The following is a 55,587-nucleotide window of genomic DNA, read 5'->3' as shown; positions in this document are numbered from 1 at the left end:
CGACACGGACGTACAGATCGACGGCGAGGAGATCACCCTGACGGGCTCCGATAAGGAAGCTGTCGGGCAGACCGCCGCCGATATCGAACAGCTGACGAAGGTCACCGACAAGGACAACCGCGTCTTCCAGGACGGGGTTTACATCGTCGAGAAGCCGGCGAAGGCAGGAGGTGCCTAAGATGGCTGACGACGCCCCCGAAACCCTCGAAGACATCAGCGGTGTCGGCCCCTCGAAGGCTGACGCGCTGCGCGAGGCCGGCTATGAGTCCGTCGCGGACATCCAGGCCGCCAGTCAGGGCGAACTCAGCGAGGTCGACGGCGTTGGCAACGCCTTAGCGGCGCGAATCAAAGCCGGCGTCGGCGACCTCGAAGTCAGCGAGGAAACCGAGGCCGAAGTCGAAGACGACACCGAGGAGGAGGCCGCCGAGGCTGACTCCGACGAGGCTGTCGAAACCGAACTGCAGGCTCGTGGCCACGCTGACAAGACGCCCGATCTTGACGAGGAGACCGAATCAGCACTCGCCCAGAAGCGACGTGAGGGCAAACCCGCCTTCAAGCGAGATGACTACCACATGAAAAAGCGCACGCCGGAATCCTGGCGCGCGCCGCGTGGGACGCTCTCGAAACAGCGACGCGGCATGAAGAGCCGCGGCCCGAAGGTCGCCCCTGGCTTCCGATCGCCGAAAGCCGCCCGTGGGCTCCACCCCAGTGGCTTCGAGGAAGTCCGTGTCCACAACACCGATGACCTCGACGACGTTGATGGCGACACCCAAGCAGTACGGATCGCCAGCAAGGTCGGCGAGCGGAAGCGTGAACGGATCGAGGAGATCTGTGAAGACGAGGAGATCCGCGTGCTGAACCCAACCTACATCGAAGTGGAGGTCGAATCCGATGACTGATCTTGGTTCCCAGAAGCGGCTGGCCGCTGACATCCTCGATGTTGGCGAAAACCGCGTCTGGCTCGATCCCGGCGAACAAGAAGAGATCGCCGAAGCGATCACCCGCGACGACATCCGCGAGCTCGTCGATGAGGGGATCATTCGGGCGAAAGACGCGAAGACGAACTCCCGTGGCCGCGCACGCGAACGTGCCGAAAAGCGTTCCTACGGCCACCAGACCGGCGCCGGCTCCCGCAAAGGGAAATCCGGGGCCCGTGAGGCACGGAAGGACGACTGGGTCGCCCGCATTCGCGCCCAGCGCGCCCGCCTCAAGGAGCTTCGCGAGGACGGAACGATCGACCGAACACAGTACCGCGAGCTGTACAACAAAGCCAGCGGTGGCGAGTTTGACAGTGTTGACCGGCTGGAAGCGTACGTGCGAACGAACTACGGCATTGAGGTGAACGCATAATGGCAACTGGACCACGATACAGCGTGCCGATGCGCCGCCGCCGTGAGGGTCGCACTGATTACCACCAGCGGTTGCGCCTGTTGAAATCCGGCAATCCCCGTCTGGTCGCTCGGACGAGCAACAGCCACGTCAGGGCGCAGCTGATCACCACCGGCCCCAACGGCGATATCACCCACGTTGCCGCCACAAGCGAGGAGCTCGACGACTACGGCTGGGAGGCCCCAACGGGCAACGTTCCCAGCGCGTATCTGACCGGGTACCTCTTGGGCAGCCGCGCGGTCGCGGAGGGCCACAGCGAGGCCGTCCTCGACATCGGGCTGCACACGGCAACGCCGGGTAACAAGGTGTTTTCGGTACAGGAAGGAGCGATCGACGCGGGCCTCGAAATCCCCCACAGCGACGACGTCTTGGCTGACTGGTCGCGCAATCGCGGCGAGCATATCGCCGACTACGCCGAGCAGCTCGACGAGCCGCTCTACAGCGGGGATTTCGACGCCACGGAACTACCTGAGCACTTCGACGATGTGCTCGAGACACTGCAGGAGGACGCATGAGCCAAAGTAACAACGACGGCTGGGAACCGCGCACGCGGCTCGGCCGCAAGGTACAGGACGGCGATATCACGACGATGGATCAGGCCATGGAGTCCGGCCTCCCGCTGAAGGAGCCGGAACTCGTCGACCAACTCCTGCCGGGACTGGAAGATGAGGTGCTTGACATCAACATGGTTCAGCGGATGACCGACTCGGGGCGCCGGGTCAAATTCCGTTGTGTCTGTGTCATCGGCAACCGTGATGGCTATCTCGGCTACGCCCAGGCCCGCGACGAGCAGGTCGGCGGTGCCATCGAGAAAGCCATCGACGTCGCCAAGATGAACATCATCAAGGTCGACCGTGGCTCGGGGTCTTGGGAGGACTCCGCCGGTGGCGTCAACTCCCTGACCCGGACGGCCGAAGGGAAGGCCGGCTCGGTGACCGTCCAGATCAAGCCCGCCCCACAGGGGCTGGGATTGGCCGCGGCCGAAACCGTCCGGCACATCCTTGAGCTCGCCGGTGTCCAGGACGCCTGGACACAGTCGCACGGCAACACCCGGACGACGCTCAATCTCGCCAAGGCAACCTACAACGCCCTGGAGAACGCCGGAGAGGCGCGGACACCACAGCGCGCACAAGCGGTGCAACAGGAGGCCAACGAATAATGCAAGCGATCGTTCAGCTCCGCGGTGAGGTCAACATGTCACAGGGCGTGCGTGACACCCTGGAGATGCTGAATCTCCACAGCAGCAACCACGTCACGTTTGTGCCCGAGACCGACGCCTACCGCGGCATGATCACGAAGGTCAACGACTACGTGGCCTTCGGCGAACCAAGCGTCGAGACGGTGGCCACGCTGCTGCGTCGCCGCGGTGAGCCCGAGACGGGCGACGGCGACGTTGACGACGCGTGGGTCGCCGACAACACCGATTACGCCGATGTCGACGCGCTTGCCGAAGCCCTCGTCGACGAAGAGACGACGCTTCGCGAGGAAGGCCTCGCCCCGGTCGTCCGACTGCACCCGCCACGCGGCGGTCACGACGGCATCAAACACCCGGTCATCGAGGGCGGCCAGCTGGGTCGCCATGAGACCGAGGATATCGACGCGCTGCTGGAGGCGATGCGATAATGGGATCGAAAAAACGCAGACAACGCGGCTCCCGCACCCACAGCGGCGGCTCCCACAAAAACCGGCGCGGTGCCGGCCACCGTGGCGGCCGCGGTCGCGCGGGTCGTGACAAACACGAGTTCCACAACTACGAGCCGATCGGCAAACACGGCTTCACCCGACCGGATTCGCTGCAGGATTCGGTTGCGGAGATCAGCGTCCAGAAACTCGATGAGGACGCGGCACTGCTGGCGGCCGACGGCGTCGCGGAGACCGACGGTGACGCCTACGTCATCGACGCCCGCGACGTTGCCGACGCCGGCCACGATGTCGATGTGGTGAAGGTACTCGGCGACGGCCAGGTTCGCAACGAACTGGTCGTCACCGCCGACGCCTTCAGTGCCGACGCGGTGGCACTCATTGAGGAGGCTGGCGGCGCGGCGGAACTCACCGAAGCAGGCCAGAAAGCGGAAGATGTAAACGACGACTCTGACGAGGCATAACACATGGGTTGGAAGGAGGCCGCCGAACCGGTTCTCACCCGCATGCCGACAGTGGCACGGCCGGAAGGCCACGTGCCGTTCAAACGGAAGCTCCTGTGGACAGCGAGTGTCCTCATGGTGTATTTCTTCCTGACGAACATCCAGCTGTTCGGCTTGGGTGGCCAAGGCAGCGACATCTTCGGACAGTTCCGCTCGATCATCGCCGGCGGGCAGGGCTCAGTCCTGCAGGTCGGGATCGGCCCGATCGTCACCGCCTCGATCGTCTTGCAGCTGCTCGGTGGTGCGAACCTCCTTGGCCTTGATACGGAGAATGATCCACGCGATCAGATCCTCTATCAGGGGCTCCAGAAGTTCCTCGTCGTCGTCATGACGGCACTGACCGCCGCGCCGATGGTGTTCAGCGGCGGCTTCCTCCCAGCGAATCAAGCCCTTGGCCAATCGCTTGGGGTTGGCACCTTCGGGGTGCAGCTGATCATCTTCGCGCAGGTGTTCGTTGGCGGTATCCTCATCCTGTTTTTGGATGAGATCGTCAGCAAATGGGGGTCGGCTCCGGTGTCGGTCTCTTCATTATCGCCGGCGTGAGCCAACAGCTCATCGGTGGGATCCTCAGCTGGCAGGGCCTCGGCACGACAACCGGGATCCTTGCGAGTTGGTACGGGATTCTCTTTGGTGACCTCTCGCTTGGGCCGACGTTTACCGGCCAGTGGTTCCAGAGCATCCTGTTTGATCCGGGGAGCATTCTGGCGTTGTTCACGACGCTGTTGATCTTCGTGATCGTCGTCTACGCCGAATCGGTGCGGGTTGAGATCCCGCTGAGCCACACCCGCGTTCGCGGGGCCCGTGGCCGATTCCCGGTGAAGCTGATCTACGCGAGCGTCCTGCCGATGATCCTCGTGCGGGCGTTGCAGGCGAACATCCAGTTCGTCGGCCAGATCCTCTACAGCCAGCTTGGCAACGGACTGCCGGCGATCCTCGGCCAGTACAGCGACGGCCAGCCGATCGGCGGGCTGTTTTACTACCTCGCGCCGATCCAGTCGCGGCAGGATTGGATGTGGTTCCTCGGGCTGACGCCCGGCGGGATCGACCCTTGGCAGATCGGGATTCGGGTCGGGATCGACCTGATCTTCATGATCGTCGGCGGCGCGATCTTTGCGATCTTCTGGGTCGAAACCACCGGGATGGGCCCGGAGGCGACCGCCGAGCAGATTCAAGACTCGGGGATGCAGATCCCTGGCTTCCGGCGAAACCCGCAGGTCGTCGAGAAGGTCATGGAGCGGTACATCCCGCAGGTGACCGTTATCGGCGGCGCGCTGGTCGGCCTGCTTGCGGTGATGGCGAACATGCTCGGCACCATCGGGAATGTCTCTGGCACTGGGCTGCTGCTGACGGTCTCCATTACGTACAAGCTCTACGAGGAGATCGCCGAAGAGCAGCTCATGGAGATGCATCCGATGATGCGCCAGATGTTCGGCAACGAGTAGCCGCCATACCGATTTTCGGCCTCGATTTTTCCCGCTGCTTCTGATACAACACCGGTCTGAGTGACCGCGCTGTTCGCCGACAATCCGCTGTCTCGTCGGTCATAATCCCGAGAAAAGCACGCGTTAAGTGCGTTCGTCCCCTACAAAAGGTATGTCGGAGGCAACCGATTTAGAGACGCTGCGGCGTGGGACGTCGTTGGTCAAACGCGGTTTTGCACAGATGCAGAAAGGCGGCGTCATCATGGATGTCGTCAACCGCGAACAGGCCCGAATCGCCGAGGATGCCGGCGCGGTCGCGGTGATGCATCTCGAATCCGTTCCCGCAGATATCCGCAAACGCGGTGGTGTCGCTCGCATGGCCGACCCTGGCGCGCTCGAAGAAGTCGCCGAGGAGGTGTCGATCCCGGTAATGGGGAAAGCCCGGATCGGCCACACCGCCGAGGCCCAGATTCTCGAAGCCGCGGGCGCGGACATGATCGACGAAAGCGAGGTACTTACCCAAGCCGACGATCGCTACCACATCGACAAAACCGAGTTCACCGCACCGTTCGTCTGCGGTGCGCGAAATCTCCCGGAAGCCCTGCGGCGGATCGACGAGGGTGCGGCGATGATCCGCACGAAAGGCGAGGCCGGCACCGGCGATGTGAACCAGGCGGTCACCCACCAGCGTAACATCCAGCGAGCGATCGGCAAACTCACCGGGATGGCCTACGAGGAACGCGACGAGTGGGCCCGCGAACACGGCGCGCCACGAGAGCTCGTCCATGAGACCGCTGAGATGGGCCGGCTGCCGGTCGTCAACTTTGCTGCCGGCGGGATCGCCACGCCCGCTGACGCCGCGCTGATGATGCAGCTCGGCTGTGACGGCATCTTCGTCGGCTCGGGTATCTTCGGCGCGGAGAACCCTGAAGCGATGGGCACCTCGGTTGTCGCCGCGGTCAACAACTACGACGACCCTGAGGCCCTGAAAGAGATCGCCAAAGATCCCGGCAAGGGCATGCGCGGCCAGGCGAACGTCGATCTCGACGACGACGAGAAGCTGCAGGGCCGTGGCGTCTAACTCGGCACAACAGCAACGCTGTTAACGCGGCATTTCCGGCTGCGCTGTTCGCGCCGTTTTCTTCTTGCTTTTGTTTACTCGTCTCTCAGTGACACCGAGGGCACACGCTACAGAATCGTCGCGCCGTCGCTTACCTGCGTCTGATAGACGCGGGCGTCGACCTCGTGGTCATCGAAGGCGGTCAACATTGCACTCCCGACCGCCCGTTGATCGCCCGCACGACAGACCGCCAGCACCGACGGGCCGGCTCCGCTGACGGTTACGCCGGTCGCGCCGGCGTCGACGGCGGCCTCACGCACCGCGTCGTAGCCGGTGATCAACTCCGCGCGGGCGGGCGTCACCAGCGGATCATCCATCCCGCGACCGACGAGATCAGGATCGCCGCGACACATCCCGACAGCCAGCGTCGCCGCGTTGCCGACGGTCTCGACGACCTCAGCCATCTGTGCGGTTTCGGGGACGACCCGGCGGGCATCCCGCGTCGAGACGGCGATCTCCGGCAGACAGGCGACAAGCGAGATATCGGTGCTGACGGATTCGACCCCGTCGGCGGTGGCGATCGTAAACCCGCCGAGGATCGATGGGGCGACGTTGTCGGCGTGGGCCGTCCCGGAGACGACGGCCTCGCCCTCAGCGGCAATGGGGACGAGCTCTGATCGGCTGAGCCCGCGATCGTAGAGTTCGTTGAGCGCGACGGCCGCGCCGGCTGCCGACGCCGCCGAGGAGCCCAGCCCCGAGGCTGGTCGGACGCCTTTGTCGATCTCGATGTGGGCCGGTGCGTCTAAGGCGTCGACGACCGCGCCGACCGTGTTGGCGTCGGGATCAGTCGGGATATACTGGCTGCCGACCCCGGTGATGTCGATGGTCGTCTGCTCGGCGCGTTCGACGCGGATGATGTCGGCCGGCCGGTCGAAGGCGACGCCGAAGACATCGAAGCCGCTGCCGAGGTTCGCGCTCGTCGCCGGGGCCCGAACCGTAATCATGCGTTGGGGTTATCGCAGTCGCCCGAAAAAGGTAGCGAAGCCGGCCGCCGCCGGCCGGTGGCTGCCGTCGTGCTCATCGGCCCGCGATCGTCATCCACGGGCGGTGACGTAGACCATCGGGCCGATGACCAACAGCGTCAACCCCAAAAAGAGGTAGACGTTCGGCAGCAGCGACGCTGGCGTCAACACGAAGATCACGCCGAACAGCATCGTGTTGATGCCGATCACCTGTTGTGATTTCAGTGGGAGTGCACCGAGGGTCGTGAGGACGAACCCGAGCAGCAGGAACTGCCCGATGTTGTAGTCGACCAGGATCGCGTCGATGAATAACGGCAGCATGCCTAGTAGGAGGTGTCGTTGAAACGCGCATTAAAGTTCCGTTCTCTGTCGCCGCAACTGCCGGTGTCTCGCCTTCCCATCTGTATTGGGACTGTCATTACTCCGGGCCGGTGATATCCAGCGGCCGAATCCAGCCATACCAGACGACGACAACCATCCCGCCGTAGCCGGCGATGTAGACCAGTTCGCCCAGCGTCGTGAACCCGAGTTGGCCGAGGCTCCACCGGGCGACCCCGGAGCCGGCGACGCCGACGAGCAACACCGTCGCCAACAGCAGGGCATCCGTGCTGAGAAACTCCCGCAACGTCGTCTCTGCCATACCCCCTGTTGGGTCGCCAGCCTACTCAACCTCTCGGTTGTCGTCGACACCGCCTGCTGTCGGCAGTCGACTACGGTACCGGCGTCACCGACAGATCGCGGTCTTCCATCGCCTCGATGATCCCCGCGTGATCCGCGGTCGCCTCATAGTAGAAGACGAGATGAAACCGCCCGTCTCGCAGTAGCTGCTGGCACTCCCAGACGAATTCATCGTCCTCTGGGTTCGCCCGTGGAACTGGTTGGAGGCGAACTCGGGGTCGTCGTTGCCGGCGTAGATGTAGCTTTCACCCTTGTCTGTGTGGGCGGCGATCACATCGTTGAGGTCGACGGTGAGCTCCTGCATTTCGAGGGCTTCCTCACCCGAGAGATCGGTGTGGACAATGACACCCGCCAACTCGATGTCGCCGGGTTCGAGTAATGCCTTGGTTCGCTCGTAAAGATCTTGATCGAGCACGTCAGCCATGATGCCGACAACTCGATCAGCAAGCAGTAAACGACTGCCGATTTCCGGCTCGCGGTGGTCGATTCGACCCGGTCGTTTCGACGCCGCGCCTCAGTCGGCGGTGACAGCCGACTGCGTGTCGACCATCGAGAGCACGTCGTCGAAGAAGCCAAGCGAGTCATGCGGGCCAGGGTTGGCCTCGGGGTGGTACTGGCGGGTGATGATCCCACGTTCGTCGTCGGCCAGCCCCTCGGCGGTGTCGTCGTTAACGTTGCGCTGGGTGACCGCAAGATCGCCCGGGTCGGAGACGGTGTAGCCGTGGTTTTGGGTCGTCATGACGACCTGATCGGTCTCAAGGTCGCGGACAGGCTGGTTGACGCCGCGGTGGCCGAAGGCCATCTTCTCGGTGTCGCCGCCGAAGGCGCGGGCGACGATCTGCTGGCCGAGACAGATGCCGGCGATCGGAATTTCCCCGGCGAACGCCTCGACGAGCGACTGGGCGTTCTGGAAGTTTGCGGGATCGCCCGGCCCGTTGGAAATAAACAGCACGTCGGGATCGAGTTCGCGGATCTCATCGGCAGTGGTCTGACACGACAGCACGTGGACGTCCGCGCCGCGCTCCGTGAGCGAATCAATGATCGATCCCTTCGCGCCACAGTCGATGAGGGCCACGTCGGCCTCGCCGCCGCCGCGGTGGACGGTCGGCTCGGGCGTGGTCACCTGCTGGCCGATCTCAGTGTGGTCGCTCATCTCCTTGCACTGGTCGAGTTCGGCTTTGGCGTCTTCCGGGGTGACGTCCTCGCCGGCGGCGATCCCGCATTTCATCGCGCCGTCTTCGCGGATGGAGGTGACGAGATCACGCGTTTCGATGTGGTCGATCGCGGGGACGCCCTCGGACTCGAACCAGGTTGCCATCTCTTCGGTGAACTCGCGGGCGACGGCGGCACGCGGGTGGATGCGACTCGATTCGAAGCGGTCGGCTCGCACCCCGTAGTTGCCGATTAGCGGATACGAGAAGGTGAGTATCTGCTCCTCGTAGGAGGGATCGGTGAGGCTTTCCTCATAGCCTGTATAGGCGGTTGTGAATACGAGTTCGCCGCGGGTGGTGCCCGGCGCACGGCAGCGCGCTTCCAGCACGCGACCGTCGGCTAACGCGATGTAGGCGTCTGACATTACGAGATACGTATCGGTGATCGCTAATAAGTGCGTCGTTCGAAGATTCGTTACGAAATTCGTAATCGGTAAGGGCCTGCCGGCACATCTCACGGCATGGACGATCTCGACCGGCAGATCCTCTCGATCCTACGGCGGGACGCCCGGACACCCTACACCGAGATCGCCGACGAGATCGGCACCTCGGAGGGCACCGTGCGCAACCGCGTCGATCGGCTTACCAGCGAGGGGATCATCGAGCGGTTCACCGTTACCACGCGCACCGGGAATGTGAAGGCGATGATCGAAGTCTCCGTCGACATGAACGTCACCACCAGCGCGGTCTCCGAGCGGATGGCCGACTGGGAGGAGGTCGATTTCGTTTGGCAGGTCTCCGGCGAGGACGACATCGTTCTCGTCGTCGACTGCGTCGATACCCAAGCCGTCAACGATCTGATCAGCCAAGCCCGCGAGTTAGACGAGGTCAAGGGAACGAAAACGCGGCTGATTCTCGATGAACGGCTCGGGTAGACCGTCACAAACACTTTGTCAGATTCCGAACTCGTTGTGATATGGCCGACGACGATGACACCGACAGCGACTCGCGGTCGTGGTACGAGTGGGCGGCTGATATCGTGCTTGAACTGTTGAGTCTCATCTGATTGCTACCACGGAACCCTGCTGCGACCCGTATCGAACCCTTATTGACCCCGCTGTGTACATACCAACCTATGAGTGCTGACGACGCGGGCGACGACCGCCACGCAAACGCTGGCCAGGACGTGATCGCCGTCGACGCCGACGACACCGAACAGGAGTTGGTCAACCGCCTCGATGCCCACACCGGCGATGGGATCCGCCATCGGGCGTTTACCTGTCTCGTTTTCGACGGCGAGGGACGACTCCTGCTCGCCCAGCGCAGCCCGGAAAAACGCCTCTGGGATACCCACTGGGACGGCACCGTCGCCTCCCATCCTGTCGAGGGCCAAAGCCAGGTCGATGCGACGATCCAGCGACTCGAAGAGGAGCTTGGCGTCACTCCCGACCAGTACGACGAGGTCGAGCTTACCGACCGATTTGAGTACAAACGCTACTATGAGAACGCCGGCGTCGAGTGGGAGGTCTGTGCTGTCCTGCAGGTGACGCTCGAAGACACGACGCTCGATCCCGACGAGGAGGAGATCGGCGGTCTGTTATGGGTCGACTACGACCACCTCCACGAACACCCAGAGTGGTACCGCCAACTGCGGCTCTGTCCGTGGTTCGAGATCGCCATGCGCCGGGACTTCGACGCCGAGTAACGTTCTTGAGGCCCGGCTACGTGTGATCGGTATGGATCGCCGCGGTCGATCGCTGCTTGTCGTCGCCTTTGTCCTTTTTGCCATCAGCACTGTCGTGCCAGCAGCGGCGGCGACAGCGGCACCCGCGACAGCAGCGTCGACAGCAACGCCCGCGACATCAGTCGGGGCGCCACCGTCGCCACCGATATCCCCGACCAGTCACTCACCGTCCGCAAACACAAGCCTCGGCTGTGTCGATGGGATCTGCCATGACGATCCGATCAACGTCACGCAGGTCGACGGGCTGGACGCCGCTGAACGCGATCGCCTGCTGGCTCGCTCGATGGCTCGCGTCGAGTACCTCCGCGGCGAACCGTTCACCGAATCGGTGCCGATCCGGGTTGTCGACAGCGAGACGTTCGGCCGCGATGAGTTGGCACCCAACGGCTCTGATCCACGATACACCCGCTGGAACGATCAGGTCTGGAAGGCGCTGTTTGTCGTCGGCGACAACACCAGCACACAGACAGCGATCACCGAGACGCTAACGGGCTCGGTCAACGGGCTCTACAGCCCGACACGCGACGAGATCGTCATCGTCGCCGACGACCCCGATGCCCCGCGGGTCAGCGAGGCAACGCTGATCCACGAGCTGACCCACGCCCTACAGGATCAACGCCACGACCTTACCAGCCCCCGGTTCAGGGGCGAAACACAGGACGCCGATCTGGCGGTGACCGGCCTCTATGAGGGCGAAGCCGGCTACATCGAAGCCCGCTACAGACACCGCTGTGACGACGACAGCTGGCGGTGTCAACGAGCGTCCCCGACCAGCGGCGAGGGCGGAGCGACCAACCGCGGCATCCTGACGGTCGTCCTCCAGCCGTACGCCGACGGCCCGGGGTATGTCCACGAGATCGTCACCACAGAGGGGTGGGCGGGTGTCGACGAGCGGATGGTCGATCCCCCGACGACGACCAGTGAGATCATCCACCGCGAACCGGTCACCGTCTCCCCCATCGAGCCGTCGACCACGGCGACCGCCGGCTGGCACCGCTACAGTGAGCCGGGCCGCAACGGCACTGAGGTCGCCGGCGAGGCGTCGATCTTCGTCATGTTCTGGTATCAGGCGACAACCGTCGGGGCCGACACCGTTGATCCGGGGACGCTGTATGAATCCGAGGGCGACTACGACAGCCGAACCTACAGTGCGCCCCCTCCGACGGCTGGGCTGGCGACGCGCTCGTCCCCTACCGCCGCGGCGACGATGACGGCTACGTCTGGACAACCGAATGGCAGACGACCGATGACGCCGCCGAGTTCCATCGCGCGTATACAGCTATTCTCACGGCGCGCAACGCTACCGAAATCGATCCCGGGATCTACGAACTTGACGATGATGCCTTCGCCGGAGCCTACGGGATCGAACGTGACGGCACCCGGGTGCGGATCGTCCACGCGCCGACGACCGACGGACTGCGAGAGCTCGCCCCCGGGCTCACACCGTCGGCGACGAGCGATCAGATTCCCGGGTTTGGTGTCGCTGGTGCGCTTCTCGCGTTGCTCGCTGCCGGATGGGCCCTCGCGTGGTCGGCCACCCGACCGCGAGACTGACGACAGCGACCCGCGGGCCACCGGGCTTTTTGTGACCGCCGCCGAAGCCGGGCTATGCGCGACCTCGATTTCGATATCATCTCACCTGCGGCCATCCACAGCGGCCGGGCGACCGACGCCTACTTCGAGCGCACCGACGCCGCGCTTGCCCATGCAGACCGCAACCCCACAGTTGTCGCTGAGGTGACCGCCGACCAGTTCCCTACCGGCGAGTTCGAACTGCTCGCCGGTGTGAAAGATGCGGCCGCACTGCTGGCCGACCACGCGGTCGATGTCGACGCGATCCCGCCGGGCCACTGTTTCGACGGCGGGCCGGTCATGCGAATCGAGGGGTCGTATCTCGACTTTGCCCGGCTGGAAACCGCGCTGCTCGGCTTTCTGTCGCACGCGTCGGGAATCGCTACCGCCGCCCGACGCGTTCGGGAGGCGGCTCCTGACTCGCCGGTGTTGTCGTTCGGGGCACGGCACGTCCACCCCTCGATCGCGGCGGTCGTCGAGCGATCCGCGCTGCTGGCTGGGCTTGATGGATTCTCGCATGTTGCTGCCGGCGACCAGATCGACCGCGAGGCCAGCGGGACGATGCCGCATGCCCTCCTGCTGTGTTTCGGTCGCGGCGAGCAGGAAGCCGCGTGGCAGGCCTTTGACGCCGCCGCCGGCGACGATGTCCAGCGGATCGCCCTCTGTGACACGTTCAGCGACGAGGTCGACGAGTCGCTCCGGGCGGCTGACGCCCTCGGCGATGCTCTTGACGGCGTCCGGCTCGACACCACCGGCTCGCGGCGCGGTGACTTCCGGCATATCATCCGCGAAGTCCGGTGGGAACTCGACGCCGCCGGCCACGAGGACGTTGATATTTTCCTCAGCGGCGGGCTCGGCGTCGACGACCTTCGGGCGTTGCGCGACGTTGCCGATGGCTTCGGGGTTGGGAGCACGATCTCAAACGCCGATCCCGTCGATTTTGCCCTCGATATCGTCGAGGTCGACGGCGAGGCGATCTCGAAACGCGGCAAGCTCTCCGGGGTAAAATCGGTCTACCGGACGGCCGACGGCGGCCACCACGTCGGCCACCGCGCGGGCGACGCACCGGCCGACGGCGAGCCGCTGTTGGAGCCGCTCATCCGCGATGGCGACGTTGTCGACGATTTCGACCTCTCGCTGTCGGGAGCCACCGAGCGGGCCGCCCGCGACGCGTCGCTGGTCGGATTTGGTCGGACAGACCGGGTGTAGCACGCTCGCCTCGCGCAGTTAGAGTGCTTCGACGCTGCCGCCGTCAGGTCGCTCGCGGAAGACTTGGCCTTCGAAAAGGGTGATCATTGTTTCGTCGTCCTGCCAGGCAACCGGGGAGACATTCGCCTTCTTACAGACCAAGGAGAGATACTTTTCCTTGCTCCAGTTTTGCTCGACGGGGAGTGTTGGATACAGCCAGGCGTGGTCGTTGCCGGTGTCGAGGGCGACACCGTGGGTGCCGAGTTCGATATCTTCGATGGGATCGTTTGTCAGCAGCGTGTTGCTGACGACACAGACCGAAATCGAGAGATCCGAGAGCTCCTTTGCGCCGATCTCCGAGCCTGCCGAATCAGACGAGGCGGCCTGAATCGCCGCGTCGACGATCGCGTGGCCGAGCTGATCGTCGGTGCGATAGGCCCCGGCACAGCCGCGGAGTTGCCCCCGTCCGCGTGTTGATTGGATGCGGACGAAGGCCCCGGTTCGGGCGTAGAAGGCATCTCGCATACTCCCTGGGTGTTCGCGTTGGCCATGAAGGACGTACGATTCGACTGCTTCCCGCGCAAGCTCGACCGCTCGTGCACCGTCATCATAACTCAGCTGAACGGTCTGTGCCTCGGACATAGACGTATCCATGGGGGCTGCCGACTTCAATTCTTCCCATTCGTTGTGCAGGAATCGCGGGCGACGACCAACTGCCCCACCGAACCGTTTATCTGACCGCTGAGCCCATATCAATCGGGTAGAGAGAGCCCGATCCCCGTGGGCGTGGTGCCAGCGGGCACCCCCATGAGGAAAGTCCCCCCACCGTTCGGACAGGTGACCGGGCGCAAGCCCGGAGTCGGAGACGGCTGGCGCTGAAACAGCAACGAGACCCCCTGCCCCGACCGATGAGGTGCGCGAACTGATCCGTAAGGAAAGGGAGTTAATCCACTGAGGAATGCGGGTTTCGCCGCGAGAAGGGCAGGAATGGATGGAACGGTGAATCCTCACCGGTGCAAGGTCGCGTCAGGCGGTCGGTCGGCCACGCGGTGTGGTCGCCGGCCGCCGAGGTAGTCCGAACACGACGCGACTGCTCAGCCGAATGTCGGGTCGAAACAGAAGGGGGCTTACTCCTCTCAACCCGGATCAATTTGTGAGCGACAGGTGAACTCTTTTCGCCGCCGCGTTGGAACAGCCAGTTGATGCGCGCGTTCCGCCTTGCCTACGACGGCCGGCCGTTCTACGGCTTCCAGCGGCAGCCATCGGTGCCAACCGTCGAGGGCGCGCTGTTCGACGCGCTCCGCGAGCTATCGATCCTGCCGCCGGAAGCCGACAAACCAACGGGCTACGCTGCGGCGGGCCGCACTGACGCTGGCGTGTCGGCGGTCGCTCAGACGGTCGCCTTCGAGTGCCCCGAGTGGCTCTCGCCGCGCGCGCTCAACAGTGAGTTACCGGCGACGATTCGGGCGTGGGCCAGTGCCGATGTTGACGCCGACTTCCATGCGACTCACGACACGGCGCGACGCGAGTACATCTATCAGCTCTACGCGCCGCCGAACGGAACCGCCCACCGACCGCTCGATGGCCGCCCCACCATCGACGACAACCGGGCTGCCGACGCGGTCGATGCGCTTAGCGGCCACCACGATTTTCACAATCTGACGCCCGACGACACCGGCACCGAACGTGATATCACCGCCAGCATCGACCGCGACGGCGACGTGCTGGTGCTCACCGTCGCCGCCGGTGGTTTTCCGCGCCATTTCGTCCGCCGGTTTGTCGCGGTCGTCCAGGCTGTCGGCACCGGTAACAAGCCCTTATCGTGGATCGAGTCGCTGCTCGGCGACGACGCGGTCGATCCCCGGCCCCAGACAGCGTCGCCCGAACCGCTGGTGTTGTCGGTGGTCGCGTATCCCGGCGTCGACTTCGAGTGCGACTCCCGAGCCGCGGCCAGCGGCGTCGACGCCTTCGGCGAGCGCGCACGCGATGCGTTCGTCGGCCATCGCGTTAGTACGACGTTGGCCGATCACCTCGACGATGCGGAGGACAACCTTTAGTCGCGCTGTCGGCCATCTTCCTGTATGAGTACGGTTCCCGAACGGGCCGAAATCGACGAGCAACACAAGTGGGCACTCGGATCGATATTCGAATCTGACGAGGCGTGGGCCGAGCACTTCGAGACGATCTCCGGGCGAATCGAGGAGTTCGCGGCCTACGAGGGCCGGGTCACCGAAAGTCCCGAGACGCTGCTGGAACTGCTCGAACTCCGCGAAGAGATCATGCGCGAGGTCGCTCAGCTGTCTGTCTACGCAAACCTTCGATCCAGCGAGGACACGCGGAATCAAGAGTATCAGGCCCTCTCGGGGAAAGCTGAAGCGCTCTCTTCGGAGGCTTCCAGTGCGACCTCCTACATCGAGCCCGAGCTACAGGAGTTGACCGAGGACGACATCGAGCAATTCATCGATGAGGAGCCGGCCCTCGCCGAGTACGAACACTTTTTCGACGACGTGCTCCGGGGCAAGCCACACACCCGCTCGACGGAAGTCGAGGAGCTGCTGGCGGAGCTGGGCGAGGTCACGTCGTCGCCGAGTGAGATCTACTCGATGTTGTCGAACGCCGACATGGAGTTCCCGACCGTCGAAGACCCTGACGGCGAGGACATCGAGATCAGCCAGGCCAACTTCACGACGCTGCAAAAACACGAGAACCGCGCGTTTCGCCAGCGCGTCCATGAGGCCTACTACGACGAGTGGGAGACCGTCCGCAACACCGTCGGCACGTCGCTGAAAAAGCAGGTACGGAAGGACGTGAAAGTCGCTCACGCCCGGAACTACGAGACAGCCCGCGAGGCTGCTCTCGATGGCCCAAATGTCCCCGTCGAAGTCTATGATACGCTCGTCGAGACCGTGCATGACAACCTCGATTCCCTCCATCGCCATGCCGAGATCAAACGCGATGCCCTCGGCGTCGACGACCTGCAGATGTGGGATCTCTACACATCGATCACCGGCGAAGAGGGGCCGGATGTCGAATACGAGCAGGCAAAGGAGTGGATCATCGAGGCGGTCGCACCGCTGGGCGAGGCCTACCGCGATCGACTCGCCGAGGGGCTGGACAGCCGCTGGGTCGACGTGTACGAAAACCGCGGGAAGCGATCCGGTGCGTTCTCCTCGGGCACCTACGACACTCAGCCGTTCATCCTGATGAACTACCAGGACGACATCTCCTCGATGTTCACGCTGCCCACGAGTTGGGCCACTCGATGCACTCGGAGTTGGCACAGGAGGCCCAGCCGTGGCACGACGCAAGCTATGAGATCTTCGTCGCTGAGGTCGCCTCGACGGTCAACGAGACACTGCTCACCCAGCACCTGCTTGAGACTGTCGACGATGACGAACTCCGGCTGCACGTCCTCGATGAATATCTCGAACGGTTCCGGTCGACGCTCTACCGGCAGACGATGTTTGCCGAGTTCGAACAGCAGATCCACGAACGCGCCGAGAACGACGAGCCGCTGACGCCGGATGTCTTCGACGAACTCTACGGTGGGCTCAAGAGCGACTACTACGAGCCAGCCGTCATCGACGACCGGATTCACCGCGAGTGGCAGCGGATCCCGCACTTCTACTACAACTTCTATGTCTACCAGTATGCGACCGGCATCTCCGCGGCGGTCGCCATCGTTGATGGGGTTCTCGGCGATTCAGCTACCGACGCAGTCGACGAGTCGGCTGCTGCCGACTACCGAGAGATGCTGGCCGCCGGCGGCAGCGTCTACCCGATCGAGGCCCTCGAACTCGCCGGCATCGACATGACCAGTGCCGACCCCATCGAATCGGCCCTCGGCGTCTACGATACGTATCTCGATCGGATCGACGAGCTGCGCTGAGCCGTTCGATCGGTGTCGTTGACAAGAACCGTGGTACCACGGCACATTCCCCGCGACCCAAAGGCACATTTACCGGCAGACCGAATCACATAACGAATGTCACGTAGCCCGTCGATTCCCGACCGCCCACGGCTGGATCTGGATCCTGAGATGTCGCCCGCCGAGCGGCTGTCGGCACTCAAGAAACACTTTAAGCGGCTTATGGCTGTCAACGAGGAGCTCGAAACCCGGCTCTCGGAAGCCACCGAACAGCGAACCGACCTCCACCAGGAGGTCAGCCGGCTCAAAGATCGCAATGAGGCGTTGAAGACGGCCGCCCTCTATATCGCCAGCGTCGAGGAGTTGACCGACGACGGCAACGTCGTCATCAAACAGCACGGCAACAACCAGGAGGTACTCACCGAGGTGACGCCGGAGCTGGAAGACGAACTCGAATCCGGCGACCGCGTCGCAATCAACGAATCCTTCGGCATCCAGCAGGTGCTTGACGACGAGACAGATGCCCGAGCACAGGCGATGGAAGTCACCGAATCCCCCAACGTAACCTACGACGACATCGGCGGGATCGACGACCAGGTGACTGAGGTGCGGGAGGCCGTCGAAGACGCCATCGAAAACCCAGAGCAGTTCGACGCCGTCGGCATCGACCCACCGTCGGGTGTGCTGATGCACGGCCCACCAGGCACCGGCAAGACGATGCTCGCCAAGGCTGTCGCCAACGAGAGCGACGCCACGTTCATCAAGATGACGGGCTCCGAACTCGTCCAAAAATTCATCGGCGAGGGCGCACGGCTTGTCCGCGATCTGTTCTCGCTGGCGGCCGAACGCGAGCCTGCCGTCGTCTTCATCGACGAGATCGACGCCGTTGCCTCCCGGCGAACCGACTCAAAAACCTCCGGCGACGCCGAGGTACAGCGAACGATGATGCAACTGCTCTCGGAGATGGACGGGTTCGACGAGCGCGGCGAGATTCAGCTGATGGCCGCCACGAACCGCTTCGATATGCTGGATGAGGCCATCTTGCGCCCGGGCCGCTTCGACCGCCTCATCGAGGTGCCGAAGCCGAACGCCGAGGGCCGCGAGCGCATCCTTGAGATCCACAGCCAGCAGATCAACGTTGACAGCGATGTCGACTTTGCCGACCTCGCAGCCGAGCTTGATGGCTACAGCGGCGCGGACATCGAGAGTCTCATCACCGAGGCCGGGATGTTCGCCATCCGCGACGACCGGACGACCGTCTCCCGGGAAGATATCGACGACGCCCGCGAAAAGCTCGACGACAACGAGACCGACAACGGCGTCGTGCGCTACCGTCACTAATTCCGCTATCGACGACTGACGGCGGTATCCACCAACAGCGGCTACGTGACCCCGTTTCATTTCTCGTGGTGATCCGTAACCGATTACCCGCCGGGCCGCCGCGGTATGGTAATGACGACGATCCACGTCGCCGGCGGGATCGGCCGCGCCCCCACGGCGATGGCTGCCTACGATGCCGCACTCGCCGACGCGAACCTCCACAACTACAATCTGGTGGCCGTTTCCTCGGTGATCCCGGCCGACGCGACGATCGAGGTTGTCGACCGCGCGCCGGATCTTGGGGCAGCCGGCAACCAGTTGACCGTCGTTGAGGGGCGGTCTGTCGTCGGCCCCGACGAGGCGGCCGAGACGGCGACGACCGCAATCGCGTGGGCGACTGGGCCGGGCCCCGGACTGTTCTATGAAGCCTCCGGCACCGATCCTGACGTTGTCGAGGCTGCCGCCCGCCGCGGACTCGATGCCGGCTGTGAGCTCCGCGAGTGGGAATTCACCGATCGCGACACGCTTGTGTCCACGGTCGACGCTGACGGTGGCGGCCACACCGCGGCGGTCGTGCTCGCAGCCTACGGCGACAGCGAGCCGATCTGCTGACGCCGCCGATCCAACGCCGCCCGGAGGATCGCCGTCGCCGACGCCTTTTTATCACGGCCGCACCTATCTTCCTTGACTCTCAAATGAACGGAAACTATCCGGGGGCAGGTGCCGGGATGGGCATCGACGACCAGCCAACCGCCGATGTCGAACTCTCCGGCGGCCAGAAGCGCGCGCTCCGACACGCTGTCGCAGCCATCGTTTCTGAGACGGAGTCGTATCTCCCGGAGGGCTACCATGTCGGCTCGGAACTCCAAGACGGCGGCCCGACCGCCACCGTCGCGGTCGACCCGCCGGCCGGCCACCCCGTGACCGCGGGCTACACGCCCGACGTTGATGAGCTGGAAGCCGGTCTCGACGACGAGACCCAACGCGAGGTCGCCCAAGGGCTGGCTGCCAGTGCTGTCCTCCAAGTAATGGACGCCGTCGGCGACGGCATCACGCCGACCGCCCGATAGCTACGCGGGTTTCTGACGGTCGCAGTCGTCGGTTTGCGGTACGTATTTGTCGTTGACGCCACCAGCGTCGCGTATGCTGCCGGAGCCCGGGAGCTACTGGCTCGTTCGCTTCGTCTTCCAGCGCGGCCTCGCGGTCATCTACCTGCTGGCGTTTCTCGTCGCCGCAACCCAGTTCCGCCCGCTGGCCGGTGAGGACGGGTTGCTCCCGATCGAAGAGTACGTCGAGGGCACCACCTTCTGGGAGCGACCCAGTCTGTTCTACGTCGTCCCGAGCGACCGCGCTATCGGGCTCGCGGCGTGGGCTGGTGTCGCCCTCTCGACTATCGCGCTGCTGGCTGGCCCCTATTGGCTCCCGGCACCCTACGCGGTTCCGGCGTCGATGCTGCTGTGGCTGGTGTTGTGGGGACTCTACCAGTCGTTCGTCAACGCGGGCCGCGTCTTCTACGGCTACGGCTGGGAGTCGATGCTGTTGGAAACCGGCTTTCTCGCTGTCTTCCTCGGGGCGGGACCGAGTCAGCCACCGGTCGTCGTGATCTGGCTGTTGAAGTGGCTGGTGTTCCGAAATATGTTCGGCGCGGGGCTGATCAAGATCCGCGGCGACGACTGCTGGCGCGACCTGACGTGTCTCGATTACCACTACGAAACCCAGCCCATCCCGAACCCGCTGAGTTGGTTTGCCCATCGGTTGCCGGATCGGTTCCATCGGCTCGAAACACTGGGCAACCACGTCGTCGAACTCGCGGTGCCCTTTCTTTATTTCGCCCCGCAGCCGTTCGCTGCGGCCGCCGGCGTGGCGACCATCGGCTTTCAGGGCTGGCTCATGCTCACGGGCAATTTCGCGTTCCTGAACGCGCTGACTATCGTCCAGTCGGTCGCGCTGTTCAGCGACGGCGTTCTGACGACTGTGTTGCCGATCACCGTCCCCGCAACGACGGCAACGCCAGCCTGGCTCTCAGCGGCGTCGATCCTTCTTGCAATCGTCGTCGTCGCGCTCAGCATCCAGCCGACCGCGAACATGCTTTCGCGGTCGCAGGTGATGAACACCGCCTTCGACCCGCTCAAACTCGTCAACACCTACGGTGCGTTCGGCTCGGTGACGACCGACCGCTTCCAACTGGTCGTCGAGGGGACGACGGCGCCCAATCCCACCGAGGACGACTGGCAGGCCTATGAGTTCAAGGGCCAGCCTGTCCGCACCGACGAGCGACCGCCGCAGTGGGCGCCCTACCACCTGCGACTGGACTGGCAACTTTGGTTCGCCGCGATGCGACCGCAACCCGGCCCGCGACAGCGGTGGTTCACAGCCTTCCTCGCGGCCCTCTTCGAGAACGACGCGGCGACGCTGTCGCTGCTCGAATCAAATCCGTTCCCCGACACGCCGCCGGAACAACTCCGTGTGCGTCGCTATCGCTACCGCTTTACGACCCGCGAGGAGCGCGCCGACACCGGCGACTGGTGGCGACGTGAACGGGTCGGCACGTACGTGATGCCGATCTCGGAAGCTGACTTGCGCGAGGGTGGAATCGGGTGTCGCCGCCGGGCGTTCTGAGCCGGTGCCACGTGACTGGGTAAAACGATAACATTCTCGTCGTCGCCGCGGCAACGACGACCCAAGCGATGGAACGGTTCGTCCAGTTCATCGTCGCCGGCGGTCTCGCCCTCCTCGCTGGCCTCTGGGGGAGTCAGATCGCCGATCCCTCCTCGCAGGCGTGGCTCGGGAGCGTTGCTGTCGCCGTCGGTGGCGTTCTCGCGCTCGCAGTCGGAATCAACAGCCAACTCGAATATTGAGCGTCGTCGCCGTCGCTCAGGCCAACTCTCGTAGCTCCGCGAGGGCCTCCTCGAGATCGCGGGTCGAGGTCGCCAGCGAGAAGCCGTCGATCTCGGCGAGGGCGGGAGCGTGTTCCCAGAGGTCGTCGGCCTCGATCCCATGGAGGACGACCGCGTTCGGGGTCGGCGTGACGACGCGCATGGCGACCAGCGGCCCCTCGCCGCGGCTCACGTTGGTGAAAACGAGGCCGCGGTCGGTGCTCTGGCCATAGAGCCGATAAAATTCCTCGTTGCTCAGGCGGGTGATCGTCTGGATGCTGTTGATGACGGTGTGGCCATTGACGTAATCCCACTTGCCCTCGCTGACCTCGGTGGCGTCGAGGGCGTCGTAGAAGTCATCAAGCGGGAGGGCGGCCGGATACTCCCGGAGGTCGTGGACGATGTCGCTCTCGAAGCCGGCCGACAGCACGCGGCCGTACTGCCGGATGTGGCTACCGCCGCGGGTCTCGTCGACATCGAGCAGGGCGGTGACCAGCCGGCGGACGATGCCGATGCCGGGGCTCTCCCGCCGACCGCTCTCGTAATCTGAGATCACTGACGACGACACGTCAAGTTGGGCGGCCAACTCCGTCTGGGAGATGTTGAAATCGGTACGCCATTTTTTCAGCGTGGCTCCGGGATCATCACTCAGTGTGACCTCACCGGCGATCCGGTGGGCGAGATCCTCACGAACGGTCGTCGTCATCGCCGACACACCGCCAGTTGTCCCATATCACCGCTACCGACGGTTTGGGAAAAATCTGTCGAACCACAGATTAGACAACTGTCGTACGTCTTTCGCTGGCTGCTGGTGTTGTCGTATCGCCCGGCCGGTCAGGGCTGTTCCTTGCGACCGGTGACCGACTCGGGGTCAAGTCGGTAGAGTTCAAACTCCATCGCTGTCGCTGGCGTCTCGTGAATCGTCACGTAGGGGATGTTCATCCGGCGGATGCTTTGGGCGGCCCCGCCCTCGATCGCGGGTTCGGAAATCTCGGTGAGCTGCCCACGGGCGATGACGCTCCGCCAGGTGCCGGTGTCGTCGGTGATGACCAACGACGCCGTGACGCCGTCGTCGACAAACCGGCGTTTCTCGCTGTCGGGGGCAAACCCACATCGGATGTAGAACGCCTCGGCGTCGTCATCGTAGCCGTAGGAGATCGGGATGGCGTATGGTTCGTCCTCGTCGGCGAAGGCGATCACGCCGGTGCCGCCGGTACCGAGCAGGGCACCGATCTCGTTGTCGTCCATCGCGTGTGATTGATGATCTGTCATACCACACACTTTCAGGACAGTCTGCATGAATCTACCGGCGGAACTATTGCTTTCGACTGCCGGGTCACCCGCGGTCGCAACCACTAAGCAAGCGACGAGCCACATCCGGATAATGGCTGATTGGACCGAACGCTACCGTCCGACGACCCTCTCGGAGGTTCGCGGCAACGACAAAGCCCGCGATGCGTTCCACGAGTGGGCCGAAACGTGGGACGACCACGGACAGGCGGTGATCCTCTATGGCTCGCCGGGGGTCGGCAAGACCTCCGCGGCCCACGCGCTGGCCAACGATATGGGCTGGGAGACGGTCGAACTCAACGCCTCCGACCAGCGGACGGCCGACGTGATCGAGCGGTTTGCCGGGCGGGCGGCGAACAACGCCACCTTGGCTGGCAGTGCGGGCGGTGGCGGCGCGCGCGGCGGCGACACCGAAAGCCGCCAACTCGTCATCCTTGATGAGGCCGACAACATCCACGGCACCTACGACCGCGGCGGCGCGTCGGCGATCACGAAGCTGGTCAAAGACGCCAGCCAACCGATCGTGTTGATCGCCAACGAGTTCTACGAGATGTCCCGCGGCCTCAGAAACGCCTGTGAGGACATCGAGTTCCGCGATGTGTCGAGTCGATCGATCGTTCCTGTCCTCCGGGATATCTGTCGCCGCGAGGACATCGAGTACGAACAGGACGCCCTTGACGTGATCGCCGACACCAACGACGGCGACCTCCGGGGGCGATCAAAGACCTCCAGGCCGCCGCGGAAGGCCGCGATGCGATCACGGCTGAGGATGTCGTCACCAGCGGCCGGGATCGGGCGATGGATCTCTTTCCGTTTCTCGATGCCGTTCTCAAGGAAGAATCTGCTGAGGAGGCCCTGCAGTCGGCCTACCGGGTCGATGAGACACCCGATGATCTGACGAAGTGGCTCGAAAACAACCTGCTGGCGGTCTATGAGCCCAAAGAGGCCGCTCGTGCCTACGACGTCTTAGCCAACGCCGACCGTTGGCTGGGTCGCGTGCGCGCCACCCAAAACTACAGCTACTGGCGGTACGCGACCGACAACGCGGCCGCTGGGGTCGCCGCCGCTCGCGACGGCACCAACGGCGGCTGGACGCGCTACAACCGCCCGCAGTTTTGGCCCGGCTCCAACGAGACCGCCGACGAAGTTTGCCAGCGGATCGCCGAGCGGAGCGGGCTCAGCATCGACACCGCCCGCCGAGCGGTGTTGCCCTTCCTGTCGGCGATGACACACCACTGCAACCCCCGAGAGTTGACCGTGGCGATGACGGCGGCCTACGACCTCGACGAAGCGGCGGTTTCCTTCATTACCGGCAGCGGCGAGTCAACGAACAAGGTTGAGTCGATCGTCGCCGACGCCGAGGAACTGCGCGCGGAGGCGATCGAAGCCCACTCCGGCGGCGCGTTTGCCGGGAGCGTCCGTGGCGGCGACAGCGACGACGATGGGATGGACAGCGATCCTGACTCCCCCGAACAGGGTGACGACAGCGAGGCGAGTCGCTCCGATAGCGACGCCGACACTGGTGGCGACGACGCAGCCGAGACTGCTGATGACGATGAGAATCAGGCCGGGCTCAACGACTTCATGTAGCTGTTGGCGAGCGGATTATACTCGCGTCACGAACCGGTTTCAGTGTCGACGATCCGTCCTACTCTGAGTGCTCGGTTCCGAACGGTGTCGACGGCGACTGTGCCCTCCCGAACAGCCGCCAGAGTCCGGCGGCGACGAGCCCCACCGCAGCCAGATACAGCCCGAAATTGAGCAGTTGGACAGTTGGCGTGTAGACGATGAGATCCCGGCCGATCAACATGGTGCCGATGAGGATCCCGAGGGCGAGGCCGGCCAACTGCCGGCCGAGACGGTCAACGTCGGTCAGCCAGTGAACCGTCGCCAACAGCCCGACGACCGCGACCAGCGATACGGCGTAATACCACGCCTGGGCCCCTGTCGAATACTGCAACAGCGGGACGCCACGGCTAAACAGCCCACTGACCAGCAGGGCAACGAGGGTGACACCGAGGGCGCGTCGACTCCGTGTGCGTGGCGGGCGACTGTGGTGCTCGCGGTAGGCGTAGATCGTCGTCAGCGACAACAGCGTGAAGATCGACAGCGCGGCCACGAGGTGCGCCGCATGCGTCGGAACCGCATACCCCCACGGCACGAGCCCGTTGATCGTCACGGTGATCGCGCCGATCGAGATCTGCAGCGGGAGCAGGACAACCGCCCCGACAGCGGCGCGTGTCGTCCGCCGATCACCGCGTCGCCACGCCCAGCCGGCCGTCCCGAGAATGAAGAAGCCGGTGATCATCGCAACGAACCGGTGGAACCACTCGATAAAATCCGGGTTGATCGTCAGCGTCGGGATCAACTGGTCGGAACACAGCGGCCACTGGGCCTGACAGGCCAGCCCGGAGCCGGTCGCTGAGGTGTAGACGCCGAGGGTAATCAGCGACACCGTCAGGGCTGTCGTGACCGCCGCAAACCGTCGAAACGTGAACCAGTTTGGGCGTTCAAGCATTGGCCGCAAGTCGGGTCGCTGGCTATTTAGACCTGTTCACACGCGCGTTCACTGCATTCGGATGGCGGTGCTCCGGCTTCAAGTAGCTGCAATCCAAGAGCGTGATATGCCACCCGCAACGCCGCCGTTAGCCGACCGCCGGGCACGACTTGCTACCTATCTCGATGCGACCGATCTCGCGGCCGTCTGGTTTGCCCGCCCCAACAGTTTCGCGTGGCTGACCGGCGGCAGCAACGTTGTCGACCGCGAGGGGACGGTCGGCGTCGCCGCCGCCGGCTACGACCGCGAGGCCGGCTTCCGCGTCGTCACCGACACCATCGAAGCCCCGCGGCTCCGCGACGAAGAGCTTCCGTCCGAGTTCACGGTCGACGCCGCCGACTGGTATGCCGACTCGCTGGCCGAGGCTGTCGCCGAGCGGTCGCCGACGCCGGCCGCCGCCGACTTCGACGTGCCGGGCTGTGAGATGGTCGACCCAACAACGCTCCGCCAACCGCTGGCCGACGCTGATACCGATCGCTATCGGGCGGTCGGCGCGGATGTGGCCGCGGCCATCGAGGCTGTCGGGCGGTCGATCGCCGCCACGGACACCGAACGCGAGGTCGCCACCGAACTCCGGGCGGCACTCGAAGCCCGCGGGCTCGTCGCGCCGGTGGTTCTCGTCGGTGGCGACGAGCGCGCCCAGGCATACCGCCACTACACGCCGACCGAGACGGCACTTGGTGACTACGCGTTGCTGTCGGTCACGGCCCACCGCGGCGGCCTCTATGCGAGTGCGACCCGAACGGTTGCCTTCGACGCGCCCGACTGGCTCGCCGACCGCCACCGCGCTGCTGCAGCCGTCGAGGTAAGCGCGCTGGCGGCGACCCAGCAGGCTGCAGCCGACGCTGGCACCGCCGGCGACGTGTTTGACGCCATCCAGCGGGCCTACGCCGCTGTCGACTGGCCTGATGAGTGGACACACCACCATCAGGGTGGGGCCGCTGGCTTCGCTGGCCGGGAGTGGATCGCCACGCCCGATCACGACGCCTCTGTCTTCACGCCGATGGCCTACGCGTGGAATCCGACCGTGCAGGGCGCGAAAAGCGAGGGCACCGTCTTGGTCACTGACAACACCATCGAACCGCTGACGCTGCCCGACGCGTGGCCGACGATCGATGTGGCCGCCGTTGACGCCGTCGACGGCGACGCCACACTCACCCGGCCAGCGGTGCTGCATCGGGATCCCTAACGCGATTTGAGCCTTCGAAACCCCTTTGAGGGCGTCAGGACTGGTCACACATATGTCATGGCACGCGATCGATAGTGTCGACGAAGCGATCGAGGAAACTCGGTCGTTTCTGTCCCCGTTTGCTGTCGGTCGATGGCTGAAACTCGCCCTCATCTCGATCTTCGTCGGGACGGGTGGCTCCGGCCTCGGCCTGTTGAACCTCCCTCCTCGTTCCCCGGCGATGGCCCTGCCGGTGGCAATGTAACCCCGGATGAGAACATCACCGCTTCGCCGACGGGTGGCGAGTTCGCCCCCGACGGTAACGTGACCGCCGGCGTGCCGCCGACCGGTGAGGTGCCGCCGCCGAGTGAACTGTTTGAGATGGCCGGTGCCGAACTCGGGATCCTCGTTGCGATCGGCCTCCTGGCATTCGCCATCGTGCTGGTGCTCGGCCTCCTCACGGAGACGTTGCGATTCGTCTTCTACGACGATCTCCAGACCGACACCGTACGGCTTATCGAGCCGGCCAAACGTCGATTCGGCCAGGCGACCCGGTTGTATGTGTTTAAATTTGGGCTCGGACTGCTGACTGTCGGGCCGCTCGCTGGACTCGTGGTGTTCTTCGCAGTTGCCGACATTCCGGTTGGCCCGCTGGTGTTTGTGGCGGCTGGCCTCCTTGTCATCGGCGTCATGCTCCTCTCGACGATCGTGAGCCGGATCACCGGCGAGTTCGTCGTCCCGACGATGGTCATCACCGACAGCGGCGTCCTCGACGGGTGGCGGCGATTCTGGCCCGTTTTCCGCGGGCAACTGTCGCAGTTCGGCGTCTACCTCGTCGTCCACTTCCTGCTGTTGTTGGCGGTCGGCATCGCCCGAGCGATCCTCTCGGTTCTCGTCTACGGGATCGTGCTTACCATCGGCGGCGTGATCGCCCTCGTCATCGTCTTCGGCGTCTTTGGAAGCGTCAGCGCGGTGACCGCCTCGCCTGCCGCACTTCTGGTGTTAGGCCTGCTGGCGCTGGTGACGCTGTTGATCGGCTGGGTGTTGCTGTTGCCGGTGCAGATCGCCGTGTTGACCTACGTCACGAACTACGAGGTGGCGATGCTGGCGGCCTGCGACGAGGAACTGCGGCTGCGACCTGCGACGACCACCGACGCTGACGGCGGCGAGTCGGCCGTCGTTGAGTAATCGGTGATGGTTATCTGAGCCGCTGTCTCCGGCACAGATTTTTCCGCATCTCCGCTGATCATTAGTGTAGTTCTGTCTCTGTCACTGATTCGCGACCCCGCAGCGGTATCCCTCCCATGTCACGCTCGGCCTCACTGGGCGTCCTCCTCGATCACGCTCAAGATAAGATCGCCCTCATCGATGCCGACGGCTCGTTTACCTACGTGAACGATGCGTCCGAGCGGATCCTCGGCTACGAGCCTGCCGAGCTTGTTGGCACCAACACCTTCGATTATATCCACCCAGACGATGTCGATGCTGTCCGCGAGCGGTTTACCGAGATGATCGAAAGCGGGGGTTACACCGCCGGCAGCATCGAGTACCGCTTTCGGGCGGCCGACGATTCGTGGGTGTGGCTCGAAAGCCGGGTGTCGAACGTCACCGACGACGCCCTCGACGGCTACGTCGTGAGTTCCAGAGCGATCACCGACCGTGTGACCGCCGAGCGTGAGCGACAGGCGGTGACGACCCGGCTCCGCAAGCTATCATCGGCGACAAGCGACGTGCTGTGGATGTTTGATGCCGACTGGTCGGAGCTGCTCTTTGTCAACCCAGCCTACGAGTCGGTGTTCGGCCAGTCGATCGACACCATCGACGACGATCCCGCGGCGTTCCTCGATGCGGTTCATCCCGACGACGTGCCGGCGGTCACAGAAGCGATGGACTGCCTTTCGTCGGGCACCGCCGTCGACATGGAGTACCGCGTCAATCAGGCGAACAACTACACGACCTGGGTCTGGGTGCAGGCTGAGCCCATCGTTCAGGACGGTGATGTCGCCCGTATCACCGGCTTTGTCCGCGATATCACCGACCGTCGCCGCCGCGAGCGACAGCTGTCGGTGATGGATAATCTCCTTCGGCACAACATTCGCAACGATATCGGTGTCATCGTTGGCAACGCCGAACTGATCGAGGAGACGGTGCCCGAGGCCGCCGACCGCGCAGCCGTCATCAGACGCACCGGCACGGAACTGCTCAACAGCGCGGAGAAACAGCGCGGCGTCATCGAGGCGCTTACCGGCTCGACCGCGGTACGCCCACTCGATCTCACCGCGGTCGCCGAGGCAGCTGTTGCGGCCGTTCGCGAGCGCTATCCCGACGCCCGCATCTCGCTGTCGGCTCCCGAATCTGCACCGACCTGTGGGCTCGATGAACTCGAAGCGGCGGTCGTCGAACTGATCGAAAACGCTGTCACTCACAATGAGGCCACCCAGCCGACGGTTGCGGTGACAGTCAGCGTCGACGACGCGGTCACGCTGACAGTCGACGACGACGGGATCGCCATCCCGAGCATGGAGTCGAGCGTCCTCACCGGCGACCACGAGATGGACGCGCTGTATCACAGCAGCGGGCTCGGCTTTTGGCTGGTCTACTGGGTCGTCGAACTCTCCGGGGGTCGATCACGGTCGAGGCCAAAGATGCCGGCGGCAACCGCATTCAGGTGACGCTGCCGTCGGCTGCCGATGCGCCCATCTCCGCTGACGAGGGGTAAGTCGGCACCATCGTTTTATTACTCCCCTGCAATCGTCGCCTATGGGATTAGATGACGATGCACGCGAGTACCACCGGGAACCCCCAGCGGGCAAGATAGCCATCGAGACGACGAAGCCGACCAACACCCAACGCGACCTCAGTCTCGCGTACTCGCCGGGCGTCGCCGCACCCTGTCGCGATATCGACGATGACCCGACGGCCGCCTTCGAGTACACCGCGAAGGGCAACCTCGTCGGCGTCGTCTCCAACGGCTCGGCCGTCCTCGGGCTCGGCGACATCGGCGCGCAGGCCTCCAAACCCGTCATGGAGGGAAAAGGCGTGCTGTTCAAACGGTTCGCCGACATCGATGTCTTCGATATCGAACTCGACATCAGCGACGCCGACGCCTTCGTCGAGTCGGTCGCCGCCATGGAGCCGACCTTCGGCGGCATCAACTTAGAGGACATCAAGGCCCCCGAGTGCTTCGAGATCGAAAATCGGCTCGGCGAGCGGATGGATATCCCCGTGTTTCACGACGACCAACACGGCACAGCCATTATTTCGGGTGCAGCACTGCTGAACGCGGCCGACATCACCGGCAAGCCCCTCGATGAGTTGGATATCGTCTTCTCTGGGGCTGGGGCCTCGGCGATCGCGACAGCCGAGTTCTACGTCTCACTCGGCGTCGACCACGACAATATCACGATGTGTGACTCCTCGGGGATCATCACAACCGACCGGGATGACCTCAACGAGTACAAACAGCGGTTTGCCCGCGATGTGCCCGACGGTGATCTCGCCGACGCGATGGCCGGTGCGGATGTCTTCGTCGGGCTTTCGGTCGGCGACATCGTCTCCCAGGAGATGGTGCGATCGATGGCCGACAACCCGATCATCTTTGCGATGGCCAACCCTGATCCCGAGATCGACTATGAGTCGGCGAAAGCCGCCCGCGAGGATGACGTGATCGTTGCCACCGGTCGCTCCGATTATCCAAACATGGTCAACAACGTCCTCGGCTTCCCGTTCATCTTCCGTGGCGCGCTCGACGTGCGGGCGACCGATATCAACGAGGCGATGAAACGCGCCGCCGCCGAGGCGCTGGCAGAGTTAGCCCGTAAGGACGTTCCTGACGAGGTTGTCAAAGCCTACGGCGATCAACCCTCCAATTCGGGCCCGACTACGTGATCCCGAAACCCCTTGATCCACGGGTGCTGTTCGAGGTCGCCCCCGCGGTCGCCGAGGCGGCGATGGACAGCGGCTGTGCCCGCACCGAGATCGACGACCTCGACACCTACGCCGAACAGCTGAAGCCCGGCTCGGCAAATCCCGCGAGATGATGCGGATCGTCCTCAACAAGGCCAAAAGCGATCCCAAACGCGTTGCCCTCGCCGAAGGCACCGATGAAAAGATGATCCGGGCGGCCTACCAGCTCGACGAGGAGGGGATCGCCGATCCCGTACTCCTGGGCGACGAAGCCGAGATCCGCCAGACGGCAGATCGTCTCGGCTTGGCCTTCGAGCCGGAGGTCGTCGATCCCAGCGGCCGCGAACTCGACGCCTACGCCGACCAGCTGTATGAGCTACGGCGTCGCAAGGGGATCACCCGCAGCGAGGCGGCCGAGCTCATCGAAGGCGACACCAACTATCTCGGCAGTGTGATGGTCGAATCCGGCGACGCCGACGCGATGTTGACCGGGCTCACCCACCACTACCCCTCAGCGTTGCGCGCGCCGCTGCAGGTCATCGGCACCGCAGACGACGCCAACTACGCCGCCGGGGTCTACCTGCTTGCGTTCAAAAATCGCGTTGTCTTCTGTGCCGATACAACGGTCAATCAGCACCCCGACGCCGACGTGCTGGCGGAGGTCACCAAACACACCGCCGAGTTGGCCCGCAGTTTCAACGTTGAGCCGCGAGCCGCGATGCTGTCGTACTCGAACTTCGGCAGCGTTCGCAACGAGGCCACAGCGACGATCCGGGAGGCTGTCTCACGGCTCCACGGGGACGGAGCGGTCGACTTCCCGGTTGACGGCGAGATGCAGGCCGACACCGCAGTCGTCGAGGATATCCTCAGCGACACCTACGATTTCGCGCAACTCGACGCGCCCGCAAACGTCCTCATCTTCCCGAATCTGGAGTCGGGCAATATCGGCTACAAACTCCTCCAACGGCTCGGCGGCGCGGCGGCGATCGGCCCGATGCTCGTCGGGATGGACAAGCCGGTACACGTCCTCCAGCGTGGCGATGAGGTCAAGGATATCGTCAACCTCGCCGGCGTCGCCGTCGTCGACGCCCAGGATTCCGACTAACAGCCGTTAGGACGCGTCGCTGTCGGCGGCTTCTGCGGTGGCGATCGCGCCGAGCATCTCCCAGCCGTCGCCGTCAGCGGGTTGGCGACCGACCAGGATATCCTCGTTGTCGTCACTGGAGACAAGTCGGTAGCTGGCGTCGTCGTCAACGCGGCTGCCCTCTGCCTGAAACTCCTGTTGGAAGAACTCCGTCCATTCGAATTCGAAGATGGCCTCGGTACCATCGTCCAGTGTCAGCCGCACCGGGTCGGGCGTCACGTTATGAATCCGCTTTGCGATCGGGTTGAGATCGGCCATACCCCGGGTTCGACCCCTGGCAGTAACGACCCTTCGATTGTGAGTCGCCCATCGATCTTCGACAGCGAGGCGCGCCGCGGTGCAACGCCGTTAGGTAGCTTCGCCCCAAATCCGGGGTATGACCGACTCCGACGCGACTGACGCCGAAGCAGAGTACGAACGCTGGGTCAGCGAGATCAAACAGATGCGGGCGGACAAAGACGAGTTCTTCACCGAACATTCACAGTCGCCGATCCAGCCCGAAGTGCGGGACGATTTCGAGGGCCTGTCGTACTTCGAACCTAAGCCAGAATTTCGTGTCCCGACACGCGTTCGCGTCTACGGGAACCCCGAACCGATCGAACTCGACGTGACCGCGGGCCAACCGATCCGCTACCTTCGCGCCTACATCTTCGAATTCGAACTCCGCGACGAACGCCAACAGCTCGCCGGCTATCAACAAGAGGGCGATGATACAGATACGATCTTCATCCCGTTCCGCGATAAGACGACCGGCCAGCAGACCTACCACCGCGGCCGGTATATGGAGACCGAACCCGACGAGGAACTCACAAACGGCGACACTGTCACGCTGGATTTCAATCTCGCCTACAATCCCTTCTGTGCCTACAGCGAGACCTTCGCCTGCCCGCTGCCGCCGGAGGAAAACTGGCTTGATGTCGTCGTGCCGGCCGGCGAGCGGAAGCCACCCGAAGAAATCGTCGAGTAACCAACTGTTGAACACAGCGGCACCCTTTTCCTGGTTGTCGCGTGACAATTTTTGTCACCGGCCAGTGTAAACGACCATCGACAACGATAGCCGATAGCTATCAGCCCGACTTGTTTTACCGATACCACCGCCGCAATCTGTGAACCTGTACTACACAATGGATTTAACCCACTGTACGTCCTCTACTGTGTAGAGATGCTTAGTGAGATACGCCGTGCAAACAGCGACACCCGTGTCCAGTATGTGTTGATGGTCATCTTCGGTGGGCTCTGTATTCTTGCCGCGTTTTCCCCGTTCGAATACACGCTCCGGATGACAACCGTTGGCACCCTATTTGGGTTTACTGCCGGCATCTGGGTGTCGCACCTCGTGCAGGTGCTTCGACGGGCCATTGACGCCAACAGCGCCGCCAGCCAACCACAGGCCGACTAACATGAGTCCACCAGAATCTTCCGCTGACAGTACGACCTCACCCACGGACGCAGGGTTCCTCTCGGGCATTGAGTTTCTGACCGGCGAGGATCCGAACCTTGGCTCGTTCCTGTTGACGATCGGTGGCGTCACCTGCGTGTTTATCGCGCTGTTTCAACTCGGCCCGGTTGAGCCGCCGGTCTCACATCTGCTGACCGCCGGTGTGCTGATCATCACTGTGGTCAGTGCCGGGTTTGCCGCACTCCTTGATTCGCTTGGGTATTTCGATGCGACGACGCCGGAGCAAGGTGACGAGACACCCCGTCCGACCGACGCAAAGCGACCGTGGGTTCCGGCGGAACCGGTGTCTGCTTCGTTGCCACCGATGCTCAACTTTGATCAACAACTGCAGGCGCTCAGCGAGCAGTATGACGGCGATCTCCCTGAGCAGTTCGACCCGTTTATCACGGAGTACAAGCGGCTCAAAACGAGCCCTAGCAACCGCTCGACTATCGCCAGTGATCTTCGAGCCGCACTCAACCCGATCGGGACGATCCTTGATCAGGAGAGTCCGGCCTACGACTACTACGAACAGATCAGCGAGGGGCTGTTCCGCTATCTTGGCGATGCTGCCGAGCACTTCACCGCTACCGATCCGGTCTTCTACAACAGCAAGGGGAACAAACACACTGTGGCCGATATCAACGATGAACTGGGGCGTGCCGAGGTCACGATCGACAACGACGGCGAAGCCATCGATATCGACCTCGTTGTCGAGTTCTATGACGGCGAGACACTGCTATCGAGTCGGAGTTGTCCGGTTGGCACTGTCGCGTCCGGACAGAAAAAGACGGTCGACACTGACGTGTTCATTCCCGCAGCTGCCGACAGTGCAACGACAGTCATCAAACCGGCTGACGGATAGCTGAACGCTCCGTTGCTGCCGTCATGCGTTCTTTCCACCCAGCCAGTCTATCTTGCCACCGCGCTTGAATCAGGGTGATCGCGTTCGAACGACGCCCGGTGGCTTCTCTCGTCCACTGCTCGCCATAGTGATACGGCTCAGGCCGACCAGTTGTCGGCGCTGTCGGCGACGCCAGGTGAGTGAGGTGCCATAATCATCGCCCAGCGATGCTCGCCTTCGAGTGCCTGTTTGCCCCGGAGATCAGTGTCTCTGCCACCGTTGTTGTCCCTGTCAGTGACCGGTACCACGTGAAGTCGAGAGAGCAGAACGCTCAAGACAGTTGCGTCCGGACTGTCGGGCAGTATGGATATACCGAATCAGGCCGGTATCGGGATCGCACTGTTCGTTGTCGGGGCGTTGCTCTTCATCCCCAGCTTGCTCTGGCAGGAGGGACTGCTAACGTACAGCATTCTTCTTATCGCCGCTGTGTTGTTGACTACCGGTACCTATCTCTTTGGCACCAGCGGCACCGAACGACCGGTCTAACGGCGCACGTTCCTTTTTCAACTGCTCAAAGCGGGTTTCCCTCGCTGTCACACGAGACTGACAGTAGAATGATGGCCGGGGTGGGCTCCGAACCCACGATCTCCGCATATCCCAGGTACGAGGCTCGGCAGGCCTCATGGGAGCGGACGCTTCCAAGGCGGTACCGCACCGAATCTCAGTAACCCTATGAGTGCGGCGCTATGTCCAGCTAAGCCACCCGGCCGCACCCCAATATACCCTGATCCGGTTCTTTAACCTTCTCATCTACGGCGGTCTCTCGGCAGGCGATTTGTCGGCTATCCGACCCGCCGGCTGCCCGTTGCTTTCGCTGTCAATGCCCCTTTTATACCTGATGAGACAGCCGGATTTATGACCCACCACCGGCATCATATAGCAATGAGTCTGCCCGACGCACTTACGTCCGCACTGGGCGAGGAACCTGCCGTCGCGGAGGTCTCGCTGGGCGGCGACGACATCCTTGCGGTCACGCCGACGCGGACGCTCGTCTACCGTGCTGAGGGGCTCCTTTCCGATGAGGCCGTCGAGGAGTACCCTCACGACGCCGAACGCCTCACGCTGTCGGAGGGCCGCCGGAAAGCCAAGCTGACCATGGAGTACGGCCTCGATGGCACCGAGACGCTATCGATGCCGTCATCCCGGATCGACGACGCGCTGTTCCCGATCCTCGCTGGCGTCATCAACGCTGCCGGCGTCACCGAGCCCGGCGAAAGCGTCCTGAAGACGTTCCGATTTAGTGAGATCACGCTGATAATCACCAGCCGGCAGGTCGTCAAACATATCGGAACACCGGTCTGGACTGAGGACTTCGAGACCTTCGAGTACGCGTCGATCACCGACGTAACCTTCGAGGAGGGTAGTGTTGCCACCACGGTCGTCCTCACCCACGACGGTCGGCAGGATCGGTTTAAGATCCCCAGCGACGACGCCCGCGCTGTCCGAGAAGCGGTTGTCGATGCGGTCTGTGCGTTCCACGAGGTCGACAGTATCGACGCGCTGCGTGCGCAGGTCGCTGCGGCGGCCGACGACGAGCCGGACACACCGGTCGATGCGGAGGCCTCGGCCGATCAACTCGACTTCGGCGAGGGGATCGATCCGCTGGGGGCGAATCCACCAGACGTTGACGCCGAGGGCAACCCAGACGCAGCCACGGAGTCGACAGAAAGCGAGTCTGTTGGCGATGAGGCGCTCGCGGCGTCGCTCGGCCAAGGCGGTAGCGACCAATCATCAACCCCTGCCGAGAGTGAGCCCGCGACGACCGCCGACAGCGGGACGACGCCCACCAGCGGGAACCCGTCGTCGACGACCGCCGACAGCGAGGCCGAAAGCCAGCCGACGACCACTACCACCGGAACCGCAGCCGATTCGACGACGACTACTGACGCCGCGACGCCTGAGACGACACAATCGAGTGGCTTTGAAAACTCCGGGTTTGAGTCCGCTGGCCCTGTCGATGAGGATGATCTGTCTGAGACGGTCGCCACCCTCGCCGAGCGGATCGACCGCCAAGAGGAGCAGCTGGCCCGCCAGAACGAACTGATCGAGACGTTGATCGAAGAGCTCCGACGCGGCCGATAACAGCCGTCGTTCTTGTTGATCTAATCGTCGCGCCCAACGACTTTCCGAATACACGCCGAGCCAAACGGCCCGAGTTCGCCGGTCTCAAACACGATGAAATGACCCGTTGAGAGCCCCGCACCACATCGCTGACAGGTAAACTCGCCGTCGCGGGCAACGACCTGCTGGTCGAAGCGGACGAAGCTCCCGCCGCGCCGCACCTGAATCCGGCCGTCCTCGCGCTCGATGAGCCCCCGTTTTTCGGCGGTATCGAGGATCTCCCGGGTGAGCGATGGGCTTGTGGTCACCGTCTCGATCCGATCGATCACCGCCGATAGCGGCAGCTCGTCGGTTTCGAGGTGTTCGATAAGCGTGAGTGCGAGTTCGCGTTTCGCCGCCCGACGCTGGGGAGCGTCGCCGTCGGGTGTCTCATCGGCCGCCGGATCGCCGTCGGTCACAGCCCGGCTTCGCTGCCGGCGCGCATAATCGTTCCGTCAACCGAGTCGGTATCGCGTCTCCAAACGACTGCTGTGGGCGTCGACTACGCGTCTTCGTCGTCTTTCATCTCAGAGAGTTGATCGATGAGATTGTCTGTATCGGCATCGGATTCGAACGACATCTCGCCGTCGTGGTCGTTTTCGTGGACTGCGACGCCGTCGCTGTCGTCCGTCTCGACGTCTTGATCCTGCTGTTCGGACTCATCGTAGCTTCCAAATCCCATACTGATCGAACCACCCGTCGCCCACAAAAACCGACCGATGTCGCCATGCCGTCGCCTCGTCGGCACCGACCCGGCTCTCAGCCGCGTTGCTTTAGAATCCGGTCGATGATCGCCCGCGAGGACAGCAGTTCCGCGTCGTGGCTCGGCTCGCGGGTGCTTGCCCGCTCGATCTCACAGTCGATGCCGCGGTCGGCCAGTGTCTCGCTGATCGCCGCGGCGTCGTGGTGTTGGTCGTGGCCGAGGACGATCACATCGGGATCGATCTGCTCGATCGGCACGAAGATATCCTCGGGGTGGCCGCGGTGGGCCGCATCGACGACGCCGAGGGCACCGACAGTTTCCTGTCGCTGGCGATCCGAGAGGATCGGCGGCTCCTTGTGGGTGACGTTGGCTCGCCGGGCGACGATGACGTGAAGTTCGTCGGCGTACGTCGCAGCCTCCTCAGGTAGTGGATATGGCCCGGATGCAATAGATCAAATGTGCCTTGGGCGACCGCACGTGTCGGCTCGGTCATCGGTCGGGCTCCTCGCTGCCGGGATCACGGCCCTCAGCCCGCAGTTCGGCGTCAATGTCTGCTTGTGTGAAGTCGAAAAACTGCTCCTCGGGGAGGTCGACATCGAGCACATCGAGTGATCGGGGGTCGCCATTGCTGTCGAAGGCCTTCCAGTCGCGCCAGCCGTACGGTGAGCCGATGATAATGTGGACGTTGCCCTTGTGGAATGTTTTCAGATCCGCGTCACTCGGTCGCAACACGCCGTTTGGGTGGGAGTGCACCGAGCCGACGGCCTTGCGATCGTTGGGGATCATATTTGATTTGACCGTCGCACTCTGGGGGTCGGATTTGGTGCCGGGGATCACCAACACGTCGGTGATGACCTGGCCGCGCCGTTCGAGATCGAACTTGCGGGCGTCCTCGCCTCGAAGGAGGCCCATATACTCGTTGGGGTGGGTCGCCTCGCTGGCTTCGAGTGCAAACTCCAAGGTCTCACGGGCGATGCCGAGGATCTCACTCGAACGGAACAGCCGCATTGCCATCTCTTCGGCCGGGCGGCCATCTAAGCGTTCCGAAAGCCCCGACGAGCGGAGATAACAAGCTTAACACGTTGGTCACTCCTATCGGACGTATATGACTGATGAGTCCGCCGGGGATTCCGGCGTTCGGGATGATTCGCGTCCCGTCGTGTACGATCTCGCCCCTGACTGTACGATCACCGATGTCTCACCGGACGAACACTACCACGCTGTCGTCAACGGCGTCGTCGACTACGGCGTTTTCGTCGATATCTCCGATACCGTCTCCGGGCTGATTCACGAATCAAATCTTGATCGCTCTTACGACGTGGGCGACCGCCTCGTCGTGACGCTTGATTCCGCAAAGGACAACGGCGATCTCGCCTTCGATCTTCCCGCGTTCGACGACTACCGGACGGAGCTTCGCGAACACGAACCGGATATCACGGCGATCGACGACCTCGAAACCGGCGAAACCGTCACCGTCGAGGGGCAACTCGTCCAGATCAAACAGACCGGCGGGCCGACCATCTTCGAGGTCACCGACGGCACCGGGATCGTCAGCGGTGCGGCCTTCGAGGAGGCTGGCGTCCGAGCGTACCCTGACGCCGCCGTCGACGATGTCGTCCGGGTCACCGGCGCGGTCGAACTCCACGACGACGTACGACAGCTGGAAATCGAGTCGCTGACCGTGCTTGCCGATGAGACGGCCGCCTCAGCACGCGAGACGATCGATGAGACGCTTTCCGAGCGGGCGACACCGGCCGACATCGAGCCGCTGGTCGAGTGGCCCGCCTTCGAGCCGATCTTTGACGACCTCGTTGCCCTCGCCGAACGCCTGCGGCAGACTGTCCTTGAGGGTCGCCCGATCCGCATCCGGCACCACGCTGACGGCGACGGGATGTGTGGGGCGACGCCGCTGCAACTCGCCCTGAAAACTTCATCACCGAGGTACACGCCGACCCTGACGCTCCCGAACACCTCTGTAAACGCCTGCCGAGCAAGGCTCCCTACTACGAGATGGAGGACGTGACGCGGGATCTCAACTTCGCCTTAGAGGGTCAGGATCGTCACGGTCAGAAGCTCCCACTGCTGGTCATGCTGGATAACGGCTCGACCGAGGAGGATGTGCCGGCCTACCGGAACCTCGCCCACTACGATATCCCGATCGTCGTTCTCGACCACCACCACCCCGATCCGGAGGCGGTCGACTCACTGCTGGACGCCCACATCAACCCCTACCTCTACGGCGAGGACTACCGGATCACGACCGGCATGATGTCGGTCGAACTCGCCCGGCTGATCGACCCCTCGATCAGCGATGATGTCGAACACGTGCCGGCGGTCGCCGGCCTCTCGGATCGCTCGAAAGCCGACGTGATGCCGCGGTTTGTCTTCCGCGCGAAGGAAGCCGGCTACGACCGCGACGACCTCGAAGCCATCGGCGAGGCCCTCGATTATGCCGCCCACTGGCTGCGCTACAGCGAGGGCAAGACCCTCGTCAACGACGTACTTGACGTGGGCTGTGATGATTCCGATCGCCACGAACGCCTCATCGAGTTCCTCGCTGAGCGCGCTGAACGCGACGTGGAACGCCAACTTGACGCCCTTGAGCCACATGTCGAACACGAACGACTCGACTCCGAGGCGCATCTCTACCGCATCGACCTCGATAACTTCGCCCACCGGTTTACCTACCCTGCGCCCGGCAAGACGACCGGCAACCTCCACGACCGGAAGGTCACCGAAACCGGCGAGCCCGTGATCACGATCGGCTACGGCCCGGATTTCGCGGTACTCCGCTCGGATGGCGTCCGCCTCGACATCCCGCGGATGGTCACCGAACTCAACGAGGAACTGCCGGGTGCCGGTGTCTCCGGCGGCGGCCACCTCGTCGTTGGCTCGATCAAGTTCGTCAAGGGTCGCCGCGAGTCAGTCATTGACCTGCTGGTCGAGAAGATGGCTGACGCCGACCTTGATGAGTCGCTGTCGAGTACGGCTCCGCTGGAATAATCGGCTCCGCCAAACGCTGTTGTCTCCTCAGTTTTCAGCAAAGACCAGCCACCGCTTTGCGAGCAGCGCGGTGGCACTGATCACAGCGACGGCGACAACCACGAGCCCGGCTGGAAGCTTCCCGCCCGGGAGGATACTGAATTCACCACCGTCGCCGCCAGCCTGCCAGTCGCCGGTGAAAACATCCCGGTAGTAGTCGGCGACGGCGACGTCGGTGACGGCGATCGCCACCTCGCGGTTGTTTTCGGCGGAGTTGTCGTTCCAGTTGAGACTCCCGATGACGGCGGTATCGTCGGCGACGATCCCCTTGGCGTGGATTTTCCCAAATCGGTCGTTCTCGTCGGCGACCCGAACGCTGAGCGGGACGGTGTCGTCGGCCACCCGATCGCGCAGCGTCTCCGCCAGTGCCGTGTTTTCCTCCTCGGCGTACCAGGTTCCGCTCAGCAGGATCCGCACCTCGACGCCGCGATCGGCCGCGCGGAGCGCCGCCCGAAGCAGCCGGTAGTCGCGGTCGCCGATCGACGGCTGAATAATGAGTAGTTCCTCCTCAGTGTTGTTGATGCGTTCGACCAGTGCCGATTCGGCGTTGTCGGGGGCAGCCAAGACGGTTAGTTTCTCAGCCGCCGTCGACATCGGCGGGTGGCGTTGTGGATACGAGCCGGTCGCCGCCTCAGCTTCGACGGTCTCGATTTCTCCTCGGACAGTCTCCCACTTCGGGGTATCCTTCCACGTTGTATCGTGTTCGAAAATCGCGGCCAGTTCGTTGGCGACCCCCGCCGAGTCGGCGATCAATCCCCAGCCGCGGCTGTCGGCTCCGCCGGTGCCTGACGGTTTCCAGTTTTCCGTGAGAACAACGGCGGTGTCGTCGGCGACGGCGTACTTGGCGTGATGATACCGAAATCGTGCCGCATCGCCGGTCATCACGCGCACGTCGACACCGGCGGCGGTGAGTTCATCGAGGACGGTCGCTTGCTGTTCCGTCATGCCACCGACCGGGCCACCTTCGACGAGGACAGCCACGTCGACCCCGCGGTCGCGGGCGGCGATCAACTCGTCGACGACCCGTTGATCGGTCAGCGTGTAGGCCGCGAGATAGAGTCGGTCGTCGGCGTCGTCGATCGCCTCGATCGGCGCGGCTGGATTATCGGGGAGGACGAACGCCTCGACTGACGCGTCGGTGACGGTGGTGGGTGCTCGCGGCTCGAAGCCCGCGGGCTGCCAGCGTGGCTCGCGGCCGGCCCGCCACTGCTGGCTTCCCGGGGCGTCCGCGTAGCTGACGGTGTCGACGACGCTGTCGCCGCGGCGAAGGGTCAGTGTCTCACCGCTGACAGCGAGTTGGAAGCTATCGCCGGCGTCGACCGGGATTGCGTTCGTGTGGGTGGCGGTTTTGTCGGGGTGTCTCGTCGCGGCGAACCGCCCAGTCCGGTCGTCCGGCAGGTCGACGACCCCCTCGCCGTCGGTGAGCGTCCAGTTGCCCGGTTCGGTGATCGTGACAGTTGCATACTCACCGCGGTTTTCATCGGTCGTCGGGTTGGGATAGAGTTCGACAATCTCCCCTGTCGTTGCGGTGTCTGTTGTTGCGCTTGCCATCCCCACAGATGGCGCGGCGATGAGGAGGCAGCCACAGACGAGGAGCCAGCCAAGCGCCCGGAGCCAGCGGTGCCAGGCCACGCGGGGTCTGCTGCGGCTTCGGATAAAAACATCCGGTCGGAGCCGGTTACACCACAGGTAAGAACCCTTATTTTCGCCCGCCGGAATCTCCCGCGTATGACAACGCTCCCCGGCCCGACGCTCGGCGTCGTCGGCGGCGGTCAACTCGGTCGTATGCTCGCCGAAGCCGCCGCGCCGCTCGGCGTCGAGGTGATCGTCCTCGATCCGACGCCCGAGTGTCCGGCCTCGCTTGTCGCCCGCGAGCAGATCGTCGGCGACTTCGACGACCCCGACGCAGTACGGGAACTCGCTGACGCCAGCGACGTGCTTACCTTCGAGATCGAACTCGCCGATCCCGATCTGCTCGACGAAGTCGCTGCCGAATACGACATCCCGATCAATCCTGATCCTGACACCCTCCGGACGATTCAGGACAAACTCGTCCAGAAGGAAGCCCTCGCCGACGCCGGGATTCCGGTGCCGGATTTCATCGGTATCGGCGGCGAGAAAGACCTCCGGCTCGCGGTCGAAGAACTCGACGGCGTGATGCTGAAAGCCCGCGAGGGCGGCTATGACGGCCGTGGCAACACACCCGTTCAGGAGCCTGACGAGGCGGCTGCTGCCCTTGATGAACTCGGTGTCGACACGATGGCCGAGGCGTTCGTCCCCTTCGAGCGCGAACTTTCGGTCATCGGCGTCAAGGGAGCCGACGGCGTCGCCACCTATCCTGTTACCGAGACGATCCACGAGGAGGAGATCCTCCGGGCCAGCGTTTCACCGGCCCGCACTGACGATCAGACACGTGATCGCGCACGTGACGTCGCTCGCGACGTCCTGGAGTTCCTCGACGGCTACGGCGTCTACGGGATCGAACTCTTCGAAACCGAGGACGGCGAAATTTTGGTCAACGAGATCGCCCCGCGACCTCACAACTCCGGCCATTGGACGATCGAAGGTGCGCGCACCTCCCAGTTCGAAACCCACGTTCGCGCCGTCCTCGGCTGGCCACTCGGATCGACCGATATCCGTGAGCCAACTGCCTCGGTGAACCTCCTCGGCGATGTTGCGGAACCCGAGGCAGCGACGCTCCACAACGTCGACAGCGTGCTTGAATCGCCGAATGCACACCTCCACTGGTACGGGAAAAAACAGGCTCGCCCGCTCCGAAAGATGGGCCATATCACGGTCACCGCCCCGGACGCTGGCGACGCGGACGACGACGCACTCCTTGATCGCGCGGAATCGCTCCGCGACGGCGTCACCTTTGTTGACGAGTAGCGCAACCACAACGCACTTGCCGCCGCTGGGAGCATCCAAACCAATGACAACCGCACCCGAAGTCCAAGAGCTGATGGATCGACTCGAAGCCGAAGCCGCCCAGCAGCGCGATCCGGAAACGACCCCGGATGTTGGCATCATCATGGGTTCGGACTCCGATCTCGACGTGATGGCCGGCGCCTACGAAGCCCTCGAAGAACTCGGGTTTGCCGAGCAGACTGATTTTGAGAACCCACCTGCGAGCCGCTTCACCTTCGAGAGCTACGTCGTCTCCGCGCACCGAACGCCGGAACTGATGACCGTCTATGGTGAAACCGCTGCCGACCGCGGGCTCGACGTCATCATCGCCGGTGCGGGCGGGAAATCCGCCGATCTGCCGAATATGACCGCCTCGATCGCCTACCCGATTCCGGTGATCGGCGTCCCCGTCCAGGAGAAGTCCGTCGACAGTGTCATCGGGATGCCGACCGGCGCGCCGCTGACGGCTGTCGATGCCGGCAAGTCGTTCAACGCTGGGCTCTCTGCGGGTCAGATCATCGCCCGTGAACACGATGCGATCGAGCAGGCGTTGATCGAGTACCACGACTCGCTGCAGGGCGGCGTCGGCGATGTCTCGAAAGCCCTCCACGACCTCGGCATCGACGGCTTCCGTGATCACGACGAGTAGTGTCCCGATCGCTGGTTGCTGCGTCGCCCCACGAATGCCCACCTGCCGGTAGAAAATCAATGCTTATGAGGGCCGGGCGCAAACGCTCGTGTGTTACGGAGTATATCGAATGTCATGGCTAGCTATCGGGGCACTGGCGTTGGTCGGCATTGCGATCCCGCTTGCGATGATCGTGGTGTCGGCGTTGTTGCGTCCAGCCGTCCCAGAAAGTGGTAAGAAAACGACCTACGAGAGCGGTGAGATCCCGACCGGCTCGGGGCGCGTCCAGCTCAACATCCAGTACTACATGGTCGCGCTGCTGTTCGTCGTCTTCGATATCGAGACGGTGATGGTCTTCCCGTGGGCGGTCATGTACCGCTCCGCGTTGGAGGCGGGTGTCCCCCTATCACAGGCGCTGCTCCCGCTTTTGGCCTTCATCGGGATTCTCGTCGTTGGTCTCGTCTGGGCGTGGCGCGTCGGTGCGGTACAGTGGACGCGGAGTATTCGCGCGGCCACGCAGAAAACGGAGCGACAGAACACATGAGCAGCGACAATCAACAACCGTTCGTTACCGACAGTTCGAAGGTAGGCACAGAGACCCGCGAGGCACGGCTCTCGGGACAAGACAACCGGTTTAATTCCCGACTGCGGGAGGCGTTTGGCTCCTCGCCATTTATCCTCACCAAGTTCGATAAGTTCATGAACTGGGTGCGGGGCTCCTCGATGTTCATGCTCCAGTTCGGGATTGCCTGCTGTAGCATCGAGATGATGCACACCTACGCGGTCAAACACGACCTCGACCGTTTTGGTGCTGGTGTCCCCCGCGCGTCGCCCCGGCAGGCCGACGTGATCATCATCCCCGGGACAATCGTCTCCAAATTCGCCCCGCGGATGAAACGCGTCTACGACCAGATGCCCGAGCCGAAGTTCGTTATCGGCATGGGCTCCTGTACGATCTCCGGCGGCCCCTTCCAGGAGGGGTACAACGTGGTCAAAGGGGCTGAAGAAGTCATCCCGGTTGACATCCACGTCCCGGGCTGTCCGCCGCGGCCGGAGGCGCTCATCTACGGCGTCGCCAAACTCCAAGAGCGGATCGCCAACGGCGAGTCCTCGCCGGTGACGGTCAAACCCTACGAGCTTGAGGAGTTCGGCGACCTCGAACGCGATGAGATCGTCGACCAGCTCGCACAAGAGATCGATGTCGAGGATCTAGTCATGCGGTACAACTGGGCTGATTCACCATGAGCGTGGAACTCCCTGCCGACGCCGACGCGGTACAGACCCCCGAGGAAATCGCTGATCTCCTCGGCGACCTCGTCATCGGCCGTGAGGAACACCTGAACGCGCCGGGCTTCGTGATCAAACCCGACACAGTCGTTGACGCTCTGCGTCGCCTCCGCGATCAGGCCGGCTTCGATCACCTCTCCTGTGTTACCGCCGAGGAATACGAGGATCGCTACGAGTCGATCTACCATCTGACGAGCTACGACGACCGCACCCAAGAGGTCAGCATCGTCGTCCCCGCCGACAAGGAAAACCCGGTCAGTCAATCGGCCAACGAGGTCTTCCGGACGGCTGACTGGCACGAGCGGGAGGCCTACGACCTCATCGGCATCGAGTACGACGACCACCCCGATCTCCGCCGGATTCTCCTCCCCGAAACGTGGCAGGGCCATCCGCTGGGGCAATCCTACGATCAAGATCAGCCGCAGGTCGTCCCGCTACGGGAACACCAGAACCCGCTGTTGGAGGATCAGAAAGCCGACAACGACAGCGAGACGATGTACCTCAACATCGGCCCGCATCACCCGGCGACCCACGGCGTCCTCCACATCAAGACCGTCCTCGACGGCGAGCAGGTCGTCGATCTCGAACCCGACATCGGCTATTTGCACCGCTGTGAGGAACAGATGTGTCAGAACAGCACCTACCGCTACCAGATCATGCCGTACCCCGACCGCTGGGACTACATCTCGGCGGGGCTGCTCAACGAGTGGGCCTACGCGCGGACGGCCGAGGAACTCGCCGACATCGAGGTGCCCGAATACGCCCAGATCATCCGAACGATGGGTGCGGAACTCTGCCGGATGGCAGCGCACTTCCTCGCGCTGGGCACGTTCGCGCTGGACATCTACGGCGACTTCACCGCGCTGTTCATGTACTCGATCCGGGATCGCGAGAAGGTACAGAACATCCTCGAGGAGCTGACCGGCCAGCGGCTCATGTTCAACTACTTCCGGCTCGGCGGCGTCGTCTGGGATCTGCCGGAGCCCCGCGAGGAGTTCTTCGAGATGACCCGGGACTTCCTCGACGATCTGCCGACCGCCCTGGAGGAGTACCACGACATGATGACCTCCAATGAGATCCTCCAGGTGCGGACGGTCGACACCGGCGTGTTGCCGCCGGAAGTCGCCAAAAGCTACGGTGCGACCGGTCCGGTCGCCCGCGGCTCGGGGATCGATTACGATGTGCGGCGTGACGACCCCTACGGCTACTACGAAAACCTCGATTGGGATGTCGTCACCGAGGACGGCTGTGACAACTTCAGCCGCCTGCTCGTCCGGATGCGCGAGGTCGAAGAATCGGCCAAGATCGTCGAGCAGTGTATCGACCTGCTTGAAGATTGGCCGGAAGACGAGCGCAACATCCAGTCGAACGTCCCGCGGACGATCAAACCCGACGACGACACGGAGATCTACAAATCCGTCGAGGGCGCGAAAGGCGAACTCGGGATCTACATCCGATCTGACGGCACCGAGAAGCCCGGTCGATTTAAGATCCGGAGTCCGTGTTTCTCGAATCTCCAGACGCTGCCGGAGATGTCCAACGGTGAGTACGTCCCGGATGCGATCGCATCGCTCGGCAGTCTTGACATCGTTCTTGGTGAGGTGGATCGCTGATGGCTGGCGTTCTCCAAGGCGAGGTCTTGCTGCCGGAACAGATCGCCGATCTGCTCGGCCTTGAGGGCGCCCTCGGCGCGGCTGTCGGCGCGCTCATCGGCGCGTTCGTCGTCGGCAACGTCATGTTGGCGTTCACCGGTGTCGCCGGCCCGTGGGCCAAACGGAAGATCACGGCCGCCTTCACCGACCGGATCGCCGTCAACCGGATCGGTCCTTCGGGCTGTTCATCATCATCGCCGACTCGGTGCGGCTGCTCTCGAAGGAGTTGATCATCCCGGATGGTGCCGATCGCCCCTCCTATGATCTCGCGCCGCTGATCCTGCCGGCGTCGGCGATGCTTGGGTTCGCCGTGATTCCGATGGGGAGTCTCGGCCCGTTTAACATCCAGCTTGCCGATCCTGAGGCGGGCCTCGCGCTCGTCTTCGCCTTTGCGTCGATCGCGTCGATCTCGCTGATAATGGGCGGCTACGCCTCGAACAACAAGTACTCGCTGATGGGCGGGCTGCGGGCGGTCGCCCAAAACATCGCCTACGAGATCCCGCTGATCGTGACGGCGATGTCGGTCGTCGTCTTCACCGGCTCGCTGCAGCTGAGCACGATCGTCGCCGAACAGAGCACGACGCTGGTCTCGATCGCCGGTGTGTCGATCCCGGCGTGGTTCGCTTTCGTCAACCCCTTCGCCTTCGTGTTGTTCCTCGTGGCGAACATGGCGGAGATCGGCCGCAACCCCTTCGACATCCCAGAGGCGCCAACCGAGATCGTTGCTGGCTACCAGACCGAGTATTCGTCGGTGTACTTCGTCCTGTTTTACCTCGGGGAATTCCTCCACGTCTTCCTCGGCGGGGCGATCATGGCGACGATCTTCCTCGGTGGCCCGGCCGGCCCGGTGCTGCCAGGGTTCGTCTGGTTTGTCATCAAGATCTGGGCGTTCTTCCTGTTCACCCAGTGGGCCCGCTCGGCGTTGCCCCGCGTTCGTATCGACCAGTTGATCGAGATCGGTTGGAAGGGGATGCTCGTGCTCTCCTTCGCTAACCTGGTGCTCACGGCCATTATCGTGGGAGTGATAGCATGATCGGACTCCTCAAAGGGATGGCGACGACGATGAAACACGCATTGGACGGGAAGACCTTCACGGTCGAATACCCCGAAACAGCACCTGAGGTCAGCCCGCGGTTCCGCGGCGTCCACAAGTTCAGCCAAGAACGCTGTATCTGGTGTCGACAGTGTGAAAACGTCTGTCCGAACGACACGATCCAGATCGTGATGGACGACCAGCGCAACGGCGAGCAGTACAACCTCCACATCGGGCAGTGTATCTACTGCCGGCTCTGTGAGGAGGTTTGTCCCGTCGACGCCATTCTGCTCACCCAGAACTTCGAGTTTACGGCGGATACGAAAGACGAGTTCGCCTACAACAAAGAACAGCTCAAAAACGTGCCGTGGTACAAGGGGATCGACCCGCTGAACTCACGGAACCCCGATCGGGACGCCTGGATCGGCGAGGGCGACGGCGAAGTCGACTACCAGTAGTCGCCCCACCCGTTCCACGCTGACCGCGCTGTCCACACTAACCGCGTTGTGTTGCCTCCGCAGAGCCGCGAGGCTGTCTGTACAAGCGGCTGTTTTACGGATCAGTCTCGAAATCTTCAAAGGGATTCCATCGGGACATACAGGTAATGGTTTATGAGACCATCGCGTTCGCGCTGTTCGCCCTCCTGACGGTGGGCTTCAGCTTGGGTGTCGTCCTCGTCGACGACGTGTTTCACGCGTCGCTGTTGCTGGGCGGCTCCTTGCTGAGCGTCGCGGTGCATTACGTCCTGCTGCAAGCGGAGTTCCTTGCGGCGATGCAGATCCTCGTCTACGTCGGCGGGGTTCTCATCCTGATCACGTTTGCCGTGATGCTGACGCGACGCGAGACCGACCTGGAGGTGACCAACGTATGACCGATACTGACGGCTCGGATCGCGCAGCCGCCGCGTTGGCCGTAACCGCGTTGTTTGCCGTCATCGCAACGATGGCGCTCGGGGCTGCCGGCAGCTTCCCTGAGCCAACCGGCTTCCCGGCCGACGCATCGATCGTCCACAACATCGGCTACGCGCTGTTTGATATCGGGATCGGTGAGATCCCTGCGGAAGGCTTTCTCGCCGCGTTCCTGATCATCGCGCTGGCACTCGATGTCGCCCTCGATGCCGCGATCTACCTCGCCAAACGCGAGGATGAGGGCTCGATCGTCTCGGCGCTGACCGACGGCGGCCGCGATATCGTCGCCGGCGACGTGGCCGAGCGTGAGCCTGCTGATGAGGGAGGTGACCGATAGATGGTGCCGCCCACATACTATCTGGTGTTGTCGGCGGCGATCTTCTGTATCGGCCTGTTCGGCATCCTCACCCGGCGGAACGCGCTGTACTTCCTGATGTCCGCCGAGCTCATGTTGAACGCGGCGGTCATCAACCTCGTCGCGTTTTCCTTCCAGTGGGGCAACCTCACCGGCCAGACGTTCGCGCTGTTCGTGATCGCGCTGGCCGCCGCCGAGGTCGCCGTTGGGATCGGGATCGTCCTCGTACTGTACCGCAACTTCGGTGAGATCGACGTGCTGAACGCCGACTCGATGAGGTGGTAACCAATGGTATCAGCATCCGCATACGTTCCGGCAATCGTCCTGTTGCCGTTCGTCTCGTTTATCGTCGCACTGTTCGGCCGTGACAACCTCCCGAAACGGGGGCCTACGGTGGCATCGCCGCGACCGCAGGGTCGCTGGCACTGTCGCTGTGGGTGCTTGTCTCCGTGCGCAACGGCGCGGCCTTCCAGGAAACCTACTACACATGGGCGACCGGTGTCGGCGCTCAAGACTGGACGCTGACCTTCGGCGCGCTGATCGATCCGCTGTCGGCGCTCATGCTTGTCATCGTCTCCTTGGTCGCCATGCTCGTCCACATCTTCAGTCTTGGCTATATGAACGACGAGGACGAGCGTGACCTGCCGCGGTACTACGCCGGCCTCGGCCTCTTCACCGCCAGCATGCTGGGGTTCGTCATCGCCGACAACCTGCTCATGGCGTTCATGTTCTTCGAGCTGGTGGGACTGTGTTCGTACCTCCTGATCGGCTTCCACTTCCGGGAGCCCGGCCCGCCGTCGGCGGCGAAGAAAGCGTTCCTCGTCACCCGGTTTGGTGACTACTTCTTCCTCGTCGGTGTCGTCGCCGTCTTCACGACATTTGGAACCGCCGCGTTCGCCGGGGCGGAATCGTTCCCTGCCCTCGCTGAGGCCGCGCTCAACGGCGAGGCGACGGTGTGGACACCCGGCGGCCTTGAGGTGTCGACGTGGTTCACGATCGTTGGCCTCCTGATTCTTGGCGGCGTCATCGGGAAATCCGCGCAGTTCCCGCTGCATACGTGGCTGCCGGACGCGATGGAAGGCCCGACGCCGGTTTCGGCACTTATTCACGCCGCAACGATGGTCGCTGCCGGTGTCTATCTCGTCGCGCGGATGTACGGCTTCTACGTGCTGTCGCCGACGACGATGGCGATTATCGCCTTCGTTGGTGGTTTCACCGCGCTGTTTGCGGCGACGATGGGCGTCGTCAAACGCGAGCTCAAACAGGTGTTGGCGTACTCGACGATCTCACAGTACGGCTACATGATGCTCGCACTCGGCTCGGGTGGCTACGTTGCGGCAGTCTTCCATCTGACGACCCACGCGTTCTTCAAGGCACTCCTGTTCCTCGGTGCTGGCTCGGTCATCATCGCCATGCACCACAACGAGGATATGTGGGATATGGGCGGCCTCAAGGACAAGATGCCCGTCACCTACTGGACGTTCCTTGCGGGCTCGCTTGCACTCGCGGGCATCTTCCCGTTTGCCGGCTTCTGGTCGAAAGACGAGATCCTGTATGAGGCGCTGATCCACGGCCTTGATGAGCCGCTGATCCTCGGGGCCTACGCGATGGGTCTGCTCGCGGTGCCCGTCACGGCGTTCTACACCTTCCGGATGGTGTTCCTCACCTTCCACGGCGAGCCACGGAGCAGCCTCGCCCGCGACCCACACCCGGTTCGGTGGAACGTCAAAGGGCCGCTGTCCGTCCTCGGCGTGCTGGCCGTCGTCACCGGCGGCATCAATATGGTGCCGGTACAGAAAGTCCTCGGCATCGAGGGCATCGACTACCTGCACCTTTGGCTCGACAACCACTGGGGCGGCATCGAGGGACTCTCCTCGCACCACTACGCCGAGCTCAACCCCTACAGTAGCCAGTACCTCTTCGGCGGCGAGGTGCCGACCGTGCTTGCCGGTGCGGCTGTCTCGCTTGGGCTCGCCCTCGGTGGCCTCGCGCTTGCGTGGGCGCTGTACAACGTGGCTGATCCCGCCGAGCACACCGACAAACTCGGCGGGCTCAAAGCCTTGTTGTACAACAACTACTACCAGGATGAGTTCCAGGTCTGGGTCGCCGACAACACCCGCGCGGTCGCCGGGAGTGCCGACACCTTCGATCAGGGTGTCATCGACGGCGTCGTCAACGGTGTCTCCTCGGTGAGCCTGCTGAGCAGCGAGCGGATCAGACGGATTCAAAGCGGCGTCGTCAGCAACTACGCCCTGCTGTTGACCTTGGGGCTGACGACACTGCTTGTTGTCTTCGGCCTCATCGGAGGGTGGTTCTAATGATACTCGAAGCACTACTGGCGGTCACGTTCGCAGCGGCCCTGCTCGTCTTTGCGGCCCCCGACGAGTACGCACCCAAACTCGCCTTCGGCCTCAGCCTGCTGCCGATCGCCGGCAGCCTCTATCTGTGGTCGGCCTTCGAGGCCGGCGGCAACGCCCTCACCGGCGGTGAGATCGCCTTCAACACCGTTGTCCCGTGGCTGGAGGTCGCCGGCTACCAACTGCAGTGGTACGTCGGCCTCGACGGCATCAGCCTGCCGCTGGTCATCCTCACGACGTTCCTCACAACGCTGGCGATCGTCAGCGCGTGGACACCGATCGACGAGCGACAGAGCCAGTTCTACGGGCTGATGCTGCTGATGGAGGCGAACCTGATCGGCGTTTTCACCGCCCTGGATTTCTTCCTTTGGTTCGTCTTCTGGGAGGCGGTTCTCGTCCCGATGTACTTCCTGATCGGGATTTGGGGCGGCCCACGTCGGAAGTACGCCGCGATCAAGTTCTTCGTCTACACCAACATCGCCTCGCTGGTGATGTTCATCGGCTTCATGATGTTGGTGATCGGGCTGCCGGTCAACAGCTTCGGGCTGCCGGAGATCACCCAGTCGCTGGCTGCGGGCGAACTTGGGAACTTCTTCTGGCTGCCCGCCGAGACCCTCGCCTTGGTCGCCTTCGCGGCCATGTTCATCGGCTTCGCGGTGAAGGTGCCGGTCGTCCCGGTGCATACGTGGCTGCCGGACGCCCACGTTGAGGCCCCGACACCGGTGTCAGTGATGTTGGCAGGCGTCCTGCTGAAGATGGGTACCTACGCCCTGCTGCGGTTCAACTACACGATGTTGCCCGCACAGGCGGAGTACTTCGCGGTGCCGATCGCCATCATCGCCGTCGTCTCCGTGATCTACGGCGCAATGTTAGCCCTCGCCCAGGAGGATCTCAAACGGATCGTTGCCTACTCCTCCGTGTCGTCGATGGGGTATGTGCTCCTCGGGCTCGTCGCGTTCACCGAGTTTGGCCTCGGCGGCGCGACGTTCCAGATGATCGCCCACGGCCTGATCTCGGGGCTGATGTTCATGGCTGTCGGCGTCATCTACAACGCGACCCACACCCGGCTGGTCGGCGACATGTCCGGGCTGGCTGATCGGATGCCGATCGCCGTCTGGATCCTCGTCGCCGGCGCGTTCGCCTACATGGGCCTGCCGCTGATGGCCGGCTTCGCCGGGGAGTTCTTCATCTTCGTTGGCTCCTTCGGCTCGACGGTGTTGCCGTACGCGCCGGTCTTTACCGCCGTGGCGATGTTCGGCATCGTCATCGTTGCGGGCTACCTCCTGCGTGCGATGCAGGGGACGCTGTTCGGCCCGTTCAACCTCGAAACCGACTATGACCTCGATCGCGCGCCGATCCACGATGTCGCCCCGCTGGTCGCACTGCTGGCGGCGATCATCGTGCTTGGCGTCGTCCCCTCGTTGTTCTTCGATATGATTCGTGATGCAACCGTTCCGCTGCTTGAGCTACTGGGAGGTGGGGCGCCATGAGCCTCCTTCTCCAAGGTACCGCGACCGACTGGGTGTTCAGCGTGCGCGCGCTGTTGCCGGTCGTCCTGTTGGCACTGACCGGCCTCGTCGTCTTCGGCATCAACAGTCTCCGGCCCGACGGCCGTGACAACACGCTGCTGGCGCTGACCTCGATCGCCGGCACGCTGTCGGCGCTGGCGGTCGCTGTCTGGTATCTGATCGCTGGCACCGGCCAGCCGACCCACGGCGGCGCGATCAGCCTCTTCAGCGGGGCGATCATCGTCGATGGCCTCGGGCTGTTCTTCACGGCCATCTTCACCAGCGTCGCCACGCTTGTCATCGCCGCCAGCTACGACTACTTTGAGACTGACGCCAACCCGGCGTCGTTCTACTCGCTGTTGCTGTTGGCGACGACGGCGATGGGGCTGATGGCGGTTTCGAACTCGCTGGCGACTGTCTTCGTCAGCCTTGAGATGGCGTCGCTGCCATCCTACGCGCTTGTCGCGTATCTCAAAGACAATCGCAGCAGCGTCGAGGCCGGCCTGAAATACTTCCTCATCGGCGCGGTCTCCTCGGCCGTCCTGCCTTCGGGATCAGTCTCGTGTACGCGGCGACAGGCTCGCTGCTGCTGCCCGATATCGCCGCCCAGATCGGCTCGGTCGGCGATCTCAACGGCGTGCTCGGGGTCGGGATCGTGATGGTCGCCGGCGGCGTCGCCTTCAAGACGGCGTCGGTGCCGTTCCACTTCTGGGCCCCGGAGGCCTACGAGGGCGCGCCTGCGCCGGTTTCGGCGTTCCTCTCGTCGGCCTCGAAGGCCGCCGGCTTCGCGGTCGGCTTCCGTGTCTTTGTGACCGGCTTCCAGCCCGCCCTCGATATCGGCATCGACTGGGGGCTGCTGTTCGGCCTGCTCGCGGTCGTGACGATGGTGCTCGGTAACTTCGCGGCGGCGACCCAAACCGAGGTCAAACGCATGCTGGCGTACTCCTCGATCGGACACGCGGGCTACGCGCTGATCGGCCTGGCGGCGATCACCGCCGGCGCGAGTGCCACCAACGCGACGGTCATGGGTGCGGCGATGGCCCACCTCTTCGTCTACGGCTTCATGAACACCGGCGCGTTCCTGTTCATTGCCATGGTCGAACGCTGGGGCGTTGGCCGCACCTTCGAGGATTACGCCGGCCTCGCCGAGCGCGCGCCGATGGCGAGTCTGGCGATGGCAGTGTTCATGTTCAGCCTGGCTGGCCTCCCGCTGTTCGGCGGTTTCCTCTCGAAGTACGTCCTGTTCCTCGGGGCGATCAACGCCGGCTTCTGGTGGCTGGCGGCCGTCGGTGCGGTCACCAGCGCGCTGTCGCTGTTCTACTACAGCCGGGTCGTCAAGGCCCTGTGGCTTGAGAGCCCGACGACCGATCTCGACGCCGTCGGCGACGTGCCGACCGGTCTCTACGCCGCGGTCATCGTCGCCGGCGTCGTTACTGTCCTACTGCTGCCAGGCTTCGGGCCGGTCATCGAGACCGCCGAGGCCGCCGCGGCCGCGCTGTTCGCCTGAGCACCCGCCTGTCGTCGACACGGCAGGGTTTTCCCGAACTCTCACCAACCTACGTCTATGATGCGTCGGCTCGTCCTCGGTGACCGCGCCGTCGGCAACGCCGTCGCGACCAGCGTCGCCGACGAGCCCGGGACGCTGTATGTCGTCACCGACGACCGCGGCTGGTCGACCACGCTCCGAGAGGCCGGGATTCGGGCGACCGAGGGTGATCCGACCGATCCGACACAGTACCCCGACGATGCCGACGTGGTCGTTGTCGCTGCTACCGACGACGCTCGCGGCTGTGCGATCGCCGAGCGCGCACGGGTGGCCTTTCCCGACGCGACGCTGATCGCGGTCTGTACCGATACGATCGACGAGACCCAACGCGCAGCCTTCCACCGCGTTGCCGACGACCTCGTCGAGCCAGCTCGACGTGGTAGCCACTGAACTCCAGTCGATCGCCGGCGACGACCGCGGCGACCGGATGGCACGGCTGTTGGCGGCGATCCGGCCGCTGTCGGAGCCGTTGGCGGTTGTCGCCCACGACAACCCTGATCCTGACGCCATCGCCAGCGCGATCGCCCTCACCGAGATCGCCGACCATGTCGGCGTCGACAGCGAGGCCTACTACTTCGGGGAGATCACCCACCAAGAGAACCGTGCGCTGGTGAACCTGCTGTCGCTGTCGTTGACGGCGACGACTCCGGAGTCATTCGCGGTCGATGACTTTGGGGCGATCGCGCTGGTCGACCATGCTCGTCCCGGCGTCAACGACGGGCTGCCGCCGGAGACGATCGTTCGCCTCGTTGTCGACCACCATCCCCAACGCGAACCGATCGACGAGCGCGGCGGCTATCTGGATATCCGCCCGGCACTGGGGTCGACGAGTACGATCATGGTCGAGTATTTCCAACAGCTTGGCCTGACGCCCGACGAATCGCTGGCGACCGCGCTGCTGTATGGGATTCAGACCGACACCGACGGCTTCACCCGCGGGGTCGCCCCGCTGATTTCGAGGCTGCCGCCTTCCTCTCGGCGTACGCCGATGAGCGCGCGCTCACAAAGATCGAGTCGCCGACGATGAGTCACAGCGTCGCCGACACGCTGGCGGCCGCCATCGACGGCCGGGAGGTCCGTGGCTCCGCGCTGGCAAGCTGTGTCGGCCGGCTTGCCGAGCGGGACGCACTCCCGCAGGCTGCCGACAAGCTGCTGGATATGGATGGCGTCGAGACGGTCATCGTCTTCGGCTACGACGAGGAGACTATCTACGTCTCCGGTCGCACCCGCGGCTCGGCGGTCGATCTTGGCGAAACGTTGCGTGAGGCCTTCGATCAGGTCGGCAGCGCGGGCGGCCACGCGACGATGGCCGGCGCGCAGGTACCGATGGGCGTCCTCGATGCTGTCGAAGACTGGGAGACGCTGTCGGTTGTCGTCCACGACACGATCGCCGGCCGATTCTTCGAAGCCCTCGATACCGCACCTGAACCAGGCAAGTACGGCCATCCGCTGGTGCGGTTCCCACCGGAGTAACGACCGTGGTTTTTTCAGGTGGCTTCCTGTAGAGCCGCCGATGGACAGCGAGCCACAGGTTGCAGCCTATATGACGCGGTCGGTCACAACGGTCGACCCAACCGATACCGTCGGGGCTGTTCGCGAGCAGATCGACGGCGAGGACGGCCACAACGGGTTTCCGGTCACCCGTGACGGCCATGTTGAGGGATTTGTCACCGGGCGGGATCTGCTTGCTGCCGACCCCGAGACAACGGTTGCGGCGGTGA

52 protein-coding genes, 1 tRNA gene, 1 other RNA gene and 12 pseudogenes (2 of these 66 running past the window's edge) are annotated in these 55,587 nt (G+C 63.6%); 49 read left to right on the top strand and 17 right to left on the bottom strand.

From position 1 onward, the window contains the following. From ACFQJB_RS09985 to pdxS, 9 genes and pseudogenes are all read left to right on the top strand, one after another. A protein-coding gene (locus ACFQJB_RS09985; RefSeq protein WP_379726786.1) for a 50S ribosomal protein L6 crosses the window boundary here: on the top strand, positions 1-178 show its 3' portion. It extends 362 nt beyond the left edge of the window; only the last 178 of its 540 coding nucleotides appear in the window; its start codon lies beyond the left edge, outside the window; it ends in the stop codon at positions 176-178. 1 nt (position 179) lies between these two features. Continuing rightward, complete coding sequence (locus tag ACFQJB_RS09980) at positions 180-899, top strand: 50S ribosomal protein L32e (RefSeq protein ID WP_379726783.1); 720 nt, start codon at positions 180-182, stop codon at positions 897-899. Continuing rightward, positions 892-1,350, top strand: a complete 459-nt coding sequence (locus ACFQJB_RS09975; protein ID WP_120103448.1) for a 50S ribosomal protein L19e — start codon at positions 892-894, stop codon at positions 1,348-1,350. The genes ACFQJB_RS09980 and ACFQJB_RS09975 overlap by 8 nt, the downstream gene beginning before the upstream one ends. After that, on the top strand, positions 1,350-1,904 hold the full coding sequence (locus ACFQJB_RS09970) for a 50S ribosomal protein L18 (RefSeq protein WP_379726780.1): 555 nt from the start codon (positions 1,350-1,352) through the stop codon (positions 1,902-1,904). The genes ACFQJB_RS09975 and ACFQJB_RS09970 overlap by 1 nt, the downstream gene beginning before the upstream one ends. Beyond that, positions 1,901-2,548, top strand: coding sequence for a 30S ribosomal protein S5 (locus ACFQJB_RS09965; RefSeq protein ID WP_120103446.1), 648 nt, complete (start codon positions 1,901-1,903; stop codon positions 2,546-2,548). Before ACFQJB_RS09970 ends, ACFQJB_RS09965 begins: the two co-directional genes overlap by 4 nt. After that, the gene (gene rpmD / locus ACFQJB_RS09960; protein ID WP_379726777.1) at positions 2,548-3,012 is read left to right on the top strand and encodes a 50S ribosomal protein L30; all 465 of its coding nucleotides are present in this window, start codon (positions 2,548-2,550) and stop codon (positions 3,010-3,012) included. The genes ACFQJB_RS09965 and rpmD overlap by 1 nt, the downstream gene beginning before the upstream one ends. Further along, complete coding sequence (locus tag ACFQJB_RS09955; protein WP_379726774.1) at positions 3,012-3,494, top strand: uL15m family ribosomal protein; 483 nt, start codon at positions 3,012-3,014, stop codon at positions 3,492-3,494. The genes rpmD and ACFQJB_RS09955 overlap by 1 nt, the downstream gene beginning before the upstream one ends. A 3-nt stretch (positions 3,495-3,497) precedes the next feature. Then, positions 3,498-4,975 (top strand): annotated as a pseudogene (gene secY, locus ACFQJB_RS09950) (preprotein translocase subunit SecY). A gap of 151 nt (positions 4,976-5,126) precedes the next feature. Further along, the gene (gene pdxS, locus ACFQJB_RS09945; protein WP_379726771.1) at positions 5,127-6,035 is read left to right on the top strand and encodes a pyridoxal 5'-phosphate synthase lyase subunit PdxS; all 909 of its coding nucleotides are present in this window, start codon (positions 5,127-5,129) and stop codon (positions 6,033-6,035) included. A 107-nt stretch (positions 6,036-6,142) separates the two neighbouring features. Here the strand turns inward: pdxS and ACFQJB_RS09940 are convergent, their stop codons facing one another. The 5 genes and pseudogenes from ACFQJB_RS09940 to carA all read right to left on the bottom strand — a co-directional run bounded on the left by ACFQJB_RS09940 (position 6,143) and on the right by carA (position 9,290). Beyond that, entirely contained in the window at positions 6,143-7,018 is an 876-nt protein-coding gene (locus ACFQJB_RS09940) for a homoserine kinase (protein ID WP_379726768.1), read from the bottom strand. Between the two features lie 90 nt (positions 7,019-7,108). Further along, entirely contained in the window at positions 7,109-7,357 is a 249-nt protein-coding gene (locus ACFQJB_RS09935; RefSeq protein WP_120084019.1) for a hypothetical protein, read from the bottom strand. A gap of 97 nt (positions 7,358-7,454) precedes the next feature. Then, a complete protein-coding gene (locus ACFQJB_RS09930; RefSeq protein WP_120103440.1) occupies positions 7,455-7,676 on the bottom strand; it encodes a hypothetical protein in 222 nt (73 codons plus the stop codon). A 70-nt stretch (positions 7,677-7,746) separates the two neighbouring features. Next, a pseudogene (locus ACFQJB_RS09925) lies at positions 7,747-8,138 on the bottom strand (DUF5778 family protein). A gap of 90 nt (positions 8,139-8,228) precedes the next feature. Further along, positions 8,229-9,290, bottom strand: coding sequence for a glutamine-hydrolyzing carbamoyl-phosphate synthase small subunit (gene carA / locus ACFQJB_RS09920; protein ID WP_379726764.1), 1,062 nt, complete (start codon positions 9,288-9,290; stop codon positions 8,229-8,231). Positions 9,291-9,386: 96 nt separating this feature from the next. On the opposite strand from carA, the gene ACFQJB_RS09915 reads away from it, so the two are divergent. The 5 genes and pseudogenes from ACFQJB_RS09915 (at position 9,387) to ACFQJB_RS09895 (ending at position 13,390) form a co-directional block, all read left to right on the top strand. Next, positions 9,387-9,800, top strand: coding sequence for an Lrp/AsnC family transcriptional regulator (locus tag ACFQJB_RS09915; RefSeq protein ID WP_120103437.1), 414 nt, complete (start codon positions 9,387-9,389; stop codon positions 9,798-9,800). A gap of 200 nt (positions 9,801-10,000) precedes the next feature. Then, positions 10,001-10,570, top strand: a complete 570-nt coding sequence (locus tag ACFQJB_RS09910; protein WP_379726760.1) for an NUDIX hydrolase — start codon at positions 10,001-10,003, stop codon at positions 10,568-10,570. A gap of 31 nt (positions 10,571-10,601) precedes the next feature. Further along, a pseudogene (locus ACFQJB_RS09905) lies at positions 10,602-11,768 on the top strand (Hvo_1808 family surface protein); the annotation flags it as partial. A gap of 224 nt (positions 11,769-11,992) precedes the next feature. Beyond that, positions 11,993-12,163, top strand: a complete 171-nt coding sequence (locus ACFQJB_RS09900; RefSeq protein ID WP_379728020.1) for a PGF-CTERM sorting domain-containing protein — start codon at positions 11,993-11,995, stop codon at positions 12,161-12,163. A 54-nt stretch (positions 12,164-12,217) separates the two neighbouring features. Beyond that, positions 12,218-13,390, top strand: coding sequence for a nicotinate phosphoribosyltransferase (locus ACFQJB_RS09895; RefSeq protein ID WP_379726757.1), 1,173 nt, complete (start codon positions 12,218-12,220; stop codon positions 13,388-13,390). An 18-nt stretch (positions 13,391-13,408) separates the two neighbouring features. Here ACFQJB_RS09895 and ACFQJB_RS09890 read toward each other — a convergent pair whose 3' ends face one another. Further along, entirely contained in the window at positions 13,409-14,011 is a 603-nt protein-coding gene (locus ACFQJB_RS09890; RefSeq protein ID WP_379726754.1) for a TIGR00296 family protein, read from the bottom strand. Positions 14,012-14,128: 117 nt separating this feature from the next. Between ACFQJB_RS09890 and rnpB the strand changes: the two genes are divergently transcribed. The 8 genes and pseudogenes from rnpB to ACFQJB_RS09850 all read left to right on the top strand — a co-directional run bounded on the left by rnpB (position 14,129) and on the right by ACFQJB_RS09850 (position 21,415). Continuing rightward, an RNA gene (gene rnpB, locus ACFQJB_RS09885) (RNase P RNA component) lies at positions 14,129-14,511 on the top strand. Positions 14,512-14,571: 60 nt separating this feature from the next. Continuing rightward, positions 14,572-15,426 carry a tRNA pseudouridine(38-40) synthase TruA gene (gene truA / locus ACFQJB_RS09880; protein ID WP_379726751.1) on the top strand — a complete coding sequence of 285 codons (855 nt, stop codon included), beginning with the start codon at positions 14,572-14,574 and terminating at the stop codon, positions 15,424-15,426. Between the two features lie 24 nt (positions 15,427-15,450). Beyond that, positions 15,451-17,258, top strand: a pseudogene (pepF, locus tag ACFQJB_RS09875) (oligoendopeptidase F). Between the two features lie 96 nt (positions 17,259-17,354). Then, positions 17,355-18,578, top strand: coding sequence for a proteasome-activating nucleotidase Pan2 (pan2, locus tag ACFQJB_RS09870; RefSeq protein ID WP_379726748.1), 1,224 nt, complete (start codon positions 17,355-17,357; stop codon positions 18,576-18,578). A gap of 111 nt (positions 18,579-18,689) precedes the next feature. Continuing rightward, positions 18,690-19,169: a pyruvoyl-dependent arginine decarboxylase gene (locus tag ACFQJB_RS09865; protein ID WP_379726745.1), complete on the top strand. Its 480-nt coding sequence runs from the start codon at positions 18,690-18,692 to the stop codon at positions 19,167-19,169. 83 nt (positions 19,170-19,252) lie between these two features. After that, on the top strand, positions 19,253-19,627 hold the full coding sequence (locus ACFQJB_RS09860) for a DUF5811 family protein (protein WP_120103428.1): 375 nt from the start codon (positions 19,253-19,255) through the stop codon (positions 19,625-19,627). 73 nt (positions 19,628-19,700) lie between these two features. Next, positions 19,701-21,176: a lipase maturation factor family protein gene (locus tag ACFQJB_RS09855; RefSeq protein ID WP_379726741.1), complete on the top strand. Its 1,476-nt coding sequence runs from the start codon at positions 19,701-19,703 to the stop codon at positions 21,174-21,176. Positions 21,177-21,244: 68 nt separating this feature from the next. Beyond that, a complete protein-coding gene (locus ACFQJB_RS09850; protein WP_379726738.1) occupies positions 21,245-21,415 on the top strand; it encodes a hypothetical protein in 171 nt (56 codons plus the stop codon). Positions 21,416-21,431: 16 nt separating this feature from the next. Here the strand turns inward: ACFQJB_RS09850 and ACFQJB_RS09845 are convergent, their stop codons facing one another. Further along, entirely contained in the window at positions 21,432-22,139 is a 708-nt protein-coding gene (locus tag ACFQJB_RS09845; protein ID WP_379726735.1) for a helix-turn-helix domain-containing protein, read from the bottom strand. 128 nt (positions 22,140-22,267) lie between these two features. Beyond that, positions 22,268-22,705 carry a pyridoxamine 5'-phosphate oxidase family protein gene (locus tag ACFQJB_RS09840; protein WP_120103425.1) on the bottom strand — a complete coding sequence of 146 codons (438 nt, stop codon included), beginning with the start codon at positions 22,703-22,705 and terminating at the stop codon, positions 22,268-22,270. A 112-nt stretch (positions 22,706-22,817) separates the two neighbouring features. On the opposite strand from ACFQJB_RS09840, the pseudogene ACFQJB_RS09835 reads away from it, so the two are divergent. After that, positions 22,818-24,313: pseudogene (locus ACFQJB_RS09835) on the top strand (replication factor C large subunit). 58 nt (positions 24,314-24,371) lie between these two features. Here the strand turns inward: ACFQJB_RS09835 and ACFQJB_RS09830 are convergent. Further along, a complete protein-coding gene (locus ACFQJB_RS09830; protein ID WP_379726732.1) occupies positions 24,372-25,241 on the bottom strand; it encodes a COX15/CtaA family protein in 870 nt (289 codons plus the stop codon). A 106-nt stretch (positions 25,242-25,347) separates the two neighbouring features. Here ACFQJB_RS09830 and ACFQJB_RS09825 point away from each other — a divergent pair, with 106 nt between their 5' ends. The 5 genes and pseudogenes from ACFQJB_RS09825 (at position 25,348) to ACFQJB_RS09805 (ending at position 31,459) form a co-directional block, all read left to right on the top strand. Continuing rightward, entirely contained in the window at positions 25,348-26,469 is a 1,122-nt protein-coding gene (locus ACFQJB_RS09825; protein ID WP_379726729.1) for a M24 family metallopeptidase, read from the top strand. Positions 26,470-26,521: 52 nt separating this feature from the next. Beyond that, positions 26,522-26,713 carry a DUF7544 domain-containing protein gene (locus ACFQJB_RS09820; RefSeq protein ID WP_379726726.1) on the top strand — a complete coding sequence of 64 codons (192 nt, stop codon included), beginning with the start codon at positions 26,522-26,524 and terminating at the stop codon, positions 26,711-26,713. A 59-nt stretch (positions 26,714-26,772) separates the two neighbouring features. After that, the gene (locus tag ACFQJB_RS09815) at positions 26,773-27,636 is read left to right on the top strand and encodes a DUF7544 domain-containing protein (protein WP_379726723.1); all 864 of its coding nucleotides are present in this window, start codon (positions 26,773-26,775) and stop codon (positions 27,634-27,636) included. A gap of 116 nt (positions 27,637-27,752) precedes the next feature. After that, positions 27,753-29,120, top strand: coding sequence for a PAS domain-containing protein (locus ACFQJB_RS09810; RefSeq protein ID WP_379726720.1), 1,368 nt, complete (start codon positions 27,753-27,755; stop codon positions 29,118-29,120). An 88-nt stretch (positions 29,121-29,208) separates the two neighbouring features. Beyond that, positions 29,209-31,459, top strand: a pseudogene (locus ACFQJB_RS09805) (NADP-dependent malic enzyme). Positions 31,460-31,465: 6 nt separating this feature from the next. On the opposite strand, the gene ACFQJB_RS09800 reads toward ACFQJB_RS09805, so the two are convergent. Further along, positions 31,466-31,756: a transcriptional regulator gene (locus ACFQJB_RS09800; RefSeq protein WP_379726717.1), complete on the bottom strand. Its 291-nt coding sequence runs from the start codon at positions 31,754-31,756 to the stop codon at positions 31,466-31,468. A 118-nt stretch (positions 31,757-31,874) separates the two neighbouring features. On the opposite strand from ACFQJB_RS09800, the gene ACFQJB_RS09795 reads away from it, so the two are divergent. The 3 genes from ACFQJB_RS09795 to ACFQJB_RS09785 all read left to right on the top strand — a co-directional run bounded on the left by ACFQJB_RS09795 (position 31,875) and on the right by ACFQJB_RS09785 (position 33,801). Continuing rightward, positions 31,875-32,465: a DUF1684 domain-containing protein gene (locus ACFQJB_RS09795; RefSeq protein ID WP_379726714.1), complete on the top strand. Its 591-nt coding sequence runs from the start codon at positions 31,875-31,877 to the stop codon at positions 32,463-32,465. Positions 32,466-32,660: 195 nt separating this feature from the next. Continuing rightward, a complete protein-coding gene (locus ACFQJB_RS09790; protein ID WP_120103416.1) occupies positions 32,661-32,897 on the top strand; it encodes a hypothetical protein in 237 nt (78 codons plus the stop codon). A 1-nt stretch (position 32,898) separates the two neighbouring features. Beyond that, positions 32,899-33,801, top strand: a complete 903-nt coding sequence (locus tag ACFQJB_RS09785; RefSeq protein ID WP_379726710.1) for a hypothetical protein — start codon at positions 32,899-32,901, stop codon at positions 33,799-33,801. Between the two features lie 137 nt (positions 33,802-33,938). Here the strand turns inward: ACFQJB_RS09785 and ACFQJB_RS09780 are convergent, their stop codons facing one another. Then, positions 33,939-34,088 carry a hypothetical protein gene (locus ACFQJB_RS09780; RefSeq protein WP_379726707.1) on the bottom strand — a complete coding sequence of 50 codons (150 nt, stop codon included), beginning with the start codon at positions 34,086-34,088 and terminating at the stop codon, positions 33,939-33,941. Positions 34,089-34,143: 55 nt separating this feature from the next. On the opposite strand from ACFQJB_RS09780, the gene ACFQJB_RS09775 reads away from it, so the two are divergent. Continuing rightward, positions 34,144-34,326 (top strand): hypothetical protein, encoded by a 183-nt coding sequence (locus ACFQJB_RS09775; protein ID WP_120103412.1) that lies wholly within the window; start codon positions 34,144-34,146, stop codon positions 34,324-34,326. A 72-nt stretch (positions 34,327-34,398) separates the two neighbouring features. On the opposite strand, the gene ACFQJB_RS09770 is transcribed toward ACFQJB_RS09775, so the two are convergent. Continuing rightward, positions 34,399-34,549: transfer RNA gene (locus tag ACFQJB_RS09770), tRNA-Met, on the bottom strand. A 173-nt stretch (positions 34,550-34,722) separates the two neighbouring features. On the opposite strand from ACFQJB_RS09770, the gene ACFQJB_RS09765 reads away from it, so the two are divergent. After that, positions 34,723-35,922, top strand: a complete 1,200-nt coding sequence (locus ACFQJB_RS09765; RefSeq protein WP_379726704.1) for a DUF7115 domain-containing protein — start codon at positions 34,723-34,725, stop codon at positions 35,920-35,922. 20 nt (positions 35,923-35,942) lie between these two features. On the opposite strand, the gene ACFQJB_RS09760 is transcribed toward ACFQJB_RS09765, so the two are convergent. The 4 genes and pseudogenes from ACFQJB_RS09760 to ACFQJB_RS09745 all read right to left on the bottom strand — a co-directional run bounded on the left by ACFQJB_RS09760 (position 35,943) and on the right by ACFQJB_RS09745 (position 37,651). Next, a complete protein-coding gene (locus tag ACFQJB_RS09760; RefSeq protein WP_267899981.1) occupies positions 35,943-36,359 on the bottom strand; it encodes a DUF5830 family protein in 417 nt (138 codons plus the stop codon). An 83-nt stretch (positions 36,360-36,442) separates the two neighbouring features. Beyond that, on the bottom strand, positions 36,443-36,622 hold the full coding sequence (locus ACFQJB_RS09755; protein ID WP_120103410.1) for a DUF5786 family protein: 180 nt from the start codon (positions 36,620-36,622) through the stop codon (positions 36,443-36,445). Positions 36,623-36,699: 77 nt separating this feature from the next. Next, positions 36,700-37,136 (bottom strand): annotated as a pseudogene (locus ACFQJB_RS09750) (adenylyltransferase/cytidyltransferase family protein). Continuing rightward, positions 37,133-37,651, bottom strand: a complete 519-nt coding sequence (locus ACFQJB_RS09745) for a Mov34/MPN/PAD-1 family protein (RefSeq protein ID WP_379726700.1) — start codon at positions 37,649-37,651, stop codon at positions 37,133-37,135. Before ACFQJB_RS09745 ends, ACFQJB_RS09750 begins: the two are co-directional and overlap by 4 nt. A 97-nt stretch (positions 37,652-37,748) precedes the next feature. Between ACFQJB_RS09745 and ACFQJB_RS09740 the strand changes: the two are divergent. Then, a pseudogene (locus ACFQJB_RS09740) lies at positions 37,749-39,646 on the top strand (DHH family phosphoesterase). Positions 39,647-39,673: 27 nt separating this feature from the next. Here ACFQJB_RS09740 and ACFQJB_RS09735 read toward each other — a convergent pair. Then, positions 39,674-41,317, bottom strand: a complete 1,644-nt coding sequence (locus tag ACFQJB_RS09735; RefSeq protein WP_379726697.1) for a phospholipase D-like domain-containing protein — start codon at positions 41,315-41,317, stop codon at positions 39,674-39,676. Here ACFQJB_RS09735 and purK point away from each other — a divergent pair. From purK to ACFQJB_RS09660, 15 genes and pseudogenes are all read left to right on the top strand, one after another. After that, complete coding sequence (gene purK, locus ACFQJB_RS09730) at positions 41,306-42,574, top strand: 5-(carboxyamino)imidazole ribonucleotide synthase (protein ID WP_379726694.1); 1,269 nt, start codon at positions 41,306-41,308, stop codon at positions 42,572-42,574. The two genes, ACFQJB_RS09735 and purK, sit on opposite strands and share 12 nt — an antisense overlap. Positions 42,575-42,617: 43 nt before the next feature. Beyond that, positions 42,618-43,241: a 5-(carboxyamino)imidazole ribonucleotide mutase gene (gene purE / locus ACFQJB_RS09725; protein ID WP_379726691.1), complete on the top strand. Its 624-nt coding sequence runs from the start codon at positions 42,618-42,620 to the stop codon at positions 43,239-43,241. 109 nt (positions 43,242-43,350) lie between these two features. Further along, the gene (locus tag ACFQJB_RS09720; RefSeq protein WP_120103404.1) at positions 43,351-43,764 is read left to right on the top strand and encodes an NADH-quinone oxidoreductase subunit A; all 414 of its coding nucleotides are present in this window, start codon (positions 43,351-43,353) and stop codon (positions 43,762-43,764) included. Continuing rightward, positions 43,761-44,465, top strand: coding sequence for an NADH-quinone oxidoreductase subunit B (locus tag ACFQJB_RS09715; protein ID WP_120103403.1), 705 nt, complete (start codon positions 43,761-43,763; stop codon positions 44,463-44,465). The genes ACFQJB_RS09720 and ACFQJB_RS09715 overlap by 4 nt, the downstream gene beginning before the upstream one ends. Continuing rightward, on the top strand, positions 44,462-46,120 hold the full coding sequence (locus ACFQJB_RS09710; protein WP_379726688.1) for an NADH-quinone oxidoreductase subunit D: 1,659 nt from the start codon (positions 44,462-44,464) through the stop codon (positions 46,118-46,120). The genes ACFQJB_RS09715 and ACFQJB_RS09710 overlap by 4 nt, the downstream gene beginning before the upstream one ends. After that, positions 46,120-47,192 (top strand): annotated as a pseudogene (locus ACFQJB_RS09705) (complex I subunit 1/NuoH family protein). The gene ACFQJB_RS09710 and the pseudogene ACFQJB_RS09705 overlap by 1 nt, the downstream one beginning before the upstream one ends. After that, positions 47,189-47,650: a NuoI/complex I 23 kDa subunit family protein gene (locus tag ACFQJB_RS09700; protein WP_120103400.1), complete on the top strand. Its 462-nt coding sequence runs from the start codon at positions 47,189-47,191 to the stop codon at positions 47,648-47,650. Before ACFQJB_RS09705 ends, ACFQJB_RS09700 begins: the two are co-directional and overlap by 4 nt. 146 nt (positions 47,651-47,796) lie before the next feature. Continuing rightward, a complete protein-coding gene (locus tag ACFQJB_RS09695; protein ID WP_021041461.1) occupies positions 47,797-48,063 on the top strand; it encodes an NADH-quinone oxidoreductase subunit J in 267 nt (88 codons plus the stop codon). Next, positions 48,060-48,437: a hypothetical protein gene (locus ACFQJB_RS09690; protein WP_379726685.1), complete on the top strand. Its 378-nt coding sequence runs from the start codon at positions 48,060-48,062 to the stop codon at positions 48,435-48,437. The genes ACFQJB_RS09695 and ACFQJB_RS09690 overlap by 4 nt, the downstream gene beginning before the upstream one ends. After that, entirely contained in the window at positions 48,438-48,740 is a 303-nt protein-coding gene (gene nuoK / locus ACFQJB_RS09685; RefSeq protein WP_379726682.1) for an NADH-quinone oxidoreductase subunit NuoK, read from the top strand. Positions 48,741-48,743: 3 nt separating this feature from the next. Further along, positions 48,744-50,773 (top strand): annotated as a pseudogene (gene nuoL, locus ACFQJB_RS09680) (NADH-quinone oxidoreductase subunit L). Continuing rightward, entirely contained in the window at positions 50,773-52,302 is a 1,530-nt protein-coding gene (locus ACFQJB_RS09675; protein ID WP_379726679.1) for a complex I subunit 4 family protein, read from the top strand. Before nuoL ends, ACFQJB_RS09675 begins: the two are co-directional and overlap by 1 nt. Continuing rightward, positions 52,299-53,827, top strand: a pseudogene (locus ACFQJB_RS09670) (NADH-quinone oxidoreductase subunit N). The gene ACFQJB_RS09675 and the pseudogene ACFQJB_RS09670 overlap by 4 nt, the downstream one beginning before the upstream one ends. 57 nt (positions 53,828-53,884) lie before the next feature. After that, positions 53,885-55,339, top strand: a pseudogene (locus ACFQJB_RS09665) (DHH family phosphoesterase). Between the two features lie 40 nt (positions 55,340-55,379). Next, positions 55,380-55,587 carry the start of a CBS domain-containing protein gene (locus tag ACFQJB_RS09660; RefSeq protein ID WP_379726676.1) on the top strand. Its footprint extends 581 nt past the window's final position, so the window shows 208 of its 789 coding nt (coding positions 1-208); the start codon lies at positions 55,380-55,382; its stop codon lies beyond the right edge, outside the window.

The sequence above is a fragment of the Halonotius sp. GCM10025705 genome (genome assembly GCF_042662885.1).
Lineage (GTDB): Archaea > Halobacteriota > Halobacteria > Halobacteriales > Haloferacaceae > Halonotius > Halonotius aquaticus.
Note: the sequence above shows the minus strand (reverse complement) of the source record. Positions and strands in the feature narration are given on the sequence as shown.

What these genes read in the sequence shown, in the direction of transcription:
- ACFQJB_RS09980 (WP_379726783.1), top strand. Translation starts at nt 180, where the DNA reads ATGGCTGACGACGCCCCCGAAACCCTCGAAGACATCAGCGGTGTCGGC.
- ACFQJB_RS09975 (WP_120103448.1), top strand. Translation starts at nt 892, where the DNA reads ATGACTGATCTTGGTTCCCAGAAGCGGCTGGCCGCTGACATCCTCGAT.
- ACFQJB_RS09970 (WP_379726780.1), top strand. Translation starts at nt 1,350, where the DNA reads ATGGCAACTGGACCACGATACAGCGTGCCGATGCGCCGCCGCCGTGAG.
- ACFQJB_RS09965 (WP_120103446.1), top strand. Translation starts at nt 1,901, where the DNA reads ATGAGCCAAAGTAACAACGACGGCTGGGAACCGCGCACGCGGCTCGGC.
- rpmD (WP_379726777.1), top strand. Translation starts at nt 2,548, where the DNA reads ATGCAAGCGATCGTTCAGCTCCGCGGTGAGGTCAACATGTCACAGGGC.
- ACFQJB_RS09955 (WP_379726774.1), top strand. Translation starts at nt 3,012, where the DNA reads ATGGGATCGAAAAAACGCAGACAACGCGGCTCCCGCACCCACAGCGGC.
- pdxS (WP_379726771.1), top strand. Translation starts at nt 5,127, where the DNA reads ATGTCGGAGGCAACCGATTTAGAGACGCTGCGGCGTGGGACGTCGTTG.
- ACFQJB_RS09940 (WP_379726768.1), bottom strand. Translation starts at nt 7,018, where the DNA reads ATGATTACGGTTCGGGCCCCGGCGACGAGCGCGAACCTCGGCAGCGGC.
- ACFQJB_RS09935 (WP_120084019.1), bottom strand. Translation starts at nt 7,357, where the DNA reads ATGCTGCCGTTATTCATCGACGCGATCCTGGTCGACTACAACATCGGG.
- ACFQJB_RS09930 (WP_120103440.1), bottom strand. Translation starts at nt 7,676, where the DNA reads ATGGCAGAGACGACGTTGCGGGAGTTTCTCAGCACGGATGCCCTGCTG.
- carA (WP_379726764.1), bottom strand. Translation starts at nt 9,290, where the DNA reads ATGTCAGACGCCTACATCGCGTTAGCCGACGGTCGCGTGCTGGAAGCG.
- ACFQJB_RS09915 (WP_120103437.1), top strand. Translation starts at nt 9,387, where the DNA reads ATGGACGATCTCGACCGGCAGATCCTCTCGATCCTACGGCGGGACGCC.
- ACFQJB_RS09910 (WP_379726760.1), top strand. Translation starts at nt 10,001, where the DNA reads ATGAGTGCTGACGACGCGGGCGACGACCGCCACGCAAACGCTGGCCAG.
- ACFQJB_RS09895 (WP_379726757.1), top strand. Translation starts at nt 12,218, where the DNA reads ATGCGCGACCTCGATTTCGATATCATCTCACCTGCGGCCATCCACAGC.
- ACFQJB_RS09890 (WP_379726754.1), bottom strand. Translation starts at nt 14,011, where the DNA reads ATGTCCGAGGCACAGACCGTTCAGCTGAGTTATGATGACGGTGCACGA.
- truA (WP_379726751.1), top strand. Translation starts at nt 14,572, where the DNA reads ATGCGCGCGTTCCGCCTTGCCTACGACGGCCGGCCGTTCTACGGCTTC.
- pan2 (WP_379726748.1), top strand. Translation starts at nt 17,355, where the DNA reads ATGTCACGTAGCCCGTCGATTCCCGACCGCCCACGGCTGGATCTGGAT.
- ACFQJB_RS09865 (WP_379726745.1), top strand. Translation starts at nt 18,690, where the DNA reads ATGACGACGATCCACGTCGCCGGCGGGATCGGCCGCGCCCCCACGGCG.
- ACFQJB_RS09860 (WP_120103428.1), top strand. Translation starts at nt 19,253, where the DNA reads ATGAACGGAAACTATCCGGGGGCAGGTGCCGGGATGGGCATCGACGAC.
- ACFQJB_RS09855 (WP_379726741.1), top strand. Translation starts at nt 19,701, where the DNA reads ATGCTGCCGGAGCCCGGGAGCTACTGGCTCGTTCGCTTCGTCTTCCAG.
- ACFQJB_RS09850 (WP_379726738.1), top strand. Translation starts at nt 21,245, where the DNA reads ATGGAACGGTTCGTCCAGTTCATCGTCGCCGGCGGTCTCGCCCTCCTC.
- ACFQJB_RS09845 (WP_379726735.1), bottom strand. Translation starts at nt 22,139, where the DNA reads ATGACGACGACCGTTCGTGAGGATCTCGCCCACCGGATCGCCGGTGAG.
- ACFQJB_RS09840 (WP_120103425.1), bottom strand. Translation starts at nt 22,705, where the DNA reads ATGACAGATCATCAATCACACGCGATGGACGACAACGAGATCGGTGCC.
- ACFQJB_RS09830 (WP_379726732.1), bottom strand. Translation starts at nt 25,241, where the DNA reads ATGCTTGAACGCCCAAACTGGTTCACGTTTCGACGGTTTGCGGCGGTC.
- ACFQJB_RS09825 (WP_379726729.1), top strand. Translation starts at nt 25,348, where the DNA reads ATGCCACCCGCAACGCCGCCGTTAGCCGACCGCCGGGCACGACTTGCT.
- ACFQJB_RS09820 (WP_379726726.1), top strand. Translation starts at nt 26,522, where the DNA reads ATGTCATGGCACGCGATCGATAGTGTCGACGAAGCGATCGAGGAAACT.
- ACFQJB_RS09810 (WP_379726720.1), top strand. Translation starts at nt 27,753, where the DNA reads ATGTCACGCTCGGCCTCACTGGGCGTCCTCCTCGATCACGCTCAAGAT.
- ACFQJB_RS09800 (WP_379726717.1), bottom strand. Translation starts at nt 31,756, where the DNA reads ATGGCCGATCTCAACCCGATCGCAAAGCGGATTCATAACGTGACGCCC.
- ACFQJB_RS09795 (WP_379726714.1), top strand. Translation starts at nt 31,875, where the DNA reads ATGACCGACTCCGACGCGACTGACGCCGAAGCAGAGTACGAACGCTGG.
- ACFQJB_RS09790 (WP_120103416.1), top strand. Translation starts at nt 32,661, where the DNA reads ATGCTTAGTGAGATACGCCGTGCAAACAGCGACACCCGTGTCCAGTAT.
- ACFQJB_RS09785 (WP_379726710.1), top strand. Translation starts at nt 32,899, where the DNA reads ATGAGTCCACCAGAATCTTCCGCTGACAGTACGACCTCACCCACGGAC.
- ACFQJB_RS09775 (WP_120103412.1), top strand. Translation starts at nt 34,144, where the DNA reads ATGGATATACCGAATCAGGCCGGTATCGGGATCGCACTGTTCGTTGTC.
- ACFQJB_RS09765 (WP_379726704.1), top strand. Translation starts at nt 34,723, where the DNA reads ATGAGTCTGCCCGACGCACTTACGTCCGCACTGGGCGAGGAACCTGCC.
- ACFQJB_RS09755 (WP_120103410.1), bottom strand. Translation starts at nt 36,622, where the DNA reads ATGGGATTTGGAAGCTACGATGAGTCCGAACAGCAGGATCAAGACGTC.
- ACFQJB_RS09745 (WP_379726700.1), bottom strand. Translation starts at nt 37,651, where the DNA reads ATGCGGCTGTTCCGTTCGAGTGAGATCCTCGGCATCGCCCGTGAGACC.
- purE (WP_379726691.1), top strand. Translation starts at nt 42,618, where the DNA reads ATGACAACCGCACCCGAAGTCCAAGAGCTGATGGATCGACTCGAAGCC.
- ACFQJB_RS09720 (WP_120103404.1), top strand. Translation starts at nt 43,351, where the DNA reads ATGTCATGGCTAGCTATCGGGGCACTGGCGTTGGTCGGCATTGCGATC.
- ACFQJB_RS09715 (WP_120103403.1), top strand. Translation starts at nt 43,761, where the DNA reads ATGAGCAGCGACAATCAACAACCGTTCGTTACCGACAGTTCGAAGGTA.
- ACFQJB_RS09710 (WP_379726688.1), top strand. Translation starts at nt 44,462, where the DNA reads ATGAGCGTGGAACTCCCTGCCGACGCCGACGCGGTACAGACCCCCGAG.
- ACFQJB_RS09700 (WP_120103400.1), top strand. Translation starts at nt 47,189, where the DNA reads ATGATCGGACTCCTCAAAGGGATGGCGACGACGATGAAACACGCATTG.
- ACFQJB_RS09695 (WP_021041461.1), top strand. Translation starts at nt 47,797, where the DNA reads ATGGTTTATGAGACCATCGCGTTCGCGCTGTTCGCCCTCCTGACGGTG.
- ACFQJB_RS09690 (WP_379726685.1), top strand. Translation starts at nt 48,060, where the DNA reads ATGACCGATACTGACGGCTCGGATCGCGCAGCCGCCGCGTTGGCCGTA.
- nuoK (WP_379726682.1), top strand. Translation starts at nt 48,438, where the DNA reads ATGGTGCCGCCCACATACTATCTGGTGTTGTCGGCGGCGATCTTCTGT.
- ACFQJB_RS09675 (WP_379726679.1), top strand. Translation starts at nt 50,773, where the DNA reads ATGATACTCGAAGCACTACTGGCGGTCACGTTCGCAGCGGCCCTGCTC.